Source organism: Umezakia ovalisporum Ak1311 (genome assembly GCF_029891685.1).
Classification (GTDB): domain Bacteria; phylum Cyanobacteriota; class Cyanobacteriia; order Cyanobacteriales; family Nostocaceae; genus Umezakia; species Umezakia ovalisporum.
On sequence record NZ_JANQDJ010000009.1, the window covers coordinates 1 to 57,671 of the forward strand.

Genomic DNA, 57,671 nt, shown 5'->3' on the forward strand with positions numbered 1-57,671 from the left:
TAAAGCTTTTAAGGGTAGAAGTTCAAAAATACTCAGAGAAGAATTTCCAGAACTAAAGAGGCTGCCGTCTTTGTGGACTAGGAGTTACTTTTTTGATACTTCTGGTAAAGTTAGCACATCTAAAGTAATGGATTATATTAATGATCCACATCATGATAGACATTGAATGCAGATAAATCTGCTTGAGTCGGTTTTTCACCCCGGTTTAAAAACACGGGGCTACCAACCTCCCATATTATTTACGTGTGTACTTCATGAGACACACCAAAAGGCTTTATATTCACATTGATGAGGAGATGTCATCACACAAGCCCCCATCTTCCTCACTGACCTCGGAACTGTTCTGGAGATAATTCCGCACCCAATCACAATTGCGCTGTATTAAAGAGTCTAAATCTAAATCCCAGATTTTAATGGTGTTGTCCCCACTCCCAGAAGCCAAGGTTTTGCCGTCGGGGCTGATAATGACGCTCCGAACCCAGCTATTATGCCCCTCCAGGGTGCGGATTAGGTCTCCCCAGTTACGAATTAACGCCTCATGGACTACTTCCACTGTTTCTTGTGCGGTGACGTTACGACTAGTCACCACTAACCGCGCATCTGCCAATTCTTTGACTAACAACCAACTTTCTTCCCCCATTTCTGCTTTCACTGCTATGCGTCTTGTGTCTTCCGCTCCCTCCCCTGGGCGTACTAGTTGAATAAAAATCCGCTGGACTTTTTCTTTTTGTGCTGCTGTCAAGTTGCCATATTTCTCATCTGCATAGCGAGCTAATGCTCCCTCTACTTCCCCAATTGCTTCATAAATGCTGTGAGTTAATTGTTTACCCAGGCGCTGGTTCCACAACTGTGTTAGGGCAAACTCTAGTAATGGTAAATTTCCTGGCTGGTCTGCTACATCATCTAAAATTCTTTCTACTAGTCCCCCCTCAAAGGATACTCCTAATTTCTCAGCCGGTTTGGTAATCACCTGTGTGAGTTCCTCCCGGTTCATGGCGGCAATTTTCAGGTCAGCATTTTGCAAAACATCGGCAAAGGGACGATAGGATAGAGCATTGGCCAGGAAGTCCGCCCGCATGGTGGTGACTAAAACCATCTGGGAACTAGGTTTTGTTAAACTAGCTAGTAGGCAATCTAAAAACTGATGGCGAATTTCTTGCTGGGGACATAGGGTATAAATTTCTTCAAATTGGTCTGCTATGAGTAACACCCGATGAGTCGGGTGGTTCTGCTGAATTTGGGCGAAAACATCGGATAAACTGATGGTGCCTTGTTCTAGGTATGTGGCTAAGGTGCGCCCTTGGGCTATTTTTTCTGTGGCGTTTAATTCTGGGGTATAAAGTGGAACTAATGCTAATGCTAGCTCACGGAATGGCTCCGAACCAGGGCGAAAGTGGGTAAATTGCCAATGACCTTGTTTTTGTAACCTAGGTACTAATCCCGCTAAAACTACTGAGGATTTACCGCTACCTGATGCACCCAGTAAGGGGATAAATTTACGGGTTTGTGTAGCAGTGTACAGTTGTTCAATAAATATTTCCCGCCCAAAGAAAAAATCTGCTTCCTCTGGTCCAAAGTGAAATAAGCCTTGATAGGGACAAGGGAGATGGTCATCATCTGGGCTGGATGGCCTTGGGGGGTTGACTTGTTCTCTGTAGTAGAAGTAGTTGTAAATAACATTATGTTCTCCAACCACAGCACTTTTGACTTCTTGTTCAAAGGGTGAATGATATTGAGAACTTGTTTGATCCACTGAATTACTCGACTTTTAAGTAAATATAGTTAGGTAAATGTATTGTTCTGTGTGTTGTCATCCCCTATTTGCGCCCCCTTCACTTCTCCTTGAAAGACCGTATTATACTTAGATGCTGTCGGTTCTTCAGCTTCTCCCTGGTTCAGTAATTTTTTTGCTAACTCGATAATTTTATCATCCTGCTGTGCACTCAAATTAGTTAACTCTTCTTTGAGTAATTCCTTAAATGCTGGTGATTCTAGCTTTTTCTCGTACTTGTCTATAATATTACTATCATCTTCTTTACCCTGGTCAGCAAACCTCTTTTTAATTAAGGTTTTTAACCCTTCATAGGTATCTCTAACTGCTTTCTCAGCAGTATCTTTACTAGCAGCCACAGCACCGGCGCTTAAAGCAGCAATAATCATAGAAATAGGGTCCATGTTTCATCCTTAATTACTTTTATGGGAGAAAATAGTTAATAACGGAGAATGGGAAGAATGTCAGATATTAATGACTTTAAAGAGTTAACGATTTGGCAAAAAGGCATGGATATCACTGAATGAAAGATGCTATTTCCTAACTAAACTTTTTCCCAAAGATGAGTTATGTGCTATGGTTCAACAAATCAGAAGAAGTGCAGTATTTATTCCAGCTAATATAGCTGAAGGATATGGAGGACGATATAAAGGAGAATATGTAAGATTTCTAAACATAGCCCAAGGGTCAGTTAATGAATTAGAAACCCACCTAATTTTATCAGAGCATGTAGGATTATGCACAGAAAAAGATAATGATTCTTAACTTCTTAAAAGAGGAAAGCCCAATGATTATTAGTATTATTAAAAAAATCGAAAATTAAAATTTTTTCCACCTGTTCCCCATTCCCCATTTTCCGTTCCCTCTTCCCTCAAGTAAAACCGACAATGGATTTTTACCAAGCAATTCGTCCAGTATTGTTTAATGTCATCAAGGCTGACCCAGAGTGGTTACATCAGCAAACTATTAGTACTTTAAGCTGGCTTTCACACACTAGCAACCCTTCTGCTCACTGGGTTAATCAACGTTTACAGCAGTCCTTTTGTCTGCAAGACCCACGCTTAGAACAAAATTTATGGGGGCTAAGGTTTCCCAACCCTTTGGGGTTAGCAGCGGGTTTTGATAAGGATGGGGTGGGGCTAAAAATTTGGTCTAGTCTGGGTTTTGGTTTTGCAGAATTAGGAACTGTGACTTTTGTACCCCAACCAGGAAACCCCCGTCCGCGGTTATTTCGCTTACCATTGGATCAAGCTGCTCTCAATCGCATGGGCTTTAATAATAGTGGTGCTGCAGCAATGGCTACCAGACTAAGCACAGATTACCAAGATTTAGGGCGAACAATTCCCGTAGGGATAAATTTAGGCAAATCCAAGGTGACACCCCTAGAGGAAGCAGCGAAAGACTATCTTGATAGTTTTCGCTTACTCAAGGACTTGGGTGACTATTTTGTGGTTAATGTTTCTTCTCCCAATACTCCAGGGTTGCGATCGCTGCAAGATGCTGTGATGCTCGGTTCTATTTTAGATTTATTACAGCAAGAAAATTCTTCACAAAAGCCTATGCTTGTGAAAATTGCACCAGATTTAGAATGGGAAGCCATTGACGATATTATTACCTTAGCCAAAACTTACCAACTAGCAGGAATTATTGCCACCAACACAACTATCCGACGTGAAGGATTGAAAACTCAAGTAATTGACCAAACAGGTAAATCACCCCAGGAAGAACCAGGTGGAATTAGCGGTGCGCCATTACGCCAGCGCTCTACAGAAGTAATTCGGTTTATTTGGCAGCAAACCCAAGGTAAAATCCCCATTATTGGTGTTGGTGGCATTTTTACCCCTGAAGACGCTTGGGAAAAAATCACTGCTGGTGCAAGTTTAATACAAGTATATACAGGGTGGATTTACCAAGGCCCGATGATGGTACGCCGAATTCTTGCAGGTTTACTTTTACAACTGGAAAAAAATCAGTTCAATTCCATCACGGAAGCCCTAGGTAGGGACGTAAAAAAATAATTTTTAGTCTTCTTCCACCGGAAAAAACTCCTTAGTTTTTTCTGAGTACATCCAGGCGATACCATCAGGGTCTTTGTTACGACACCACTCTGAAAAATCTGGGTCATTACGGCGTTTGTACACTGTGCTGGAATAAACATTTAGCCGCTTGGCTAGTTCTGACTGAATCAGAGAACCAAAAAGTAACTGCTGTTCTAGGGATTGCTTAACCTTCTGGTGGGGTGGTGGTGGTGCTTCGCTTTGGGGTGCTGACTCCACAGGCTGGGGTGGTGGTGGTGCTAAAAGAGATTGCTTTTGCCACTGTGCTTCCCCCAATGTCGCAGTTGTATTCAATGGTTGAGTAGAAAGTTCTTCCGGCGGTTCACTGCTATCAAAGATATCCCCAAGAGTACTGGCAGTTATAAAGTAATAAACCTCACCTCCTTCTTGTGTCTTCTGGATATAACCACCAAATTCATTAGCCTTAGCATCTAAGTACCGTTTTGCCGTTGTTCCAGACAAATAGCCTTTCATGGCTAAATCCATGGGGGTAATCTTACCTTGATTTTCCCGAATCATTTCATGGAAAACGGGATCAACTTGCCCACACCACTTTTGCCATTGGTATTGTTGCCAAAGTTGAAAAATAATCACTAGCACCAAGACTGCCAGTAAAACTTTCCACGTAGCAACCAGGAAAATGATCAAAAACGAGATTGGCAAAATTAAAACGAGAAAACCTTTTCCGTTGCTTTCGATTATTTTTTCGCTCATGCCGATTATTGCCAATTGGAATTTTTGGAAAATAATACTATTATCTTGGCAAAAATTTGCACATTTTTTTGTATCCTTTGGCAAAGTTACAGCAAAATCACCGAAAAAAACAAGGGGGGGGGAAATACCGCTACCTATTGTTACATTCTTTCCCCTTATCCCCTCGGCAAAAAACTATCCTTGCAACTGACACAGCAATAAACCAAACCACTCATTAGCATCAGTCCATACTTGGAGTGGTACTAAACCCTGTGCAGTAAGTTGCTGTGTCATGGTGTTGAGTTGAAATTTACGAGAAATTTCAGTGCGGATAGTTTCCCCCGGAGCAAAATTAACCTGAACATTGAGAGCGCCTAATTCCACGGTCTGCCATTGCAAACTGCGTAAATGCATTTCTATTTGATGGTCTGTTTCGTTATAAAACGCCCAGTGTTCAAACTGCGTCGTGTCAAAATTACCGTCAAATCGGCGATTGAGATGTGTCAAAATATTGAGGTTAAAGGTTGCCGTCACACCTTGGCTATCGTTATAAGCTGGTTCCAAGATATGTTTTGGCTTTTGTAAATCTATGCCCAACAAGAAATATTCACCTACTTGCAGAGAATTTGTAATTTCAGACAAAAAGACATTACACTCTTCGGGGTGCAGATTACCTAAAGTACTGCCGATAAAAACAATGATCCGACTGGGTAATTGGGATGGTAGGATTTTTCCAAGGGCCAATTCATAAGTCCCTGCAAGAGCATGAACTTCCAAAGAAGGATAATCTGCCAACAGCTGCCTAGCACTACTTTCTAATATCCCCGCACTCACATCAATGGGTACATACACCATGGGGTAGCCTAGTTGCTGGTACGCATCTAGTATAATTCTGGTTTTGGTGGAGCTACCACTACCCAATTCTACCAACTCACAAGGTCCGGTGATTCTGGCAATTTCACCGGCGCACTGCTGTAAAATTTTCGTTTCTGTACGTGTTACGTAATATTCTGGTAATTCACAAATTTGCTCAAACAGCTCAGACCCAAGATCATCATAAAAGTACCAGGGAGTCAGGGTTTTGGGTGTTGCAGTTAATCCCTTAATCACATCAGTTCCAGCACCAGACCTAACCATTTCATCCGTTGCAGTCAAACCCTGGATTTGCAAGCGTTCTTTAATGCTTTTTGGGTAACTAATTTTGCTGCTAGAAGCTTTGTATATCGACATTCAACCTCCATCGTGTATTGTTACACCAATTTTTAATTGGTCATTAACAAAGAAAACATCCATCGCCTTCTTGAGACGAATAAACTTGACTTTAGCCAGTGAAACACATAGCCAGATATCATAACATCACGTCTGAGCTAGGTTAATCAAGTTTTCAACCAATCTCTAAGGATTTTCTCATGGAAACCTCTTTGAATATTTTTTTTACTCTTGACTAGCAGCACAGCGAAACCCTGCGAAAATTTGGTTGACCCTGGGATAATACCAGTTACGAAAACTAGTACGTAATCCCCAAGGAAGTGTAGCCCAACTCCCGCCTTTTAAAACACGGTGCTTGCGGTCAAAATAAACTTGGGAATAACCCATGTAAGGGTAGCTCTGGAAACCAGAGTAACCATGAAAATACGTAGCAGTCCATTCCCAAACATTACCTAGAGTGTCGTATAAACCATAGGCACTTTGTCCGGCTGGGTAGGCATCCACTGGTGTAGTATCACCAATCAAGCCACCGCAATTACACCGTTGGGATGTTGGTAATTCATCCCCCCAAGCATAGATGCGATGACTATGAGCTTGAGCATCCCAACTTGCCGCTTTTTCCCACTCAGCCTCTGTAGGTAGCCGTTTACCCACAAATCGGGAATATGCTTCTGCTTCATAGCAACTCACCCCACAAACTGGATGATTATCCCTCTGGGGATGACCAGACCAGTAAAGTGGTTTAATCACCTGGTGGGTTTGTCGCCATTGCCATCCAGCTTCTGACCACCACTGAGGATTGTCGTAGCCTCCAGCCTCCATAAATAAACGATACTGTCCACAAGTCACGGGATATCGGTCAATATAATAGGCATCTAAATATACTTTATGTGCAGGGCGCTCATTATCCAAAGCAGATATATGGTCATTTCCCTGTTCAAATTCACCAGATGGGATGAGAATCATCTCGCTGATATTGCTGGGTAAGGACACAGAACCAATATTTGCCCCGGTCCCTTGGGTATTCCCTTGTTTCCACTTAATCAATTCCAGCACCAAGCTAATAATTTCACAGTGTTGACTTTCGTGCTGAACTAAAAAGCGCCACAGAAGTTCTTCTTGTTCAATATCAACGATTTCTAGACGCTGCAATACCTGCTGTCTAATTGTATTCAGGTGATTAAGTGTTTGCTCTAGAGAAGGTAACTGGACACGTTTTGATTTAGGTAAACCATCAGCTGCATATAACTTGCGATATTGTGGGAACCCACAAGGTAAACCCGCGCTGTGTTCTAGTAACCATAAAGACTCTGTATAACCAATATGTCCTAGATGCCATCCCACGGGACTAAAATCACCATGAGGCTGACTACAAAATGTAGATTCATCCATACCCTGAAAGAGGTTTTGGGTTTTGAGGCGACATTCCACCAAGGCATTAAAAATAGCTTCTTTGACGCTAGATTGATTTAATCTGGATATCACGGTCTTCTCCCACACTGATAATGCTATTTTCTGGACAAGCAGTCCAATTACCAGTAAATAACGGTTCAGAAGCAATAATCACAGATTGAGGAAATTTTAGGTCATCTTTGAGCCAATACAGCGATGGCCCAGGGGTAGTGCTAGAAAAGCGCGAAGCAATTAAACCATGACCATCACTAAAGACTATGTTGGCGCAAACTCTGACTTCATGGAGTTTTGCCATTTGTAATAAAATCACTAGGGTATTGTGTAAAGCATCTTCTGCAAATATCTGTTGATTGATTTCACCCTGAGACAGTAGCAGGGCGAAAATATGCTCTGAATCAGTACTACCATTAATGTAGTCGTAACAGTCAGGAGTTAATTGATTACGGATTTTTCGGTATAGTGATGGGCGGAAGTTCTCAATATATCCGTTGTGAATAAATAGCTGTTGTTCGTGGTGGAAGGGCTGACAATTGGCAAAATCTAAAGCTTGTCCCGGTGTGGCGCTGCGAACATAACCTAGTATACATTGAGATTCCACATAACGGCTCAGATGAGGCAGGTTTAAATCGTTCCAGATGGGTAGGGTATTTTTGTAGGTAAATGGGGGGGTATGTTTTTGGTGATGATACCAACCTATACCAAAGCCATCAGCATTTACAACCCCAGAGGTCATTTCTCGGGGTTGGTAACTCTGAACTATTAAGGAATGTTCAGGTTTATATAGTATATCTTCTAGGGTGACGGGTTGACCCAGGTAGGCAAGTAAGCGGCACATAGGGTAAATTTACTGTATAACAGCTAATTTTGCTCTATTTTATCCCGTCGGTTAGAGAAGTTCCGCCGAAAAGTATCTACCGATGTACATTAATGTGCATTGTGCTATTTACTATCTACTCAGCTGATAAAGTCGCGAATTAATTAAACGCCAAAGTTCACCAATGACAAGCACTATGGATGTGCCCCCAACTACACCCACCCAGTCCATGAAAGACAAAGGTATTGTTCTAAATATGCTACCACCAAACTGAATAATCAATATCTGTCCCACAAAAATAGTGATAGCGATGGCCACAAATGCTTTATTCTTACACCACCCCGTAAAGGCGGACTGACTTAATCCCAAGCATCGAGCATTAAACAAGTTCCAGAATTGTAACATTACAAATACAGCGAAGAACACAGAAAGCTCATAAGCAGTAATATTTCCATCTTCACGGATGTGATATAAAAAGCCAATGGAAAAAATTAAGAAACCTAACCCCGTAGCTAAAATATTCTTTGCCATTGCAGTATTGACAATAAACGCTTCTGGATGACGAGGAGCTTGCTTCATAACCATCCCATTAGGTGGTTCTGTAGCCAAAGCCAAAGCTGCAAAAGTATCCATAATCAAATTCACCCATAGCATTTGAGTGACAGTTAGAGGTAAGGCTACGCCAATAAATGGTCCAAGTAAAGCAATTCCCAAGGCGACAACGTTAATGGTTAATTGAAACACAATGAAACGTTGGATATTCTGATAAAGTGAACGCCCCCAAACAATCGCATTGACAATACTGCGGAAAGAGTCATCCAGCAAAATAATGTCGCTTGCTTCTTTAGCGATCGCTGTTCCGCTACCCATCGCTAAACCTACTTGAGCTTGCTTAAGTCAACATTACCTGGTATCTACCTATTCACAGAACCAGGAATTAATCCCAGAGCATAGCCTAAAGTAAGTCCAACTGAGAAAATAACTAGTCTGATTGAAATGCGATCGCAGCCAAGGTGTTACTTCCGCTCAAGCCAAACATCTGGGCTTGAGTCAACAATTTAACAATAGTTTTGTGGTTTTTGCCCAGTTGGGAACAGTGGTATTTGTCAAACTTGAAACTCCGTTAACCTAAAAGTATGGATATTCTAGTTTCAACCATTACATACTATTTATGACAAAGGTCTGTTGGGGTTTCTTGGGTCAGGGTTAAACCGTGATAGACCTTTTCAATAAAGTTCCATGGCCGGACTCCTCTTAGAAGTCGGTGATATTTTGGGACTAATAGCGAATCCGTGGGTCAATATAGGCGTTGAGAATGTCAATTAATATGCTCGCAGTAACCACAATTGCCCCAAAAAATACTAATATTCCCTGAACTGTGGGATAATCACGGTCAGAAATAGCTTGATAGAGACGATTTGCTAAACCAGGCCAGGAAAATGTTACCTCGGTTAAAATTGCACCTCCCAGCAGAGAAGCAAAAGTCAATCCTAACACTGTAATTACTGGGATGAGGGCATTTTTTAGGGCATGGGAAACTAAAATTTTATTTTCATTAATTCCTCTAGCTCTAGCGGCTTCCACATAGTCTGCTTTGAGAGTTTGTTTAAGATTTACCCGAACAATGCGCTCAAAAATGCCACTGAGCAATATTCCCAAGGTCAGACTCGGTAGAGTTAAATGGTGCAAAGATATGAAAAACTGAGTAAAATTACCGATGAGCAAACTATCTATAGTATATAGCCCAGTGATAGACACAGGACTGGGGAGATGAGGAGGAAAACGGTTGGAAGTAGGAAACCAACCTAATTGTACAGAAAAAATCAACTGTAACAGCATTCCCGCCCAAAACATCGGCAGTGCGTAAGTAATAATACCGAATAATCGACCACCAATATCAAAGTAAGTACCCGGACGAGAAGCAGAAAGAGTCCCGGCGACAATACCTACAATCAGCGCCACCGTCATACTGCATACCGCTAACTCCACAGTGGCGGGGAAATATTGCCCAATAATTTCCCACACATCCTGTCCCCGACTAGTTATGGAAGTTCCTAAATCAAAGCGCAGTAAATTAAGTAAATAATTCCCATACTGTAACCACAAAGGAAGATTTAAACCCAGCTGTTGGCGTAACTCCTCCTTAGCAGCTTCCGGCGCACGTCCCCCCAGAATTGCATCTGCTGGGTCTCCCGGCGCAGCTCGAAGTAATAAAAAAACAATAGTAATAATAGTTAATAGTTGCAGGGGTGCGAGCAGTAACCGAGAAGCGATGTAATATTTTAAAGCCTGAGAACGAGACATATTTTCATCTGTAATTGTTAAGAAGATATTTAATAGCCGGGTTAGCCCAGCTATATAAATCAGTTCATATCAGCTAAAACGATGATGGGGTGGGCATACTGACGGACATAATCACAAATCACCCTTTTATTGCTTGCTGATAGTTTGATAAACTAAGTTTTGGGTAGGGTCAAGTTGAACATTATTCACACCCTTGTGAGCAAATATATAATCTTTGGTTTGCCATAAAGGAATATAAGGCACATCATTAGCCACTTGCTTTTGAATCTCTATCAAAACTTGCTCACGGGCTGTGGGATTTTGCTCTTGGCGTTGTTGAGCAATTAATGTATTCATAGCCTCGCTGTAGTAAAATGAACCCTGATTTTTACTACCTCCATCTTGGCAGCCTTGAGCATTAGACCCTACTTGACAAGATAAAAATGGCTGCACATAATTATCCGGGTCTAAAAAGTCTGGATACCAATCAACCAAAGCTGCCGGATATATCCCCTTAGAAATATCTTTAAAGAATGTAGCACTTTCTACAGTACTAATTTCTATTTGCAGTAATCCGCCCATTTTTTCGTCAGCCAGAGATTTAAGTGTTTGTGCTGCCAAGCTGCGGTTAGCTGAACTAGAAGGATACCAAATTTGTACTTTGGCGGGATTTTCTGGAGAGAAACCAGCACTTGTTAATAATTCTTTAGCCTGATCAAAGTTAGCATCCCCATATTTATCCTTAAAAAATGGCTGGGAAACATTGAAAGTAGTGGGAATCATGCTATAAAGCGGTTCTCCTTGACCAAATAAAACCCGTTCATTAATTAGTGAACGGTCGATCATCGCCGCCATCGCTCCTCGCACTTCTGGTTGATCTAAAGGTTGCTGATTTCGGTTTAACACCATATAAGTTACAACACTACCCTCAGCAGTAATTGTTTGCCAATCTCCTTTTTTCCCCCCTGCTTCTAAGGTGCGAATTTGATCTGGTTGTAGAGACAGATAAGCTACATCCACTGCACCTGTACGGAAAGCATTAAACAAATTCACTGGACTTGTCTGTATTTGCACATTTACGCCTTGATTAGCTGGTTTTTTCCCCCAATATTTATCAAATACATCCAATTTCAATGAATCTGTACCATACTCCGCTAATTGGTAAGGGCCAGTCCCCACAAAAATATTCGGCTCAAATTTGCCAACACCAATTTGGTAAGCTGTGGGTGATAATGCACAGGCACCAGAAAATGCTAACAGTGAAGTAAATGCGGCAAATGGTTTTTTTAAGCGGATTGTTAACTCGTATTCATCTGTAGCTTGCACTACATCCACTGTATCCGATAATAAAAATGAGGGTTTTCCCTTATTCTCAATAAATCGCTGAATACTAAACTCCATTGCTTTGGCGTTAAAAGGAGTTTGATCATGAAAAACAACTCCCTGACGTAAGGGAATAGTGTAAGTTAAACCATCAGCGCTAATTTTCGGTAATGCTGTAGCTAATTGGGGTTTAATCTCCGTACTACCTGGTTCATAGCTGTAAAGGCGGTCTCCCATATTAGACACCAACCACAGGGAAGGCAACTCATAGGTATCTGCTGGATCAAGGGTTCTTGGTTTTAGTGTTGTACCTAAAGTAATTCGATTATCACTTTTACCAGATGATAAAGTTGCTGTCTGCTGGGGAGGAGCGCAGCTCACAGCTAAAAGTACGCATAAACAAAACAATGATAAAAATTTTGCTACCCTACTCCATTGTCTTGCAGTGAAGGAAAACCAAGTCATAGTCTTAGATACTCGATTTTTGAATTGAGCAGTCAACAACTATACTATATTATTTGACTTTTAAATTATTTTTAAGTAAATATACGTTTATATAAATTATTCAGTTAAAATTAACACTATTTTATACACATTGCCACGGACTCACATTTGCCGAAGAGCAAAATAATTACAGCACTGTACAAATTAATCAAGTACAAGTTTCAAGATGATAAACCTTGTGGGGCTTGGGGATACCCAGTTCTATGTGATGTTGTCTACCTCACTGAGATGTAATTGGCTAACTGAAAAGGCCAACAAAAGTATAAAAGTATAAAAGTATAAAAGTATAAAAAGTACAAAAAGTATAAATTTTGCCTTTTAACTTGTTCAACAATCCCCTAGGTTCTAACCTGCCATGACAAGCTAGAAAATTGATCACGGTAATTTGTAGTTACATAATACTAAAATTTCTATGCCATCGCATCTAACTAAACCCTTGCAAACCAGTCCACAATATAGTTACACTTTTTAAAACATTCTCATTTTTCCTTGGCAATTGTGTGGACAGCCAAAAAGTTGCTAACTCAAAAGTAGCCTTTGCCCCTGCCCAAACGTTTCAGAAGCGTTTACGAGGTTCCCAAAAAACCAGGGAGGAATTTTCATCTAGAAAATCTCTCGGCAGTTATACAGGCCATGGCTACTATGTAAAGTACAGCAACCAAGCCTGTGCAAACACATTACCAAAGTGGCCACAACGTCTGATTTATCAAGACTAATTTGTGGTTAAATTCAGAATACTAGCAATAAAAAAAACTCAGAGAGTTCACTGAATGGCGATAAAACAGTGCTATAGGAGGATGGACTCCACCCAAGCAACTGGGAACCTTAACAAGTTCCATCCCTCAGAACCTCAGTAAAAAAATTGCTTTGTAAACATAATTCATCGAGGAGGAGCGTAGTCGATGGGACTACCCTGGTACCGAGTACACACAGTCGTTCTGAATGATCCAGGTCGGTTGATTTCTGTACACTTGATGCACACAGCCTTAGTTGCAGGCTGGGCTGGTTCAATGGCACTGTACGAACTAGCTATTTTTGACCCCAGTGATCCAGTTCTTAACCCCATGTGGCGGCAAGGAATGTTCGTCCTGCCCTTCATGGCACGTTTAGGCGTTACAGAATCATGGGGTGGTTGGAGTATTACTGGTGGTCCAGCAAGGGATCCTGGTTTCTGGTCTTTTGAAGGTGTAGCTGCGGCTCACATCATTCTTTCTGGTTTATTATTCCTAGCTGCGGTGTGGCACTGGGTTTACTGGGATTTGGAACTCTTTAGAGATCCTCGTACTGGTGAACCTGCTCTAGACTTGCCAAAAATGTTTGGCATTCACTTGTTCTTATCCGGTTTACTTTGTTTTGGCTTTGGTGCTTTTCACCTCACCGGGCTATTTGGTCCTGGTATGTGGGTTTCTGATGCCTACGGAGTCACTGGTAGCATTCAGCCAGTAGCACCAGAATGGGGTCCGGCTGGGTTCAACCCATTTAACCCCGGTGGCGTTGTCGCTCACCACATCGCCGCAGGGGTAGTTGGCATTATCGCTGGTTTATTCCACCTTACAGTGAGACCCCCGGAACGCCTATACAAGGCTCTGCGGATGGGGAACATTGAAACAGTACTTTCTAGCAGTATTGCTGCGGTATTCTTCGCGGCTTTCGTTGTTGCTGGTACTATGTGGTACGGTAACGCCACTACCCCTATTGAACTGTTTGGACCTACTCGCTATCAGTGGGATCAGGGTTACTTCACTCAAGAAATTGAGCGTCGCGTACAAACTCAGCTAGCTGAAGGTGCAACTCTTTCAGAAGCTTGGGCATCAATTCCCGAAAAACTCGCTTTCTATGATTATGTCGGCAATAGCCCCGCTAAAGGTGGTCTATTCCGTACTGGTCCCATGGTCAAGGGTGATGGTATTGCCCAATCTTGGCAAGGTCACGCTGTATTCACAGATAGTGAAGGCAGAGAATTGACCGTACGCCGTCTACCCAACTTCTTTGAAACTTTCCCAGTCATCTTGACCGATGCTGACGGAGTTGTCCGCGCTGATATTCCTTTCCGTCGCGCAGAATCAAGGTACAGTTTTGAACAAACTGGTGTTACTGTCAGTTTCTATGGTGGTGACCTGGATGGTCAAACCTTTACAGATCCCGCCGATGTGAAGAAATATGCCCGTAAGGCTCAAGGTGGAGAAATCTTTGATTTTGACCGTGAAACCTTGAACTCTGATGGTGTATTCCGCACTAGCCCGAGAGGTTGGTTTACCTTTGGACACGCTGTATTTGCTCTACTATTCTTCTTTGGTCATATCTGGCATGGTGCTCGGACAATCTACCGAGACGTATTTGCTGGTGTTGAAGCCGATCTAGAAGAGCAAGTTGAGTGGGGTCTGTTCCAGAAAGTGGGTGATAAAACTACCCGCCGGAAGGAAGCTCTCTAAATTTTTCGGGATTGGGGATTGGGTACTGGGAAATACTTTTTCTCACACCCCGCCCCCAAAACCTAATCTCATAGACTGATAAACTATCATTACTAGCTGGTTAGGCAGGAGCTTTTAATATGGAAAGCGTTGCGTATATCTTGATTTTTGCTTTGGCATTAGGAGTTCTTTTCTTTTCCATTGCATTCCGGGAACCTCCCCGCATTGAAAAGAAAGAAGAAAAATAGACTGCTCTTAATATACATTTAAGAGCATTTAAACTTGTTATCCGCTGTTACTATTGGTCGTAGCAGCGGATATTTACATTAGTCAATACCTGGGAGGCATATTGACTGAAAAAAAATCTATAATAATTCATGGCATATGTGATAGAATGTTATATCTGGAAGTTAATATGTTTTAGTACTAGCTTTTATGCACTGGGACAAAAAACGACGTAGGCATAACTACCTGCGCCCTAGTGCCTTGGATATACATCACTCCTATGCCACAACCTTTACGGAGACTAGAACCAGGAACAAATCAGCATGGTCAATCAGAACTTAACCGCTACAGAAATTGGATTTACTCACGAAGATTTCGCTGCTCTACTTGACAAGTATGACTATCACTTCAGCCCTGGGGATATTGTACCAGGCACAGTTTTCAGTATAGAGCCGCGCGGCGCTCTGATTGACATAGGTGCTAAAACAGCAGCCTACATACCCATACAAGAAATGTCTATTAACCGGGTTGATGCCCCGGAAGAAGTTTTACAATCCAATGAAACCAGGGAATTTTTCATCCTTACTGATGAAAACGAAGATGGTCAGCTCACCCTTTCCATTCGTCGCATTGAATACATGCGTGCTTGGGAGCGCGTACGTCAGCTGCAAGCAGAAGATGCTACTGTTCGTTCCGGTGTGTTTGCTACCAACCGTGGCGGTGCATTGGTAAGAATTGAAGGATTACGTGGGTTTATCCCCGGCTCACACATTAGCACCCGGAAACCTAAGGAAGAATTGGTAGGGGAAGAACTGCCATTGAAATTCCTGGAAGTAGATGAAGAACGTAACCGCTTAGTTCTATCTCATCGTCGCGCGTTAGTTGAGCGCAAGATGAACCGCCTAGAAGTAGGGGAAGTTGTAATTGGTACAGTTCGGGGTATTAAACCATACGGTGCTTTTATAGATATTGGTGGTGTAAGCGGATTACTGCACATTTCAGAAATTTCTCACGAGCATATTGATACACCTCATAGCGTGTTCAATGTCAATGATGAAGTTAAAGTCATGATCATTGATTTGGACGCAGAAAGGGGTCGGATTTCCTTGTCTACCAAGCAACTGGAACCCGAACCTGGTGATATGATTAAAAACCGTGATTTGGTTTATGATAAAGCCGAAGAAATGGCAGCTAAGTATCGCGAGCAGATGTTAGCTAAACAGCAAGGTATTACTCTCACACCTACAGAAGCTGAAGAAGTTGTAGGTGCGGAAGAAGCAGTAGAAGCAACAACTGAAGAAGAAATCCCAGTGGTAACGGAAACTCAAGAAGAGGTATCGGCTGAAACTACAGATGTGGTAGAAACTCCAGCAGCAACCGAAGAAATATCAGCTGTAGTCGAAGCAACTTCCGCAGCAACTGTGACTGAAGAAGAAATTCCAGCTGCTGTTGAACAGGAAGGTTAAGCACAGTTTCGCTACATTTGCTGCATTTAATTAAATCCACAGCCAAGTTCTTAATTGAGGCTAATCAGGTTGTGGTTTGAATTGTTTGTAACTAACACAATTAAACTATTAATTAAAGAGGGAAAAACCCTCTTTTTTGTGGCGAATTCGTCTAAACTCCAGTTTTAACGCTATCGTGTGAGTTTTTACCTTATTGGGATGAAATATTTTGGTAACTATTAAATGTAGAAACATCAGCTTTTCTGATATCCAGGCGATTTTTTTTGACAAAAATGGTACATTGGAGGACTCTGAAGCCTACTTGCGATCGCTTGGACAAAAAAGTGCCCGCATCATAGACGCTCAAATTCCTGGAATTGGCGAACCTTTATTAATGGCCTTCGGCATAAATGGCGATATCTTAGACCCAGCAGGTTTAATTTCCGTAGCCAGTCGCCGTGAAACCGAAATTGCCGCAGCTGCATATATTGCCGAAACTGGGAGAGGATGGTTTGAGTCTTTAAAAATAGCTCGTCAAGCCTTAGACGAAGCCGAAAAATACCTCAGTAGCAGTCCTGCACCACTATTTACAGGGAGTTTAAATTTGTTGAAATCCTTGTCAATGGCAGGAATGAAACTTGGTATAATTTCAGCGGCAACCACAGCGGAAGTTAATGATTTTGTAGCACGACACCAATTAAGTGATTACATCCAGCTTAAAAAAGGAGTGGATGACGGACCTAGTAAACCAGATCCAGTGTTGTTTTTACAGGCTTGTCAAGCTTTGGGGGTAGAACCAACTAACACATTGATGGTAGGAGATGCTGTTGGTGATATGCAAATGGCACGTCACGCCCAAGCTGCAGGTTGTATTGGTATTACTTGGGTGGGTAAGTTAGATCACGTTGAAGGTGCGGATGTAGTGATTAATCAACTGGATGAGATTGTAATTTTGGCATCTTGATTAAACCTTTCGGGATTTGCAAATTGTCGTTTTAAAAAAGTTATCACCACTCTAAGCTGGTTTAGCAAAAATTGTTAGCAATACAGGCCCTAGTAAATAGTGATGACTCACAGATAACAATCCAGCCGATGAACCCAAAATTTCCCGTTGTTGAGAGCTATATAATCTAATCCCACGAGGAGAAATTGGTAATAGTTGGGTTCCTGTCTGTTGTTTAGTTGTGATGTCTACTAAGTAAAAGTGCCCCCCAGGAGTAAGCACCCGCTTTACTTCAGTGAGGACTTGTTCAGGTTGCAAATAGTGTAGAAAGCTAATAGTACTAAAAACCGCATCAAACTGACCTTCAGCAAATGGTAAACATTCCGCCTTACCCTCAATATAAATTAAACGTGGATGGTGGCGATTACTCATTCTTGCTATTCGTAACATTTCTGAAGATAAATCTAATCCAGTGCCACGGACATGGGGAAATTTAGTTGTCAGGCGGTTAAGTAGTCGTCCAGTACCACAGCCCATATCAAGTATATTGGCTCGTTCTGGTAAATTCACATACTCCAGCAACCGCTGATGGATAGCTTGATAAATTACTGAAGGAAAAAGCCAGTCATAGGTCCGAGCCCATGTGTCAAAAAGGAGCTTTTTGCTCCTGAGAAAGTTAAAGGTCATTGATCAATAATTTCTGGTGGTCTTCTGAGTCAAGGTTAACTTAAAGGTATTGGGATGAACAGTTCGTCCCAATTTTCAACTGTACTTCTTTGAGATTTTGGCAATTATCTTGATCCTAGGGAAAACTCATTTAAATATTGGTTAGTTGTATTAGGATGCAAACAGTGGAATCTACACGACAAAATACCAGACTCAGATTATAATGACCTATTTAGAAACAGCAGCGCAGTTTTACAGTGAAGTTGCACAAGAACCCCAAGTGGGGCTTTGTTGCGTTCAAAGTACACCCCTCCAACTACCAGGACTGAAAATTCCTCTCCCTATGCAGGAAATGAATTATGGTTGTGGTACTACTGTTCACCATAGTGAACTTTTCAATCAACCCACCGTGTTGTATGTCGGTGTTGGCGGTGGGTTAGAAGCACTGCAATTCGCTTATTTTTCTCGTTATCCAGGTGCTGTAATTGCCATTGAGCCCGTTGCAGCTATGGGAGCCGCCGCCGCACGCAACCTAGAAATTGCTGCTGCGGAAAATCCCTGGTTTGACACTAGTTTTGTAGAAATTCGCGAAGGTGATGCCTTTAATCTACCAGTGGCTGAGGCTAGCGTCGATATTGTAGCTCAGAATTGCCTTTTCAATATTTTTGAGCCAGAAGACTTAAACCGTGCTTTAACAGAAGCGTATAGGGTATTAAAACCAGGTGGACGCTTGCAGATGAGCGATCCAATTGCCACTTGTCCAATTCCTGCACATTTAAAACAAGATGAGCGACTACGTGCTATGTGCTTATCAGGGGCACTTACTTATGAAGAATACATTCAATCTATTATTAATGCTGGTTTTGGTCAAATTGAAATTCGCGCCCGTCGTCCTTATCGTCTCCTAGATACTCAGACTTACAACTTAGAAAAACATCTTCTCTTAGAAAGCCTCGATTCTGTTGCTTTCAAAGTTGATATTCCCGAAGATGGCGCTTGTATATTCACAGGTAAGACAGCAATTTATGCTGGTGCAGAATCTTCTTTTGATGATCAAGCAGGACATGTACTTATGCGTGGTATTCCCGCAGCAGTGTGTGATAAAACTGCGGCTAAACTGGCAAGTTTACACCCGGATGAAATCATGATTACCCCTTCAACCTGGCACTATAGCGGTGGTGGTTGCTGCTAACTTTTAACTGCCCAAAAAATGTTAGTCTTCAGTTTATTTTGGACTACGTTTTTTTAGCTTATTCTCATGGAGCTAAGGACAATTTTAAAGGTGTAGCAAGTCTAATTGGTAGCGGGACGACCAGCTACCAAAGAGCGATTTTTGGGCTATTTTCACAACTTTTGCTGGTGCAGTCAGCTCGGCTTTCTGGGGAAGTAAATTAGTAGAAATATTTACGACACAAGGTATATTTCCTGATGCCATCGCTAATAGATTGTTACAATCATAAAAGTTATTCGGTAATATTAGCAAAAATCAAAACAGAACTATTAAATAATGCCAACTACAGAAACATTATTCAAGGATAAACTGATTTCTTCTTTGACCAAAAAAAGCATTTCTGTTTTACAAATTAATTTGGGTAAACGGTGTAATCTTGCCTGTACACACTGTCATGTGGAAGCTAGTCCTAAACGAACAGAAGAACTATCTTCAGAAATTTGTCAACAGTTAATTACTTTAATTCACCGATTTCCAGAAATTAAGATTGTAGATTTAACTGGTGGCGCACCAGAAATGAATTATGGATTTAAGCCATTGGTAGAGGCAGCAAGAGACGCGGGTAAACAGGTAATTGTCAGATCTAATTTGACTATTTATTTTCAAGATAGATTTGGCGATTTACCAGCATATTTTGCTAAACACAAAGTCAAAGTTGTAGCTTCCATGCCCTGCTACCTAGCAGATAATGTTGATAAAATGCGCGGAAGTGGTGTTTTCAATGCTTCCATTAAAGCCTTGCAATGGCTGAATCAACTCGGTTATGGCAAGAAATCTGATTTAACGTTGGACTTGGTGTATAACCCGCCGTTACCCACAAGTGAAAAGTTTTCCTTAGCCCCTGAACAAACTAAGCTAGAGCGAGACTACAAAATATTCTTGCAAAAACATTTTGATATTGTGTTTAATAACTTGTTCACCATTACTAATTTGCCCATTGGCAGAACTAAAATTTATTTGGAACGTAAAAATCTGTATGGAAAGTATTTGCAGTTTTTAGAGTCACATTTTAATTACAGTACAATTGAACATTTAATGTGTCTTAATCAACTGTCAATCGATTATCTGGGTAATGTGTATGATTGCGATTTTAACCAAATGATGAATTTGCCAGCCAAAACCCGCAATGGTGAATTAGTGACAGTTGCCAAATTGCTGGAATTTGGCAGTTTAGATTTAATTAATCAGATTCAAACCGCTAACTATTGCTATGGTTGTACGGCTGGATGTGGTTCTAGCTGCAGTGGTGCTTTGCTGTGAGGTCATGGTAGCGCAATTCCAGAAAAAATTTTTTCCGTTACCAAAACTGTTACGAGTGTTCTGCCACTTTGGCATTAGCTTATGATGATACTTAGTTAAGCTCCTCACACTACACCAAAAGCCGTGCAACCTAATGTTGTATGGCTTTTTATTTTGTACGGAGTCGATTTCCTGAACAGCTTTTTGACTGTTACTTTGTGGTAAACTGTGATTTTTTTCTGGTGCTATTGGGAATCAGGTACAGCAAAGGTTCAATTAGCTTGAATGCTAATAATCCCATCCCATAACTAGTCCAGGAGGTACAACCATTTCAGATCCTACCACAGATGCCATGGCTGCTCATTTAATGTACTATGCTGTAATATTGCTAAGTATTCTCTACTAACCCTGAGAAACCGCCACCATCACAACAAACCTTTCAAGGCAGGTTATTTTAGATTAAATCGCCGACTTTAAGTTAGAATTTCAATGCTAACTCAATTATTAAGGTTAATTTTAAATTTCCACACGGCTTGTACAGTGTTTACGGATATTTGAGAAATTTTCCTTGAATTCAATCAATCAATACTAAACTAGCCTTGACATCTTGGTTTTTTCATCGTTACCACCGAAATTCAGTCTTATCTGCCGCGGAACAAGATTCCCGACAATTCCAAATTCGTACGGCTACACCCGATGATTTGACTGGTATTGCCCATATTATTGCCGAAAGCTTTCACGGACATGATGGTTTTTGGGGATGGGCTTTTCCCTTCATACGTTTGGGTATTTACGAAGACCTGAAACATCGCCTGTCATCACCTGCGCCAAATCATGTTTGTTTAATTGCTATTGACACTACTACTGCTTCCACTCCCACCTTAGTGGGAACTGTGGAATTGAGTGTGCGCTTCCATGATTCCTGGGTAAAGACCGGTAAGAGTTTTCCTTATCTCTCTAATTTAGCTGTTCACCCCAAATACCGCCGACATGGTGTTGCTTCACACCTCCTGATCAGCTGTGAAAGGTTCTGCCATGATTGGGGATTTCATGACTTATATCTCCACGTCTTGGAAAATAACCATCAGGCACGGCAACTTTATTTCAAACTGGGATATAAGGTGCATCAGTTAGAATCCCATTGGAATATATTTTTCCTCGGATCATCCCGGCAAATATTGTTGCATAAACATCTGAGTGGCAAAATACACTAAATTATGAGAAAACCCAGGCAGCCAAGGCCAGGGAGATAAAGTATCGGAACGTGGGGAAGATACTTTATTGTGCTTTAGGCGGTGGATGTAGGGGAGGGCAAAGGTTCCTTAGGGGCAGTCCATCAGGTAGTGTCATAATGTCTTTGTTCTTCAATATATTTTTTAACAGTCTCGCCGCTAACATTGCCGACACTAGAGGCAAAATAAGAGCTTGTCCCTAGACTAGGTAATTTTAGTAAATGGGGGAACTCTTGTCCAAGTAGGCGAGAGGTTCTCTTAGTTACTCTGAAACTTAATTGGGAGTTTTTTGTCATTGACTACGTAAAAATACTTATTGCTCAAAGTCATATCTGAGTAAACCTTGCAAATTTACGTAAAAAAAGTTAAAAATAATTAGTGTTTCTACTGAAGCACAAAAACTGCCTGAATAGTTGTTGAGTTGATCAGAAAGGAAATTAACTGGATAAATCTCAAAAAAATTTATTCTTTCCTCAAAAGTATGCCCAGAGGAAAACTTCAGCATACTTAGCTTTCAAAACATTGACTCTAGGGGATTTGCTCTATACAAAAATAGCCCAACCACATGTATTTTATGGTGATCCGATTTAATTCGTGAGTTTTTTGTCGAAGTAGGCAACAGGAAACAGTGAACATTGAACGGGGAAGAAGGCTTTCAGTATGTACGGAGTTCTGTATAGCTATGTCACCCAAGCTATCAAAAACCAAATAGGAGTTCTATATTTAGACATAATATGTTATGTAAATTTGATCAGGCTAGTAAATGGCAATTACTTGAAAATATCAAGAATAGACAAAATAAAAGAACCGTAAAATTAACCTTAATCTAATCCTCATGGCTCATACTAAATTTGTATTTAGTAATTGAGCTTTATAAAAACTTTAAAAAAAATTACTTGTTTTTAGACGACAAATTTAGCTAAATCCCATAGAATATGATCAATTATTACTAATCAAATGCTGTTTTTTGGTATTTTAGCCATACTAACCACTAGGCTTTCGTGAGGAATAAATTATCAAAAAACATTAAAAATTTGATTCGTTTTCACTGAGTTCCCCCTTGAAGTACATACCACGACCCAATTATTTGCAAGTTCGAGAAAACATGGATAGCGAAAGCTACCAACGGTATCAAGCTACTATGGTATCAACTGACTACCCTCACACTATTTTCCTAAACCATCTTGTGATGACAGATGGAACTGAGCATTCAGACAGCTCAGATATTCTGACACTTTTGCACAGTGGAAAGGTTTTCGTTGTTAATAGTCGTAAGCGCAATGGCTTAATACTCTTTAAACGCTATCATGCAGAATTTGCAGGGCCTGGTGCAGCCGTTGGCGGGAATTATGATCGTGATTGCGAAAGAGTACTACCCATAGGTAATTTGTCTTTATTAATTCCTGAAACTTATGAGGAACGGGAGAAGGCCTACTTAATTAGGCGACAGTGGATTCGGTTAATCAAGCAAATTACCGAAAACCAGCCTCCTCAGCAGCGAATCCAAAAAATTTTAGATCAATTTGAACAATACTTTCCGCCGGAAACCGTGGCTCAAATGCCTGATATTGTCTTTGCCCTGTTAGTGGGGGTGTTTCCTCAAACGGTAGGAATGGTAAGGCGTTTGGGTAATGACTGGAATGACAAATTTAGCTATTGAGTCCAACAATTGTGCCCGTGGATAAATCTGGGGATCAACTTCAAAATTCTAGATTTGCTAACCCAGCTTGTATCCGATTTACGGTGCGGATGTTTTCCTCTGATGTACCAATAGTAATTCGTAAGCCTCCGCTAATTTCCCGTACAAGAGTGCCGGAAGTCTTGAGTTTTTGATGAAGATTTGTTAAAGAAGCGTTCTGTGTGTCAGAGTTATTTGCTAAAAGACGTAGGAAAATAAAGTTAGCAGCACTTTTTGCCACTCGTAATTTGGGATGCTGGGATAAAACTTTAATCAGTTTGTCTCTTTCATCTAGGGTTGGAGAAATTGATTCCAGCAAAAGTTGGCTATTTTCCATAGCTGCTAATGCCCCAGCGATGGAGAAGCTAGGGAGATTATAAGGTAAGCGGACTTTTTCTAAAATGGCGATCGCCTGTGGATGAGCCACACAATATCCTACACGCAGAGCTGCCAACCGGAAAGCTTTAGAAAAAGTGCGTAGAATCACCCAGTTAGGACGCTGTGTTAATTCACTAACTAAGGTAGTCTGGCTAAATTCAAAATAAGCTTCATCAATTACCACTAAAATATCCTCGCCCAAACTTCTTAACCATGACAATTCTGCCCCAGTTAAACAGTTACCAGTGGGGGAATTAGGATGCACAACAAAGACCACGCGAATGGGGGGATTTTGAGTTTGTTCTAAGGCACATTGGGCAGCTTTTAAGTCAATTTCAAAATTATCTTTATTTCTATCCACTGTCACCACAGGAATACCCAAAGTTTTCGCCAAAATTCCATACATTGAGAAAGTGGGATTAGCTACTAAAATCGCACCTTCTCCTTTCAAACAAGTGGCGATTAATAAAGAGCGAATTAGTTCATCTGAACCATTGCCTAGAGAAATATTGACCCCGGTAAACACAGACGGTGAGAGTGATGCTGACTGATTGACATATTGAGCGATGGCATCCTTCAGGGTTTCATGTCCACCGTCAGGATAACGATTGGTTTCAATGGCTTGCTGATAAGTCCAAGCTAGCTTTTCTTTTAGCTCTGATGGCAAATCATAGGGGCTTTCATTCGTATCCAGCCGATCTAACTGTAGGGGAACTGCTGCGGCTGTATCACTGCTAGGGTGAGGTTTATAAGCGTTAAATTGGGCTAAGTCTGAACGGATAAAGGAAAGCATATTATTTAATTCGTAATTCGTAATGCGTAATTTTTCTTTGAGAAACTCAAGTTAATTAGTTTTATATTGTAGAGCTTTAAGGAAACTGGCAGAATCGGTGAAAGTGATCACCATCCCAGTTTTTGATAGGGAATTGTGAATGTTAAATGTGTGGAAGTTACTTCAAGGTCACCAATTCTTCTGGGGATCAGGGATGAATACCCACAGTAGTGTCGAACTCCTGCTTCTTTGCAGCCATTTTCACTTCCATGACCGCACCTTGGATGATGACACCAAAATTATCACCAATTATATGAATAACCAGTACTCTCCGTGTTGGCATCCACCAGCAATTTGATTATTATTCGCTTTTACTGACCAGTTAAAGTATAGTACAAAGGACGAAAGAAAGTACGATACATTTTGACCACAGGGCCATAATCAAACTACAAATATGCCCCCATAAAAAATACTCCCAGGGCTTCTGGTGGTTATCAAACCCCCATTGAGCCAGATATCCCCAAGATAGGAAATGGGGCTCAAACTGAAGCACCAGGAGAAGATCATGTTGCAGTGAGTCTCAATCAAGGAACTGAATGGCATTAATCTGTGGGAATTGTGCCATAGTCCCAAAGCGATGGCCATTTTAATTACCATTTAAGTGCGATTGCCTCCAGCACTGCCCTCCGCGCCATCGCTTAGGTGATGATTTTAAATCACAGACGCTTCCCTTTGGCAATCAAAAACCACAGTGAAGGAAGCATTAGGTATTAACTGGTTTAAGTGCTGCATATAACCTTCTGCATCAGAACGACTGCGGAAACGAGCCACAATTTCGTGTTGTGTATCAGGAAGTAAACGAGCGATTGCCCAAGAATTGAGACGTGTTTTATAGGCGATTGCTTGAGTTTCTGAGTTAGTAGTTTTGTGGTCAGTATGTTGTGGCATGATTGATCTGAATTTTGTGATTTTTGTTAACAGCTTTACAGAGTCTTGTGCCAGGGGTGAGCAAACGCATTTTTTATCTGCTGCCACTTTGTTATTCCATTATTTTTAGATTGTCAATACTGTTTGCTATATTTTAGACCTGATAAGTGAAAATTTTTTATTAGCCACGCACATCAAAGCTTTAATTTGCGACAAATGTTTGATGGAGTGAAGTTTGAAGTATGTCAATATTTCAATTATATCTTTCTTCCTTCTGCCTTCTGCCCTCTCCCCTCTGCCTTCTCCCAACCAATATCAGCAAAAGTTGGCAATAACCAAGTTATGTTTCATAAAATACCCATTCTTTCAAGGTGCTGACATTGAGCGAGACTAGCAACTTCATAGACTAATTCATCCAAATTGACTGGCTTGCATAAGTGTGCTTGAAAACCCGAAGCGAATGCATATATTCGGTCTTCTTCTCTAGCAAAACCTGTTAAAGCAATAGCGGGAATCTGTTTTCCTTGTGCTGCCATTAAACTTCTAACTTTGTGGAGCAAAGAATAGCCTGATTCATCCGGTAGAGATATATCGCTAATTAAAATATCAGGTTTAAATTGAGGTATGACATTTATAGCCTCACTTGCCGAAGGAACAGCTGTGACCTTAGCTCCTTCCAATTCAAAAAGGATATTTAAAATTTGCCTTGTGTCAGGGTCGTCGTCAACAATGAGCAAGCGTAAACCTTGAACTGAAATGGATTGAGTATACATTAAATCTTATCCTCGTGTAGCTGTGACACCCTGAGTAGAACTCACATTCACAGGGCAAACAAGTTTTGAAAACGCAACTCAATTGAGCAGGAAAAGAATAAACGAATCTATTCTTAAAGCCAACCAGATGTATTTTCGCAAGTCATTTTTTTTTTGCAGCAATATTTCATTTATATCTATCCCCATTATAGATAAAGGAATAGAAAAATGTACTGGTTTATCTATTTGACATTCCCCTAGCTTTAGGTGAAGGGATTCTACATTCACCGTCAAAACTTGCTCCACCAGGCTAGGGTCAAGGAAAGTAGAGGCTTAAACTCCCCCAGATTAATATGCCTGACGGCACCCTAGGCGAAGGGGGATGCTCTCCCTTATTTTTTGCTAGATTGGGAATATTTACTATACAAACCATCAGCACGTTTAACAATTCTGACTCACTTAATTAACTTGAGAAGGTATGTATGAATATCCCATTTACCCAAGAACTTAAGTTCACCAATACCTTTTTTATCAGTAAAAGTGATGCGTCTTTTTGTTAAATGTAATGACCATCCAGAACTATTATATTCAACTGAACCGTTATCTTTTTCAAATCGGGGATATCCCTTCTTTCCTGTAAATTTCTTGTTTTTGGTTGTCAGAATATCTGTGTCCATCAACAGGAAAGTCAAAAAAGTGTATTGATTTTTTTTATCAATGTCCTGGTAAATGTATGATATTAACTAGGGAAAATTGCTGGTGATATTTCATGGTGAGAGCAACAAAGCAGTCACGTCCCGCTTTAGCGATACGCAATGCTAGGAATGACAACTCCTGAGTAGGGCTATATCAATTACGGCTTTTCAACTGAGCTTCTATAGTTTCCACAACAGTTTTAATCACCTTGACTCTGGCATAGTATTTGTCATTGGCGGCGACAATTGTCCAGGGAGCCGAGGGGGTAGTGGTGCGCTGAATTGCCTGATTTATTGCTACATCGTAATAATTCCAATTTTGCCGATTGCGCCAGTCTTCATCGGTGAGCTTGTATTGTTTAAAGAGATTGTTTTGACGTTCTGTAAAGCGGTGAAGTTGTTCTTCTGGGCTAATGTGTAGCCAAAACTTGACTAAAACATAGCCTGCACTTGTTAACTGAGCTTCAAACTCATTAATTTCTCGGTAGGCTCTGCGCCATTCAGTTTCAGAAGCAAAGCCCTCCACTCTTTCAACCAATACCCGTCCGTACCAGGAACGGTCAAAAATACCAATAGTTCCTTTTGTGGGTAATCTGCGCCAAAATCGCCAGAGGTAATGATGGACTTTTTCTTCATCTGTGGGAGCAGTAAAGGGATGAACAAAATAACTCCGAGGATCGAGAATGCGGGTAAGCCGCTTAATGGCTCCACCTTTACCTGCGGCATCCCAACCCTCAAATATTGCCAATACGGGAATGTCATACTTGTGGATGTTTAATTGCAACTTGCGTAGTTTTACCTGAGCCTTGGCTAATTGCTCTTCATAGTCTTTTTCGGAAAGACTTAAGCTCAAATCAACTTGTGCCAGTAAATTTGACTCTGTGATTTCTAATTGTGTTTGTGCAGGTAAAGACGGGGGAGAAAGCTTAATTTTCAGTTGATCTAAGGCAGTAGTTAATGTACTAGCCAGGTGGGTTAGCACCTTCACCTGCGCCCACCGCTCAGATTCAGCTTCTACTAAAGTCCAAGGCGCAACACCTGTACTGGTTTGCACCAGCATTTCTTCGGCAAAAGAGGCGTAGCGGTGATAATGTTTTGCTTGTTTCCAATCTTCTTTTCGCACCCGCCAAGCTGTTAGTTCATCTTTGGCATAATCTTTTAAGCGACTTTTCAATTCTTTACGACTCAGATGTAACCAAAATTTAGCGATGGCAGTGCCATAATCCACCATTTGCCGCTCAAAAGAATTAATTTGCCCGAATAATTGTTGGACGGTAGGAACTTGATCAGTTTCTAAGCGCTTAAACAAGCGTTCCTCTAAGACATGAGTGTACCAACTGTGATAGAAAAAGCTCATGTGACCTTGGGCGGGCAGTTTTTGCCAAAATCTCCATAGAAATGGGTATTTGCGTTCTTCTGCGGTCGGTGGCCAAATGGGATGTACCTGAAATCCACGGGGATCCATGTAAGAAATTATTTGCTTAACTAGTCCACCCTTACCAGAAGCAGCCCATCCTTCTAGAACGACAATTACAGGCAATTTTTTACCCCAACAGGCATTTTGCAGTTCTCGCAGTTGATGCATCAGCCTGTCAATTTCTGATTTATAAGTAGCTTTATCTAAAGACAGTTTTAAATTTAATGTATCTAGCATATAAACTTGTGAGGTATTGGTATTGGTGAATTATGACATTTTGGCAATATTTTTTGTGGCTAAAGAAATTGATCTCAGTCAAATGGGGGAAATTAACTATGCTTGATGACTCAATCAGTTAAAATAGTGGATGACTCTAAACTTGCTTGCCCTGTAAAAATGACCATGCACAATTCCGTTGAATTTCAAGACGCTTTTGATGTCATTGTCGTCGGTGCAGGTCACTCCGGCTGCGAAGCGGCCCTTGCAGCTGCGCGCCTGGGCTGTCGTACTTTGCTGCTGACACTCAACTTAGATAAAATCGCTTGGCAACCTTGTAATCCAGCAGTGGGGGGCCCGGCTAAGTCTCAGTTGACCCATGAGGTGGACGCACTGGGTGGGGAAATTGGCAAGGTTGCAGATCGCACTTATCTACAAAAGCGCATCCTCAACTCTTCACGAGGTCCTGCGGTGTGGGCATTACGGGCCCAAAGTGACAAGCGCGAATATGCCGCGGTAATGAAAAATATTGTTGAAAACCAAGAAAATTTGTCCATTCGTGAAGCAATGGTTACAGACTTGGTGCTGGGTCTTAACGAGGAAGTGATTGGTGTTCAGACTTACTTTGGTGTCGCTTTTGGGTGCGAAGCGGTAATCTTGACCACTGGCACTTTTTTGGGCGGTAAGATTTGGGTGGGTAATAAATCCATGGTAGCAGGACGAGCTGGGGAATTTGCTGCTGAGGGTTTAACGCAAACCTTACATAGATTGGGATTTGAAACTGGCAGATTAAAAACTGGTACCCCAGCACGAGTAGATAAGCGGTCAGTTGATTACAGTAAAATCACCATCCAACCAGGGGATGAAGAAGTACGCTGGTTTAGCTTTGACCCTGATGTGTGGGTAGAACGAGAACAAGTTCCTTGCTACATCACCCGTACCACGGGGGAAACCCATCGCCTGATTCGAGAAAATTTACATTTATCACCTGTTTATGGTGGTTGGGTAGAAGCCAAAGGGCCTCGCTATTGTCCCAGTATAGAAGATAAAATAGTCCGCTTTGCTGATAAAGACAGCCACCAAATATTTATTGAACCAGAAGGACGAGATATACCGGAATTATATATCCAAGGGTTTTCTACAGGCTTGCCAGAAAACTTGCAATTGCAAATGTTACGCAGTCTGCCTGGTTTAGAAAAATGTATCATGCTGCGTCCAGCCTATGCTGTGGAATATGACTATTTACCGGCAACTCAGTGTTATCCCACACTCATGACTAAGAAAATTTCTGGTTTATTTTGTGCAGGACAAATTAACGGTACCACTGGCTATGAAGAAGCCGCAGCTCAAGGAATTGTGGCGGGAATTAATGCAGCACGGTTAGTTAAACGTCAAGAAATGATGATCCTCCCCCGTGAACACAGTTATATTGGTACGCTAATTGATGACTTGTGTACAAAAGATTTGCGGGAACCTTACCGAATGCTCACTAGTAGGTCTGAGTATCGCTTACTACTGCGTTCTGATAATGCTGACCAACGACTAACACCTTTAGGAAGAGAAATAGGCTTAATTGATGATCGCAGATGGAATCTGTTTATTGAAAAACAAACGCACATTACTGAGGAGAAAGAACGCCTACATACCACTAGAATTAAAGAACATGATCAAATAGGCCGGGCAATGGCCAGTGGATGCCAACAAACGATTAAAGGCTCAATTACTTTAGCTGAATTACTACGCCGTCCCGGATTTCATTACGTTGATCTTGATAGCCACGGCCTGGGAAACCCCAACCTCAAACCAGCAGAAAAAGAAGGCGCAGAAATTGACATCAAGTATTCTGGCTATCTGGCTAGACAACAAAATCAAATTGAACAAATTGCTCGTCAAGCACACCGTCATCTACCTGCGGACTTAGATTACACAATAATTGATACTCTTTCTAAAGAAGCACGAGAAAAACTCACTCAGGTAAAACCCCTTACTATCGGTCAAGCATCACGTACTGGGGGAGTTAATCCTGCTGATATCAACGCCTTGTTAATATATTTAGAATTACGTAAAAACAATATCCAGTCAGATTTTCCGGCATTAGCTTAATTTAAACTTGATTAACAAGAATTGCTGAAACTTCTAGGTGCAGTAATGCCGGGTAAATGTTAATTAGTGATCAAATGGGTTTCCTTCCTCACACAGTTAGGCACAGTCATAGATAATAGTGACTACAATACAATAGTCAAACACTCGACCTTTGGAGTTCTATTCGTGGGCTTATTTGATGATTTAAGTCAGTTTCTAGAAAATCGTTTGGAAGAATTCTTGCGGAACAATCCACATTTGGAATTAGAAGCGCTGTTAGAACAGCTGCGGCAGCAAGAGGAAGATACATTAAGGTTGATTGCAGATCTAAAAGTACAGGAAAAGCGATCGCAAGACGAAATTCTCTCTACGGCACAAGAAATTCAGCGTTGGCATATCCGAGTTGAAAAGGCTAAAAATGCTGGTAGACAGGATTTAGCATCTGCAGCCCAGGAAAGAGAAGCAGCTTTATTGCGAGAAGGAAACCAGCGCTGGGGACAAATGCAAGGTTTAAAAGAACGCATAGCCCAATCTCAACAACTACTGGGAAAAATTCAATTACGGCGACAGGAAGTGCAAGCTAAAGCCAAGGAAGCCCAGACAGCCGGCACCCAAGGTCAAAGTCAGCAACAACAGTTAAAAACAGATGGCTGGTGGAGTGCAACTAACATTTATACCAGTGGATTAGACGATTTAGAAGAAAAGTTTCGCCGTTGGGAAATTGAAGGTGAGTTAGAAAAAATGAAGCATAATTTAGGAAAATGATTTGGTTTGAGTTATCCAAGCTGAGTATGTCAACTGCTAAAAAAAGTGGTTCTGTTATACACAAAACCACTTGATACCAAAAAATTAGTTGTCTAACCTAGCGAACTACTCCATGAGTACAAACAGTATCAATGGGTTTCATTAAGTACAAACGCAATAACTGCCAGCCATGAGAGAGATAAATTGGTGCTTTTTGCAAGAATTTCCAGAATTTGGGAGCTTGAGAATTAGTGATGGCAGATAACTTTTCATTATTCTGCACACACACATCCAATCGCTGATAAAATTCTGGGTTGTCTACATCCAGCATTAGAGGAAAGACTCTACCTGCGGTTTCATTGGTCTTTTTAATCACATAGATGTCGTATTCTCGCGCATCTAATCCAATAGCAGCATAAAAGTCTTTACGCTGAATGTCATTGAGATACATTGTGGCAAACACTGACAATAGGAAGAAGCGACTCCACAGCTTGGCTTTCCAATCGTTCAACATTTGGGGCTGGGATCTCATAATGGCATCAAAGAAGTCACCGTGACGGTTTTCATCCTGACACCAGTTTTCAAAGAAGCGGAAAATAGGATAAATTCTATCTTCAGGATGTGCTTCTAAATGACGATAAATGGTGATGTAGCGCCAGTAACCAATTTTTTCCGAAAGATAAGTGGCGTAGAATATGAATTTTGGCTTAAAGAATGTATAAGACCGACTCTTAGTTAAAAAGCCTAAATCTAGAGACAGATTAAAGTCTGACATGGCTTTATTCAAAAAGCCTGCATGACGCGCTTCATCCCGTGACATGAGGTTAAAGCACTCAGCTAATACAGGGCTTTTGTCTTTTAAACGGCGGCCTAGTTCTTTATACAGCAAAAATCCCGAAAATTCTGCCGTGCATGAACGTTCGAGAAATTCTACAAATAATTGACGAGTTTCGCCTTCAATGTCCTCCCAGGATTGCTCAAACTCTGCATCGCGAACAAAGTGATGGCGGTTGTAGTCGGCACGGAATTCTTCAAGAATGGCTTGTAATTCGTCTTCGTTGACGGATATATCCATCCTCGCCATCTCATCAAAATCAGTGGTGTAAAACCTTGGTGTTAACAGGGTTTCTTTTGCCGGGACTTTCACCCCTGGGCGCATTTCTTCAAAGCCTGGTTTTTGGAGGGAATCTACCATTTTTTAAGTGCTCTTTTGTCTTTATTATCTTGATTACAGTTAGTAATTTTATGGACAAATATCCTCAAGGTACTTTTCCCGGTGTTACCCGGAATGGGTAAACTGCAATACCCTCTATCCCTAAGCTAAAAGCCCCAGGGACTACTTTTATGGCTATATTTAGCCTAGCATTAACATTCGCATGAATCAGTCTACCATCTTGAGATTTGTACCAAGGGCGTTGAATAGCCTTACCACTAAAACTGCATGGTTCTGGTTTTTTGAATACAGTAATAAGGTCTAAGTCCAAAAAGGAATTTGAATTGCTCTATAAAACGGGCATGAGGGATACTAACAATGATTTCCTGACTAAGTAGCTACGTAATTTGTAAAGATTTTTGTAACGCCAGCACAATTCACCTATCTGCTTGTAAAAAATTAAGTTGGTGTACACAAAGAAGGTAGTTTTTGTTAATTCTGGAAATTCCTTTCTTAAGTAAGATGTACCATTAATGGGTATATCTGGGTATTCATTTAATAAATATTTACAACACCAGAGAGGTGATACCAATTCGTCATTCGTGATTCACAAACTCAGACTCGATTTTGGTTTCCCCATAATTGTATCTGTGGCATTCTGTTGCCGAATTCGTTTCTTTGTCATATCAATATAGTTGACTATGCCTGTGAATAAATTTGTTAGACTTTGATTGAAGTAGTGCACACGAATAATTATGGATCGAACACTTGTGTTTTTTATAAGTTTCTTGTAGCTCTTAATACAAAAAAACTAAGCAATTTTTTCAAAGTTTCTGACTTGAAATAAATATTCCATGAATAGGATTACTACTGAAGACTAGGGCATAAACAATCCAACCTAAACTACAAGAAAAAATCCAAAGGGTTGAAAATAAGATGAATCCTGACAACAATCAGCATAAAGACCGTGTTTTTGTCTCTTATATATTAAGTGCAGCTTTGTTTTTTGGCATAGGAGGGCTGCATCGTTTATACAATGGCAAAATCGGCACGGGTCTTTTGTGGCTGTTGACTGGCGGTGTGTTTGGCATTGGGCAATTTGTGGATTTGTTGCTTATCCCTGATATGGTGGATGAATACGAACAAAAAATTAGAGCGAAAGTAGGTTTGTCTTCCTTGGGTGTACCCATCCCTCAAGCTCCCATCGCCTCTGAACTCTACCGCCCAACTGGTAACCAACTGATGATTGCATTGATTAAAGCCGCAGAAAAAAAAGGTGGTCGTTTGACTGTTACTCAAGGTGTGGGTGCAACTGGTGTAGCATTTGCAGAAGTGGAAGCTACATTTAAGGAAATGTTGAAGTCAGGTTATGTGAGGATAGATAACGACCCGAACACAGGAGCCGTTACCTATTACTTTGATGAATTGATTTAATTTCTACCTAGCCACTTTTGACTGTTCAAACGTTGCACTAAACCAAACACTAAAAGGTCTAGTGTAATTTTCCGTTCATCAATTAAGAATGATTCCAGTGTGCTAGGTTTTCTACCTTCGTTACAAGAAAAGCCCTTTCTGCCGGTGATATTTTCGTCTGGAAAATACAAGTTAAATTGGCGCTGACCATTTTGCCAACTACCAATTACTTGCCAGCATTCTTCAGCTGAGTGAAAACCCACAATGGGAACTTTCTGTTTAGCGAAAGACAATTGCAAATCTGGTACACCTTGCTGTGCGATCGCTGTTTGCAAAGATGGTAAGTAGTCTTGCTGCATGAATTCCACAAACGGCTTATCTTCAACAGCTGGGGGTTTCTCCTTTTTAGCGGCTGGGGGTTTTTTTTCCTTGGGAGGTGCAGTTTCTGCTGTAGCGGCGTTGGGATTAACTTTTGGGTTCGCTGCTTTGGGGTCTGGCGTATTGGCAGTAGGGATTGTTGTTGCTACTGGTTCGTCAGTGCTGGGAGCATTTTCTTCAGCGACGGTGGGAGCCTGTTTATCAACAGTGCTGGGAGCCACTTCTCCCGCTTCATTATGATTTTTTTTTTCTGCCATTGCTCAGGTCAATCCTTTGTCTAGCTTTCAGAGCGTTCGCTCACCTTTGAGTAGTAAGTTATCTTCATTTTGACACAGCAGAGCCTGGCTAGAGCCAGTCGTACTATTTCACTTTTATAAGAAAATCGAGGGAGCCAAAACCATCGAGATAAAGTACTGGAGCGTTGCAAGGAAAGAAAATTTGGCTGCCGTCATGGCAAATTACTACCCATACCAAGGGTCAAGAGAGGAAATGGATGAGGGGAAACTCTCACGTCCGGTTTTGAAACCGAGTCGGAAGGGCGTCCTTCCGACTTAGGTCAACGTAGTGTCAATTAGCCATCCAAAGCTAGTTTCTCTCTTGACCCAAGAGAGTGATTTACCTCAAGACTAGGGAAATTATAGATTCTTTGCAGTAGGATTTACTGATACCATTGTCGTCTGTATCAACCACCAGCTACAGCCGGGACAATACTGACTTCATCACCATCCTTGAGGGGTGTATCTATCCCGTTCAAATGGCGAATGTCTTCGCTATTAACATAGAAATTTAAAAAGCGTCTTGCCTGTCCTTTTTCGTCAAACAACCGCGATTTGATTCCAGGGTAGCTTTCTTCTAGAGAATCAAAAAGCTCGGCTACGTTGTTACCATTACAAATCAGTGTAGCTTGGTTTCCGGTCAATGGTTGCAGGACAGTGGGAACTAAAACTTTAACAGCCATAAAAGTAGCAATTTAGGAGTGAAAAATGAGAGTTAAGAGTTTAGTTAGGAGTTGAAAGTTAGATATAAAACTCTTAACTCATAACTTCTAACTAAACTAGGACTTGTTGCCATTCCAAGCGGTCAAGTGTACGAGAGCGCTCTAATGCACGTTCAAAACTATCGAGTTTAGCTTCAATTGTCAACGGTTCGCCGATGTAGCCTTGTACTGCTTCTTGAGTTTTCAAACCATTGCCAGTGATGTAGACCACAGTAGTTTCATCTGGATCAATTTTGCCGGCTTCCACTAATTTTTTCAGCACAGCAATGGTTGTACCACCAGCTGTTTCTGTGAAAATGCCTTCTGTTTCTGCTAGTAGCTTGATTCCTTCAATAATTTCGGCATCATTGACTGATTCAATATTACCGCCAGTTTTCTGGGCCAGTTCAAGAGCATAAACACCGTCGGCAGGATTGCCAATGGCCAGTGACTTAGCAATTGTATTCGGTTTTACTGGTTTAATAAAGTCGCGACCTTCTTTAAATGCTTGGGCGATGGGTGAACAACCTTCTGGTTGAGCGCCACTGAAACGCACATCTTTACCAGCGACTAAACCAACTTGCACAAATTCTTGGAAACCTTTATAAATTTTTGTAAATAGCGAACCAGAGGCTAAAGGCGCAACAACGTGATCTGGTAGTTGCCAACCCAGTTGTTCTGCAACTTCAAAACCTAAAGTCTTGGAACCTTCAGAATAATAAGGACGCAAATTGATATTGACAAAACCCCAACCGTGTGTATTGGCAACTTCCGAGCAGAGACGATTTACCTGATCATAGTTGCCTTTCACTGCCATTAGAGTAGGACTGTAGATTAAGCTACCCAGGACTTTACCAGCTTCCAAGTCTGCGGGGATGAATACGCAACAATCTAAACCGGCATAAGCAGCAATGGCAGCTGTGGAATTGGCTAAGTTACCTGTACTAGCACAAGAAACAGTACTAAAACCTAATTCCCGCGCCCGGCTGAGGGCCACTGACACCACCCGATCTTTAAAGCTGAGGGTGGGCATGTTTACAGCATCATTTTTGATATAAAGCTTATTTAAACCCAAGCGACGAGCCAATCGATGGGAACGTAACAAGGGAGTCATACCTGTTCCCACGTCTATTACGTTGTCAGTTGCCACTGGCAAAAAGGGACGATAGCGCCAAATTGAATTTGGCCCAGCTGCAATTTTTTCCCGGGTTACACTCAGACTTAATTCACTGTAGTCATACTTGACTTCTAGTGGACCAAAACAAAACTCGCAAACATGACTGGCTTTCAGTTCGTATTCTGTGCCACATTCTTTACACTTTAAAGCCTTTAAAGTCGAAGTTGTTGCTTGGGTATCTTTGGTGATTGCCTGAGTCATAAATGAAGCCTTCCCTATTTTGTCAGTCAACTTTCGCCTGATAGTAACACGAGTCAAAATGCTCGTCAAACATACCCGACTTTTTTTGTCGGGTATGGTTATGTGATTGATGTCACACCTAGGTTTAACATTCAGAAAATGCTTTAGATAGAGGAATACATCGACCATCACACATCGTTAGTCAGAGGAGAAGCTACTTCTGACTAATTACGATGGATTGAAGGAGATGAAAAGCCTTGAAACATTAAGAGTGGAGACTTGCTCAGTCAAGGCAATTAACAGGAGTTATTATTATGACAACGACAGGACTGGATATCTTTGATACAACAGTTCAAACAACAATTCCTTGGGTAAATGATTTGCGTAATAAGCTAGGCTGGGAAAGCAAGCATCAAGTTTTTCAAGCCTTGCGTGCCACATTACACGCCCTGCGCGATCGCTTGACAGTAGAGGAAGCGGCACATTTAGGAGCGCAATTACCGATTCTTCTTGGGGGGTTTTATTACGAAAACTGGCGACCCGGTGCTACTCCCACCAAAGAACGCAATCAAGAAGCATTTTTACAGCATATCCGTGATTACTTCCGCAACACCGACCGTGAAATTGATGCGGAGGGTGTGGTGCGTGCAGTGTTCCAACTACTGTCTGAACGCATTACTAGGGGTGAAATTGAAGATGTAATCAATATGATGCCGCCAGCTTTGCGAGAACTGTGGCCTGAAGAAGTCCGTGCTTAATAGACTTATCCATTAAACAATTTAAATACATCAGGGGACTATCAAAAAATTTCTGCCACGGTTGGGAAAAAATTCACCCAGTGTCTAATTTACTTGGAAAGGACTTATATAAATTCAGTGAGGAACACAGATGGAGTACGAAAGATTTCTGGATGCTGCTTGTGAGCTAGCTTTTATCTCAGATAGAGAAACAGCTGATGCTGCTGTGAAAGCGGTACTCGGAATTTTAGCTAGCAAACTAGATGATCGGCAAGCCCTTGAGCTAAGTGAGGGTCTACCTGAACCTCTCAACTATGAAAGACTGCACTCTCACCAAATCAGAAAGCTACCTATTTCTGCGGAGGAATATATTGCCGTGATTCGCGAACAATTCAAATTAGATGATATTCAAGCAAGTCAGCTGATCCAACAAACTCTGCGAATTACCAAGGAAGCAGTAAAAGACAAAATGAACCAATTTACCTCCCGCCTACCTGCTGATTGGAGTGCTTTAATTGAAGCAGCTTAGGAATGCAGATTTAACAATATCGGCGTAAGTCCCCACCTATGGAAATGTTAGGTGGGGACACGACCTTGGCAATATCAATGGCTTTTTGGTTGGTGAGTGGGATAGATGAACAAGTGATACTGAGTGCTACACAAATTCGTTTTTGATTCTTGAATAAGACTCAGTACACAGTGAAACCTTTTTGTTCTATTTTTGTTTTTAACCTAGAAAAACTCAATTGTTAACCTCTTCTTTAAATAAAGGTGAGAACTTATTGTCATTCCACTGTTGGTGGAATGAATGTAGTGTCGGTAAGTTCCATGAAGTAGGAGAGTTTTCCTAGGATGATGATTCAGCTTGAACGCTTGAGTGTGACTTATTCTGGCGGAGTTCAAGCCCTCCAGTCGGTTTCTTTAAATTTTTACCCAGGGGAGTTTACAGTCATCTTGGGAGCTTCCGGTTCAGGTAAATCAACCTTGCTCCGGTGTTTAAATGGACTCATCCAACCAACGACAGGGTCTGTTACGGTAGACGGCTGGCGCAAATTGAATGACCCCAAAGCACTGCATGAGCATCGCCAGCGCACAGGGATGATTTTTCAGCAGCACCAGTTAATTGGTAGACAAACTGCACTACAAAATGTCCTGACGGGTCGTTTAGCCTACCACTCAACTCTGAGAAGCTTTTTTCCGTTGCCGAAAGTTGACCAACACATAGCCTTGGAGTGTCTAGAACGAGTAGGACTGTTAAATAAAGCCTTAGTACGAGTAGATAATCTCAGTGGTGGTCAACAGCAACGGGTAGGTATTGCACGTGCCTTAGCCCAGCAACCCCAGTTAATGCTAGCAGATGAACCAGTTGCTAGCCTTGACCCTACTAGTTCCCACAAGGTAATTTCCTTTCTGCGTCAAATTTCTCAGGAAAGCGGTATTGCAGCAATTATGAGCTTACACCAGGTAGATTTAGCTAAAGCCTATGCAGATAGGATAGTTGGTATATCTCAAGGTCGTATTGTTTTTGATGGTAATGCTGGGAATATTGAGGAATGGGAACTTAATCGCATCTATGGCAAGACTGAAAATGTTGACTTAGATGAGACAGAGGGGTTCATGGAAGGGGCATTTGGCAAATCCTCTCATGGAGAAGGCACTACACAATGAAGAAGCAGAGATAGGCAAGCACACAACAGTATTATTGCCAATTATTTCCAATGTTCAATACTTTGTTAGGAGAATCTTTATGGCGATTACAATTCAGAAAAAATTAATCACATCTGTTGCTTTAGCTGTGTTGGCTGTGGCTGGCTGTGGAGCACCTAATAACAAGACGGCTACTAATGGATCTGCTTCCCCCACTGCTAATCCTACAACCGCGGTTGACCCTAGTGTATCTGACCCCAAAACTTTGAAGGTAGCTCTTTTACCAGATGAAAATGCTTCAACTATCATCAAAAACAATCAGGGTTTGGAAAAATATTTAGAAGAAAAGTTAGGTAAAAATATTGATTTAGTGGTAACTACTGATTATTCTTCGATGATTGAAGCAGCAAGTAGCGGACGTTTGGAACTAGCTTACTTTGGCCCACTTTCCTATGTTTTAGCTAAAACTAAAAGTAATATTGAACCCTTCGCAGCATTAAAGAAAGATGGGGCAACCACCTATAAATCAGTGATTATTGCCAATACTAACAGTGGTGTGAATTCTATTGAGGAAGCGGCAGGAAAAACAGTAGCATTTGGGGATCAAGCTTCTACTTCTAGCCATTTAATACCCAAATCGATGATTGCTGATAAGGGTTTACAACCCAAAAAAGATTATCAAGAAGCTTTTGTTGGTTCTCATGATGCAGTTGCCTTAGCAGTTCAAAACAACAATGCTCAAATTGGTGGCTTGAGCAAACCTATTTTTGAATCTCTAGTTGAGCGCAAAGTTATTGATAATAACAAAGTCAAAGTTTTGGCAGAATCTAAACCATTTCCTCAATATCCTTGGACAATGCGCTCGGATTTAAACCCAGAACTTAAGGAGAAAATTCGTTCGGCATTCGTTGAAATGAAGGATAAAAATATCCTCGAACCTTTTAAAGCAGATGGGTTTGATGCTATTACAGATAAAGATTATGACGTAGTAAGGGATTTAGGTAAAACTTTGAATCTGGATTTTGCTAAGTTAAATTAATCGGGTAATCGAGAAAGTTCTACCATTAAAATAGAAAAAAATTCTTGTTTTAAGGAGGTGATTTTACTACAACCTGTGCCTTTTTTTGTTTTTTGCATTTGCCTATTTAATTAACTTTTATGTCTGGTTACCAAAAATTTGAACCCCTGTTAAAACAACAAAGACGTCGGAGATACAGGGATGTGTCGCAATTAGCTATTGTTGTAGTAGTTGTGATGGTGTCTTTTTTATTAGTTGGTCTGTTTGATTGGGAAAGATTGGTTAAGGGTGTACCTAGTGGTATAAATTTAATTAGCCAAATGCTCCCGCCTGATTTTAGCTCGGCTATTAATTGGATTAAGCCACTGTTTGACACCTTGGCTATGAGTGTTGCAGGAACTGCTATCGCTGTTTCTTTTTCTCTGCCATTGTCATTACTAGCAGCTAGTAATACTACACCTCATCCAGTTGTGTTTCACCTGGCGCGTCTGATTCTCAATGGTTTACGGGCTGTACCAGAACTGATTATGGGCATTATTTTAGTGGCTGCGGTTGGGTTTGGTGCATTACCGGGAGCCTTGGCAGTGGGGTTTCATTCTATTGGTATGGTAGGTAAGTTTTTTGCTGAGTACATCGAACACGTGCATCCTGCACCAATGGAAGCAGCACAGGCTGCCGGGGCGAATAAAATTCAGGTAATTTATCACAGCATCTTACCGCAAGTTTTTCCGCAAATGATAGATGTAACTTTGTATCGTTGGGAATATAACTTTCGTGCTTCTACGGTCATGGGTGCAGTGGGGGCAGGGGGTATTGGCTTTGAATTAATTGGTTCTTTACGTGTTATCAGGTATAAAGAAGTATTAGCAATACTACTGGTAATTTTGATGATGGTAATATTAGTAGATAGTTTCAGTGGCTATTTACGCAGACGTTTAGCTTGAGTAAACACCATGAAGCCAACGGTTGTAATTACTAACTGGGTACATCCAGAAGTGATTGAATTCCTTGAACCTCATTGTGAGGTCATTGCTAACGCCAACCAAGAGTCTTTATCTCGTGAGGAAATTCTGCAACGAGCTAAAAATGCTCAGGCGTTGATGGTGTTTATGCCAGACACCATTGATGAAAGTTTCTTGCAGCAGTGCCCCCAGCTAAAAGTAGTTGCATCTGCTCTCAAAGGCTACGATAATTTTGATGTTGATGCTTGTACCCGTTACGGTGTGTGGTTTACAATCGTGCCTTCTTTGTTGTCTGCACCCACTGCCGAAATTACCATTGGGTTATTAATTGGGTTAGCACGACAAATGTTAGTAAGCGATCGTTTTATTCGCACAGGTAAATTTGCAGGTTGGCGACCTCAATTTTACAGCTTAGGGCTAGCAAATCGCACCTTGGGAATTGTCGGTATGGGTGCATTAGGCAAGGCCATCGCTCAACGTCTGGTAGGCTTTGAAATGCAGTTACTTTACAGCGATCCCGTGGCTTTAACTCCACAACAAGAGGCAGCTGGGCAATTAACACGGGTACCTTTCGATATTTTAATTCAGTCCAGTGATTTTATTGTGTTGGCGGTGCCTCTGCAACCAGAAACTTTTCATTTAATCAATGCTAATACCTTAGGCACGATGAAACGAGGGAGCTTTTTAATCAACCCCTGTCGTGGTTCGGTAGTTGATGAGCAAGCGGTGTGTCAAGCCTTAGAATCTGGACACTTAGCAGGCTACGCTGCTGATGTTTTTGAAATGGAAGATTGGTATCGTAGTGACCGCCCCTACAAAATCCCCCAGTTGTTATTAGAAAACACCAATCAAACCTTTTTCACTCCCCATATTGGATCTGCTGTTGATGATTTGCGGCGCAACATTGCCCTAGAAGCTGCTCAAAATATTCTCCAAGCTCTGCAAGGTGAAAAGCCACAGGGAGCGGTTAATTGTCTTTGGACTTAAAAACACATTAATTGAAAATTCAAAATTTCTGAGGAATAGATTTTATTAAGACAGAAGAATTAAAATATAGGAACAAACTATCTATTTTAGTTTGAATCTCAACATTTAATTTACATAATAAAATAAAAATAACTAAAAGAATAGCTATGAATGAAACAGTAATTCGCCAACAATATGACCACATGGCAAATTTCTATGACCAGCGTTGGCATACATATATTACCAAAACCCTATGTGCTTTGAAAAATTGGGCCGAGATTGCACCAACAGCAACAGTGCTTGATATTGGCTGCGGAACAGGAGAATTTGAGCAATTATTACTCACGGAAAATCCACAGCAAGTGATTACTGGGGTAGATATTTCCGAAAAAATGCTTTTCGTAGCTCAACAAAAATTTTGTACTTATCCTCATGTTTCGTTTCAAAATGCCAGTGTGTCAAATTTGCCATTTACCAATAAAAGTTTTGATGTAATTGTATCTGCAAGTGCATTTCATTATTTTGATGACCCTCGTGGTGCATTAATGGAAATAAGACGTGTTTTAAAGCCAGAAGGTAAAGTATTTATTTTGGATTGGTGTAAAGATTATTTATGGTGTCAGGTATGTGATTTTATCTTGAAGTTTGTTGACCCTGCTTACAAAGGGTGTTATACCCAAAAAGAGTTTCATAATTTACTTAGATGTGCACAGTTTGATATAGATTCTGCAACTAAATTTCATTTTAATTTTGTCTGGGGAATGATGATGGCTAAGGCTACACCACAAATTGAACATAATAGCTTAACTACCTAAAGCCACTACACCTTTGGGCTGCTGTACTGATAGGATTTTTTCCCCATCCTTTTAGCCGCCACTCACAGGGGGAATTAGTACAACCTCATCGTTATTTTGTAGTAGGGTATCGGGATCCACCAATGTAAAATTAATACCAAAACGCGTCAAGTCGCGCCATTGAGTCAGTTCTGGGTGTTCAGAAATTAGGCGATCGCATACTGCGCTAACTGTTGTACCATCAGGAAAATCTAGTATTAATTCTGGCAAACCATAGGCTTCTTGATAAGCTGCAAATAACTTGACTTTAACAGTAATTGTAGACTGAGACATATAGAATCATTTTAGAAAAAAGTTAAAATCATCTTATCCGACTAATAGGGATACACATTGGTGTACCAACAACCGGGTCTGTGATAATTTGGCAATCTAAGCCAAAAACTTCTTGCACGGTAATTTCAGTCATGATTTGTTCTGGTGTGCCATGGGCATAAATACTACCATGTTTCACGGCTACCAAATAATCTGCATAACGACAGGCTTGATTTAAATCATGGAGCACCATAACTAAAGTAATGTTACGATTGCGGTTTAACTCCCAGAGTAAATCTAACACTTCTATTTGATGTGCCAAATCTAAAAAAGTTGTTGGTTCATCTAGGAGTAAAATATTTGTATCCTGAGCTAATACCATTGCAATCCAAGCACGTTGACGCTGCCCACCAGAAAGAGTATCTAACTCACGTTCAGCTAGTTCTTTCATTCTTGTGGTTTCTAGTGCTATCTCCACAAAGCGTTCATCTTCTTTAGTCCACTGCTGCATCCAATTTTGATAGGGAAATCGTCCACAAGCTACTAAATCTCTAACCGTTAAACCTTCTGGTGCAACTGGACCTTGAGTGAGAATGCCTAATTTTTTAGCAACATTTTTAGTTGATAATTTAAACAAATCTGCTGCATCTAAATAAACTGTACCTTTTTTTGGTTTCAGTAATCTTGCCAACCCCCGCAATAGTGTAGATTTACCGCAACCATTACCACCAACTAAGATAGTAATTTTTCCTTGGGGGATAGTTAAATCGAAATTTTTTACTATAGTTACCCCATCGTAACCTAAACTTAAGTTATTGGTTGATAGTTGATGATACATAGAACTTGGTGATTTCATTTTTTCTGGTTTTTGACTAATAAATATATGAAATAAGGAGCACCAATTACAGCAGTAACAATGCCACAAGGAATTTCTACAGGAGCAAAGATAATTCTACCCAATAAATCAGCAATAACTAAAATCATTCCACCCCAGACAGCAGATACCGCAATTAACCCTTCATGATTTGCACCCACTAACTGACGGGCAATATGGGGAGAAATTAATCCTACAAAACCAATAGTTCCAGCAGTAGCCACGGCTGCACCAGAAAGTGCAGCACTAATTAATATTAAAAAACTGCGTTGCCATTCTACTCGACTACCTAAACCTATAGCTATTTTATCTCCTAAAGCCAAAGCATTTAATTGTGGTGCGCTGGCTAAAGCTAAGGGAATAAATACTATCAACCAAGGTAGTAAAGCTCTCATCTGTTCCCAACTGCGCCCATAAACGCTACCAGCTAACCAAACTAAAGCTTGACTAACGCTGTAAATTTCACCAAATGTCACCAATAGGCTGGTACAAGCACCAGTAAGAGCAGAAATTCCCACACCAATTAAAATCAAACGAATAGGATGAGTACCCCTATCCCATGCTATTAAATAAATAGCTACAGAAGTAGCTAAAGCACCAACAAAAGCAGCTAAGGGCAGACTTCCCGCCGGTAAATTGGGAAACAGGACAATCAAAGCTACAGCTGCTAAACCAGCACCAGCATTAATGCCAATAATACCCGGGTCTGCTAAAGGATTTTTTGTGATCCCTTGCATAATTGTACCGGAAATTGCCAAAGCTATGCCCACCAGTGCAGCTGTTAAAGTTCTTGGTAGTCGTAGGGTATTAATTACAAAAGCATGGTCAGGATTTCCTGTATCTATACGTAAAACTGTTTTAATTACAGTTAAAGGAGGTGTAGGATATTCACCGACAGCAGTGCTAACCACCATTGTTACTAAAGTGATAATTATTAAAATAAGTAAAACAATGGGGACGCGTTTGTGGAGGCGGAAAGAAATGGGAAATGTTTTTGAGCGGACAATTAAGCTATGATTCTTCATTTTTGGAGATTGATTATTTTTTGAGATTACTTTTGGCTAAATAAATGAAGAATGGCGCACCCACTAAAGCAGTCATAATTCCTACGGGAATTTCTTGGGGTCGAATTACTAACCTGGCAAATATATCTGAAATTAAAAGTAAGATTGAGCCAAAAATGGCACTATAAGGTAAGATCCATCGATAATCTATTCCAACTAAAAAGCGCACTAGATGGGGAACGATTAAACCAATAAATCCAATTCCTCCAGTAACTGCAATTGCACTACCTTGTAAGAGAAAAACGCTTAGAGCCGCAGCAATTTTTATCCATAAAGTTTGTTGACCTAATCCTTGGGCAATATCTTCTCCCAGGCTTAAAATTGTGATTTGTCTTGATAAGAGAAATGCCAAAATCAAGCCAATGCAAATGTAAGGCAATACTTGAGTAATAATACTTGCATCGGCAGCAGCTAAGGAACCCGCTAACCAAAAGCGAATTTCTTCTAGTGTCCGTTGACTGACTATTAAAATTGTGGTGATTAGTGAAGTAAGTAAGGCGCTAATAGCTGCACCGGCAATAGTGAGATTTAGAGGCGTTATCCCGCCGCGACCAAGGGAAGCTAAAAAATAAACACTGACAGCAGTAATTCCCGCACCTGCGAAAGCATACCAAATATAAATATTCAATGCAGGTGTTCCAAAAATAAAAATGGCGATGACAACAGCTAAAGAGGCACCCGCATTAATTCCCAAAATCCCAGGTTCGGCTAATGGGTTGCGGGTTATACCTTGCATCAAAGCACCAGATACGGAAATTGCAGCACCTACAATGATAGCTAACAGCGATCGCGGTAATCTGACGGTACGAATAATTAAATGGTCTTTAGAATCATCAAAGCTAGTCAAGGCCGCATAAACGCTATCTAAGGGGATATCTGCTGCGCCCAGAGTAACACTGAAAATCAGACATGTTAAGAGAATTAGTAATCCTAAAACTAAACCGCCAATCGGCCAAGTTAGGGACTGTACAAATCCTCTGTCTAAGGAGGAAGTTGATTTAATCATTCACCATGTGACGTTTGTCTTAACGAAGTTGATAATTTATTTCAAGTAGCTATAAAATTAAATAACATAAATTCTTATCTAGTGGAATAGCTGAATTGCATTAATCGCCCAAAAAGTCCTATTGGCGCTGATTTAACTTTTGGCTCAAGTGATATTTTTTTGACATTGGCATGAAACAAGCCTTGGCTGTAGCTGATATTTACGCTACGGGACAGTGGGGTGTTTACTGGCTTGAGGAAGGGATGGGTAACTTGTGGTTAGAGTGGTTAAAAAAGCTGCTCTAATTTTTGCAACTCTCGCTTTACCTCTAGAAACAGAGCTTGATTATTAGGATCTGTCTTCAGGGCTTTTTTGAGATAGATTTTGGCTTTTAAAAGTTGATTTTCGGGAATTAAAGCTTGTCCCCAGATTTGATAGGCAACTGCTTGCCATTGGCGCACTTCTGTATCTGTGGGTAAACGTGCTGCTAAAGCTTCCGCCAAAGCGATGGCTTGGGAAAATCTTCTTTCTTTTAAAAAACGTTGCAATTGTTCATAAGTCTTCCACTTGAGCCTTTCTTCTATTTCTACAACATGGGGCGGTTTTGGTCTGGGGTTTTTTTCAGCTGTTACTGTGGTTGTGGGTGTTGTTTGTGCATGGGTGGATTTGCTGTTGTCACCTGCAGACATAGAAGAATGTCTCGACCCTTGGGCGGTCTCCTGGGAAGGTACTTTTGTGAGAAGGAGTTTGTAAGCCTCTGTTAAAGCAATAAACTTATCTTTAGCTGTGATGTCATTTGGGTTAACGTCGGGATGATATTGTTGCGCTAATCGTCTGTAAGACGCTTTGATGTCAGCAAAAGAGGCTCCTGACCTTAAACCCAACAAACGGTAGCAATTTTGAAGATCCATTTTGATCTATCAGCTATTTGCTTTTAAGTTTAGAATTGCGATTATAAATAATCATCACATAATTTATGGTTTGCGCTTGACTATTTTGCTAGATTTAGAAAGATTTCTCATTTCTGATGTACTGAGTGATGCGAAGTGACCCGGTTGATGGGAGAATGAAAACGAGAAATGACACTTGTCTGATTTTGTTCCCAGGCCAAAGGAATTTTGAGAAATGTGGAAAAGAATTGTATTTATTTTGTTATTAGTCTTCAGCATGAGCCTGAGTAATGCTGGTGTGGCTGCTGCGGCTGGATTGAACAGCTTTGTAGATTCCTATGATGGTTATCAGTTTTCATACCCTAATGGCTGGTTACAAGTTAAGGTTACCAACGGCCCCGATGTGGTATTTCATGATTTGATTGAAATATCAGAAAATGTCTCTGTAGTAATTAGCCCTGTGCCCGAGGGCAAAACTTTGACAGAATTGGGAACACCCACAGAAGTAGGATATAAATTAGGAAAAGCGGCTCTTGCGCCTCCCGATTCCGGTCGTTCAGCAGAGTTAGTCAACGCTTTTGAAAGCGAATCCAAGGGCAAAACATACTATATATTAGAGTATAAGGTGAAACTTCCTAATCGGGAAGATAGACATAATGTAGCTAGTGTGGCAATTAGCCGTGGGAAGCTGTTCACTTTCAACGCTTCTATTCCTGAAAGGCGTTGGCCGAGAGTTCAAAGGCTGATGGAAGATGTGGTAAGTTCTTTTTCGGTGTATTAATGAGAATAGGGTTGACACTCCCCTGCCTAAAGGTGAGGGGATTATACATTCACCGTCAAAACTTGCTCAACCAGGCTTGCTCCAAGGAAAGTAGAGGCTTCAACTCCTGTAGCGTTAATATACCTGACGGCACGCTACGCGAACGGCGATGCCCTCCCCTATTTTTGCCTAGATTGAGAATATTTACTGCTGCATTCACATCTCTTTGTAACTCACAACCACAACTACATTTATGGGTACGAGTAGAAAGAGATTTTTTCACAATTGCACCACAATTGCTGCATTTTTGAAATGTGTAATGTGGAGTATGTGAAACATTTCCCAAAATTTCTGCTAATCTACTGAACCCCCATGCTTTGGCTCTGATAGCAACAACAGGGTGTAGTGTTCCAAATTGCATTGTGCTGTCGAGCGTTTGCTGATTTCTCTAATTGTCCGATACCTTGAATGTAGACGACACCGTTTTTAGATTCACTATTTTATCATCCTGTCAATGCGTAAGTCCTAAACCATTTGAATGTTGATTAGCTGCTTTAATTTTGTTCCAAAAGACTTTGAACTACATACCCCCCCACTAAGCATAAATCGCTTTTCCCTGTGCCGGAGGCAATCGCGCAGTCCCTTCTCGTGCTGTAGACATAGCTATGTCCTCCATTTATGGTTGGGGGAACGTATTTTAATTCCTCCTATTAACTGATAAATATTCTGAAAATCTCCAGTTATTTCGCATTCACAGTGGGAATTCGTTGCAATGTCTCCCCAAACTTGTTGGCATTATAAGCTGTTTTGTCCAATTTTTTGGAAACATTAGAAACATTAGTGAAACATCGCAAAATTTTCTTGACAATTAGTTAGGTAAGTACCAAAATTGGACAACAAGCGCGATTAAGAGATTGGTCGATGAAAGTCACTAGGCATCGAGACAAAATTTTGGCAGGACTACAGAAATGGTTTCGTATCCACAAACAGGGTCCTACTTTAGAAGAGTTGTGTGCTGAACTGGAAATGCAACCCCGTCAGAAAGCCACCCTGCAACGGTGGTTGCAGACCATACGAGGTATCGATGTGGAATGGGAAGATAACGTCGCCCGTAGTCTTCGCTTGCTTACCCCTGAACCAGAAATTGAGCCAGGGCTACAGATACCCGTAACGGAAACATTGCGGTATTTAGCCACTGGCTTGGCAGAGTGGGAAAAACTTGAACCTATGAACAGAGCGCATATTCCAAAAGCTCTTCGTGTCGGTATGTCCAGGATGTATTTAACATCTTTGCTGTCTGGAGATGAACAGTCTCCTTCAAACCTGCCAGAATTTTTTGACTGGGCAAAAAAACCAGTCAAGGACTGGCAACCAGCAGCAGAGATTAAACACCTTTCATCGGAAGTCACCCTGATAGAAGATGGAATAGTTTCTGATTTTGCCCTCCAATGGCAAGTTACGGGCGCTGATGTAGAAAAGCAGGTGCAAGAGAAAGTCCTGCAAGATGTCCTGGTATACTGTCGAGCCAACCAACTAGAAGAAGCTTATCGCGCTTTACGAAAGCTGATTATCGAGCATCCTGTCCTTCCCTACGCTGAATACCGTCGCCTTTTGTCTTCATCCCAATTAAGACCTCTGCGTGATTTTTTGCTGCAAATTTATGTGGATTTGGTTGATTTAACCAGTGACCACACTTATCACTTCTGCCCTCGCTGTAAATATGTAATGCGCCGCCGTCGAGATGGGACTTATAACTGCCGAAACATAACTTGTGATCAACTGAGTGCCAAACTCCGCCTCCCACCCCAACCGTCAATTCCCAAGCATGAACTAGAAGATTGGAAAGCCCTCACCCCAGGGGTGCATCGGTACGGGACACTGCCAGGAATTTGGGAAATTCAGCTAGCAGAAGCCCTGACAAAACTGGGAGTACGGGTCACTCTTTGGCCTGAAATTGATGAATTTGACTTACTCGTAGAGTTTACTAAGAAAATGCGCTGGGCAATTGATGTAAAAGATTGGTCGTACTTAGATGAAGAACGTTTACGGAAGGTAGAGTACCGCTTTGATACTACTGAAACCTTTATCGTCTTCCCAGATGAACGAAATGATGTCTTACGAATTGAGGTGGAACGCCAAAGGCTCGAACCAGAATTGGGTGGTGTGCGCTTGAAGCTGGTTAGTGAAATTATCTCCCAAGCTAAAAAAATTCTGGAGAAGAATCATGCGTGATAGTTCTCAATGGAGTAAACCATTGCGTGAAGCCCTTCGCAAATCCCTGGACTTAAAAGCTTATTTAGAACAAAGTTTACCTGATGCAGATACGAATATACAGCAGCGAGAAATAGTACGTCTTGCCCAACTTATTGCGGAAGTGGAATTGGGGTTAACCTCACTGATGGAGGTAGCCCCAGAAGAAAGAGCAACATCCGTATCAGCGTTACTTTTAGGATATCGTTTTCCTGTCAAAGCACTTGAAAGTGAAGAAAACTGGCTCCTCGTACAAAAAGCCCGTTTTTATCTTGTGCGTCGCAAAGGAAGACAATGGGAGCGTACTTTGACTGAATACATCAAATTACCTGAAAATTTGAGGATATTCAGCTTAACGGATATCAATGATGTTCCTCAACTGATTCCATCTAGCACTTACCCCCAACGTTTACAATTATACCGTCAGACCTTATCAAAAACTCCACCGCACAAAAAGCAAAAAGTCAAACTAGCAACCTCTGGTTACTGGTATGCCAAAGTTTCCGATCAAGAGCACACTACCGTTGATGTTCCCATCAATATTCCTGAAGCTGTGGCTAATCTTGCTCCCTCTCCGCAGATATCTTTTCATAGCACACGCACGGCTGTGAATCCCTCTCGTCTTGTCACTTTTGAAAAATTGCTACAAGATGCTCAGGAAATGGATGAAAAATTGGCTCAAGCTGAGTACGAGCCAGAAAATTATCATCAACGTCTCACAGGAATTGCTTTAAAATTATATGACGCATCAATAGATGATTTTCAACCTTCCCTACCAAACACTGAAATCAAACTAGACCAACTTATCCACATTGTCGGTTTATTGAATGTGGGTAAATCAACACTGCTTGAAATTCTGATTTACCATTTTGCGAAACAAGGATATCGCTGTGCATTGCTGGTAAACGATATTGTAGCGGCAGTGCGTCTTGCATCTTTATTTCGAGAGAAATTGGGAATTTTGGCCTCTCCTGTATTGGGAAGCGATCGCTTTCAACACTTAGAAAAAGTTTATGAACCAATTCTAGCAACCAAGGGTGACGAAATGGAAACAGGAGCAATCCACCCAGCATGGCGTTGGTTTAGTCCTGTCTGTCCCTTACTAGCTTTAGTGCAATCAGAAGCAAAATGGGAGTTCGGTGAAGAACCATGCCACAATCTTTACCAAAAACAAACCACTACCAAAAATGGCAATTCCCAGGCAAAAGATGATGAAGATTTTGACGAGGGCGACACTGAAGATAAATATACTTGTCCCTTGTATTACAAATGTCCGCGTCACCAATTAGAACGAGACATAGCCACTGCATTGGTTTGGGTGTTAACACCAGCCAGTTTCATTCATACCCGCGTTCCCCCGCAAGTTTTGGCAAAAAAACTGACCTTTGCTGAAGCCGTTTACCGTGAATGTGACTTTCTCTTTGTTGATGAAGCCGACAGGGTACAGGTGCAGTTTGATGAAGCTTGTGCGCCCGATGAAGTCTTAGTCAATTCTTCTGGAAACTCCCTATTAAATCAGCTAGGACTTAAATTTGCTACCACTATTTATAATTCTGACCGCCGCAGCATGGGGGCTGAACTCGTTTCTACAGCAAAAAGAGCCAATGACTATGCTCAAATTGCCACAGATTTAATTCTTCCACGGCTGCATAACCAGCCCAAACTTGTGGAATGGGTAGGACCAAATCCCTTTACAGGTCGTTCACTCTTCGCCCATATTATCCGCGACATTCTGGACAAGCCAAAAACAGAAGAAGACAAACCATCTCCCAAGCTAAAACGTGCTGAACGCAGCAAGGAACGACAAAAACGAATTTCGGCTGGTTTACCCCCCGAAGAGGAACGCCAGCGTCGTAAAAAAATCATGGAAACTTTGGAAGGATTTTTGCAAGCCCCCCTTAATCGTCGCAAAGGAGGAGAACTTTCAGACCTTGCCTTTAGCCTACTGAGTGCCGAAAATGATGAAAGGGCGTTAACTGAGGTTGCTGAATGGTTACGCAAGTGGCTGGAATTATTAGGGATTTCTCTCACAGAAAAAACTAAGTTTGAGGAAGTTACACTCCATTTGCATTTAGCAATTCTGGTAACGGTACTCAACGATAAGCTAGGTTTTCTAGTGGATAACCTGAATGCACTGATGCGGGCGCCAGTTATTGACTTGCACGACACGAGTCTTGCTCTTGTGTACCGCCCACCTAGTGATTATCTGCCAGTTGTGCCATCTTCACCAGTGGGGAACATTTTGGGCTTCAGGTATACACGGGATCGGAGCCACAAAACTGGTGGTAAGTTGGAGTACTTCCGCTACGTTGGAGTTGGACGCTATTTACTTCTTAATTTTCCCCATCTCTTTGCTGTTGATGGTTGGGATGGACCCCATACAGTTTTGATTTCCGGCACTAGCTACGCTCCAGGGACACCTGCTTATCACATCCGCAAAAAACCGACTATCTTGCTAGAACCAGCTACCAATAACAACACAGCAGGTGATGCCGGGATTAGTGAAAGCGACTTTTGCTTCAGTTCCCAGCGTAATGCAGTTGGCAAGTACATTGCCCTATCGGGACTGCCACCGGCGATGAGAAAAACAGCTGCCAACGAAATGGTCAAGGCCATCTGTCACAGTCCTGGGCAAGCTACCAGCTTTCTGACTGAGTTATTTGAGACTTTAAAGGTTCAAGAACAGAAAGACCCCCAACGTTGGGGCGATCGCCAACGCTTATTGCTGATCATCAACAGCTACGATGAAGCCGAATTGGTGGAGTCAATTTTAAAACCCCTCTACCGTAATGTTGAAAATCTTAACGGCATTGCTACCCTGCGCCGTGACAATGCTCCGGCTCATTTGAGTGGTATTCGTCGAGGTCAAATTCGTGACCTCGCTCAAATGTCTACCACAATTGTCGTTGCACCTTTGATGGCATTAGAACGGGGTCACAATATCCTCAACGAGAACCGGATAGCGGCCTTTGGAGCGGCAGTATTCTTGAGCAGACCAATGCCAGTTCCTGATGATTGGCAAACTACCGTCCAGCAACTGAATAATTGGGCGCTGGAAAACTCTTCCAATTTTAGGCTTTATGATTCACTACAAAAACGAGGGGATGCTCTCACACTGACGAATGTAGAAAATGAGTTCTACCAGTATGCAGTGGCGAAGATGCTTGACTTGAACTGTCGGGCGATGTCGTTTAAGCAGTTAACCAGCGATGAACGTTCTATACTTTGCTGGACTCAATTGGTAAGTGTTTGGCAAATTATCGGGCGTTTAGTACGGGGAGGAGTTCCCTGCATTGTCCATTTTCTAGATGCCAAGTTTGCACCTAAATCGGTTGACAGTGAACTCGATAACGAAGTCACCTCACTGTTAGTTGCCATGATTAAGGAACTTCAACTTGCTATTGAGCCAGAAGACAAACAACCTTGGGAAAAAACATTAGCCAAATCCCTCTATGGTGCTTTCTTTAACGCACTCAAACAAACAAAGGATTTACGCTACGACCTTTAAAATCCTTTCGTCATTGATCTTCTTGGTAAACAATCTTGGCGGAAAACATGGCATTGCTAAATAGTGAATTGGGATATGAAATTGGGTCGTAAACGCTTTCAGCGAATGCCCCTAAGAAAGCGATAACAGCTAATGGTGAATGCTTGAGGTCTGTATATTCATATTTTGGCTCAACAACGCCGAAAACATTCCCCAAATTCCTCTACAGTGCTTGCCTCAATGTACAGAACAAAATCAAAGATAAGGAGTTAAATTATGGCTTTTAAAATTATTCTTCCCGGAGCTTGGGAACTGACTAAGGATGAACAATACGAGCTTTTTTCTCTCCATGTCCCTACTGTATGGCAGCAAGTCGCTAAAACTCTGGCGCAAAAACGTGTCAAATTGCTAGGTAGAGGTTATCCCTCCGTCCCCGTCTACTCCCTCGAACCGATTATGGCGGCTAGCTTCCCTAGAATTATTCAGACAGTACGTAATGGCTGGCAACGTCCCGGTGTACCTTGGATATTAGCAACAGAACGTGCTGAACTCTTCAACTTACCTGACCTGATCAAAGATTGGTTGCGCGAAGAATTTAGCTATTGCTTAGGTGATGATGAAGTCGAATCTATTCTCAACAAACTTGATGATAATGTTTGGGAATGGGACAAGAAATCAACAGTTTATCCTTTGCTTCTTCCACCCAATAACCCACATAAAATAGATATTCGCTGGCAGGCAATACCTGATTATTTGGCTGGAGAATTTCTTAAAAATCCACAAGTCACTTTTGGTTGGGATAATCAGTACCAATTAACTTTTTACCAAGTAGTAAACCTTAAGCCAGGAGCCGAACTAATGTCATGGCCTCCTTATCGAGTTCCGCTAATTAAAAAGAAAAAACAAGTTGGCACAGTAAATATCTCATTTGTCATTCATTTCAAGTTACAAACAGTACCTTGGCGGAATCAACCAATGATTTATCATCAACTATCGATTAGACGCTGGATGACTGAATCAATGAAACGCTGGCCTTATCGGGGTGCTACCGCTTTAATTGGTGATAATCGACGATGGTTAGATGGCAAAAAACAACCATTCCGCTTTATTCCTCTGGGGATAAAGCAAATTACAACACAAGCAGGAAGGGAAGCAAGATGGCCAAGAGCTATTAGTGAATTACTCAAAATTAATGACTCACCACTCCCTGACCTTGATAGTTTGGCTAGTGAGCCAGTTTTTAATTGGTCTGTGTTCGGTACTTCTCCCACTGGAATGCAAGCTGCTATTGCTTATGATTCTCGACATGTGGGTGAATTACCTTGTCTCCCTGGTGTAAGTCCGCTAGATTTAGCTAGTTTAGATAGTGCTATTCAAAACAAGATTGAACAAGAAAATTTACCAGTTCGCCGTATAGGTGAAGGTATGAAAAAAACAGGTACATCTATATCTTTTTGGGGAAATGTAAAGTCACGAAAAAATCTTGATGGTTTATCTACGCCGATGCTGCGTCCAAAAATTGCTGCATCCGCTACATTTCGACACCCTGAAAACTCTCCTCATACCATCCTAATTTTGTGGGAAACCCAAAAATGCCGAGATGCGCTCATTGAGGAAATTTGTAAATTACTTTCTCTCTCACCCCAGGGAGAAACAATCACTTATGAACCTTCAACTGGCTCCACAGGAGAAGAAACCCTTTATCAAAATCAGGATGTATGTTTGCGGATTAGAACTCAGCACGTCTCAGACATAACAGGAAAACTAGATGTTGATGATCCTGAAGCTGAAGGAAATAACCGACAACAAAAACGTATTACTTTAATAAGCAAGCGTATTCATCAGATTACCTCATATTTACCCCCAGCCGAAGGATTAAGTGGTGCTTTAGTGGAAATTAAACCAAAGAAATCTTTCTTTCCACCAGAGTCAGATCCCAAACTGGCTGTGCGAATTGGGGTAATGCAGGCTGGTTATGTTAATCAGCATATTCATGCTTTAACAACAGCTAAAAAAGAATCTACGCATCGGGTGCAAAGGGCAGTAACTGATTTATTAAGACAATTTGGAATTTTACCTGCTCCTCTTATCGACTTTGAAAAAGATGCCATAGATCCAAATATGTGGCTGACTTGTTTTTATGTTTTACGTCGCACTCGCAAAACAACAGCTAGTAATAAAGCTTCTATTGTGGGGTTGATGGTACGAGTCAACCCCATCAAAGGAACGGTACAGATCACTACTCCTACTTTATTCGCTACACAAGGCTGGGTATCTTATTCAGCAGGACTGGGATATTTACTCAGTGAAAAATGGGAACCATTTAGTGATGCTGATGAAACGACTGGTGATATTAGCGATGCACAACAGTTTAGTGATGCCAAAAGTGAACAGAAGTTTCTCAATAAATTTGTGACTGATTGCTTGCGTGATTGTTTAAGTACATCAATTGAAGAGGAAAAACATCCTCATGTGCTATTCATGGCGGAAGCCATCAATGCCCGTAAAATGCTGACATGGTTACAAAATCCTCAACTACCAGCTAACAATTTACCCGATGAACTAAAACGGTACATGACAGAATCGGAAATAAATCGGCTTTCGGTTGTGCGGTTAAGAGTTCCACCTGATGGTGAAGTTCCCGTTGCTATTGCTAAGGGTTCTCCTGGTAGCAGAACTAATGGTTTATTCTGCTGGCAAGGTGTTTGTGATGATGAGGCAACAGCACTTTACCTGAGCATGAGGAAGCAATTAAATACCGAGCAAGGTACAAATACATTACAAAAGCCACAGTCTCGTCTGGATAATGGCAGTGTACAAGCAGGTAATCCAAAACCGTTAGAAATAGCTGTTATTCATCACCCAGGTTTTAAACGAGATAAGTTAGCTTGCTTTATCCATAATCTTAGAAACCGATGGCCATATTTTGCTAATCAGGTTGGTTTACCATTACCTTTTCCCTTGGCAATTTCAGCTAAACAATATGCTGTGAGTGCTAAAGATAGCGTGGAATCTCCTGAGTTAGAGGAGGAGGAAGATTCTTTTGAATCTGTTGATTAAATGTACTTGCCTAATAGCCATCGCTTTGCACCATCCCTTCCACTTAGCATAAAAATTTTCCCGCTTGACATAGTCGGGGTCAAATGAGCAATAAGTACTGTACTATCTGGAGTAGACTGAGCTAAGGCAATAGCTTCAGCTTCTCCACGATCAACTAGGATTGATAATGGTTCTAATATCAGGGCTTCGGGGGTTTGAATTTATAACCAAGTTAATTGACTGACGGCTTGTGCGCCAGGTAAACCTGCACCTTGGACTGTGACTTCATCCCATACGGCTGGGGGAATTAATATTTGCTGATACAGTTGGGGCAGAAGTTCTAGTTGCCCGATAATTGACAAGGAGATGAAGGGGCTGCTATCGGCAACAATCACAGAGTTAGTCATCCCGTAATTCGTCAGCGATTTGGTCATCATCAAGGTTGACAACTGGGATTTGCAAACGCCCTAGTTCGTACATGAATTGGGGTTTGTTCATACTGCAAAAGGCGGCAGCTTTACCAAGGGATAGTCTGCGTAGTTCAAATAGCTTGACTGCAAGCAAAAATTTCAGTTCTCCTTCTAATGCTTGGGGTGATTTGCGGGAGCTAATGAGTAAGTCATCGGGATACTGAAGGGATAGGATGTGCATAGTTTGGCTTTTACTTCCTGATGCCTAATTATTTCTTGATTATGGCTCATACCAGACCAGCTAGGATAGCGATCGCACCCAGTATCGAGTGACAGATGATAATAGATGGCATTGCATATTTCACGCATATCTGTTACGGTTCTACACTCCATATCAGTTAAGTCTGTGGGGTAAGACTTTCGTGCCATGACTAACTATGTAAATACACTGTGTATAATGTATTTTGTCCTTACCGTAAATCTTTTATTTTCGCTTTTAGATTTACTTTATAAATAGCCTCTAAAGGGGCTTTGCCCTCGCCTACATCCACCGCCTAAAGTACAATAAAGTATCGGAGCGTCTCTCCGATACCTTATCTCGGTGGTTTTGGCTCCCTCGATGTTCTTATAAAGGAAGGCAGATTGCTTTCCCATGGGTAGATAACAATTTCCACTTTTAGCTCAAGTCTCATGAAAACACCTTTATTTGTACTGGCTTCAGCTTCTTTGGCCCGACACCGCTTGCTGCAAAGTGTTGGGATGGAAGTCATAGTTAAACCTAGTGATTTTGATGAGTCGCAAATTCAAGTCAATGAACCAGCACAATTGGTACAAATTCTCGCACAACGTAAAGCGGAAACTGTAGCTCCACAGTTTGAATCGGCTTTGATTATGGGTTGTGATTCCGTGTTGGCTATCAATGATAGGATTTATGGCAAGCCAGCTGATGCTACAGAAGCCATTGCTCGTTGGCAGTTCATGCAAGGTAAATTTGGGGATTTGTATACGGGTCATGTGTTAATAGACTTATGTCAAAACCGGACTTTAGTCAGATGTCAAGTAACACGGGTGCATTTTGC

55 protein-coding genes and 4 pseudogenes (1 of these 59 running past the window's edge) are annotated in these 57,671 nt (G+C 41.3%); 26 read left to right on the forward strand and 33 right to left on the reverse strand.

What is annotated here, in order from left to right:
* On the forward strand, nucleotides 1–166 hold a 166-nt coding region (locus NWP25_RS01155; protein ID WP_280698782.1), incomplete at its 5' end, for a transposase.
* A gap of 114 nt (nucleotides 167–280) precedes the next feature.
* On the opposite strand, the gene NWP25_RS01160 is transcribed toward NWP25_RS01155, so the two are convergent.
* Both NWP25_RS01160 and NWP25_RS01165 read right to left on the reverse strand, forming a co-directional pair.
* On the reverse strand, nucleotides 281–1,753 hold the full coding sequence (locus NWP25_RS01160; RefSeq protein ID WP_280698721.1) for a WD40 repeat domain-containing protein: 1,473 nt from the start codon (nucleotides 1,751–1,753) through the stop codon (nucleotides 281–283).
* Nucleotides 1,754–1,782: 29 nt separating this feature from the next.
* A complete protein-coding gene (locus NWP25_RS01165; RefSeq protein ID WP_280650930.1) occupies nucleotides 1,783–2,160 on the reverse strand; it encodes a hypothetical protein in 378 nt (125 codons plus the stop codon).
* 130 nt (nucleotides 2,161–2,290) lie between these two features.
* Between NWP25_RS01165 and NWP25_RS01170 the strand changes: the two genes are divergently transcribed.
* Together NWP25_RS01170 and NWP25_RS01175 are read left to right on the forward strand one after the other, a co-directional pair.
* The gene (locus NWP25_RS01170) at nucleotides 2,291–2,536 is read left to right on the forward strand and encodes a four helix bundle protein (RefSeq protein WP_280650932.1); all 246 of its coding nucleotides are present in this window, start codon (nucleotides 2,291–2,293) and stop codon (nucleotides 2,534–2,536) included.
* 122 nt (nucleotides 2,537–2,658) lie between these two features.
* Nucleotides 2,659–3,789 carry a quinone-dependent dihydroorotate dehydrogenase gene (locus tag NWP25_RS01175; RefSeq protein WP_280650929.1) on the forward strand — a complete coding sequence of 377 codons (1,131 nt, stop codon included), beginning with the start codon at nucleotides 2,659–2,661 and terminating at the stop codon, nucleotides 3,787–3,789.
* Between the two features lie 3 nt (nucleotides 3,790–3,792).
* Here NWP25_RS01175 and NWP25_RS01180 read toward each other — a convergent pair whose 3' ends face one another.
* The 7 genes from NWP25_RS01180 to NWP25_RS01210 all read right to left on the reverse strand — a co-directional run bounded on the left by NWP25_RS01180 (nucleotide 3,793) and on the right by NWP25_RS01210 (nucleotide 12,028).
* Entirely contained in the window at nucleotides 3,793–4,542 is a 750-nt protein-coding gene (locus tag NWP25_RS01180) for a hypothetical protein (protein WP_280650928.1), read from the reverse strand.
* Nucleotides 4,543–4,716: 174 nt separating this feature from the next.
* A complete protein-coding gene (gene egtD / locus NWP25_RS01185; protein ID WP_280698724.1) occupies nucleotides 4,717–5,751 on the reverse strand; it encodes an L-histidine N(alpha)-methyltransferase in 1,035 nt (344 codons plus the stop codon).
* Between the two features lie 204 nt (nucleotides 5,752–5,955).
* The gene (egtB, locus tag NWP25_RS01190) at nucleotides 5,956–7,215 is read right to left on the reverse strand and encodes an ergothioneine biosynthesis protein EgtB (RefSeq protein ID WP_280698726.1); all 1,260 of its coding nucleotides are present in this window, start codon (nucleotides 7,213–7,215) and stop codon (nucleotides 5,956–5,958) included.
* The gene (gene egtC / locus NWP25_RS01195) at nucleotides 7,190–7,978 is read right to left on the reverse strand and encodes an ergothioneine biosynthesis protein EgtC (protein WP_280698728.1); all 789 of its coding nucleotides are present in this window, start codon (nucleotides 7,976–7,978) and stop codon (nucleotides 7,190–7,192) included. The genes egtB and egtC overlap by 26 nt, the downstream gene beginning before the upstream one ends.
* Nucleotides 7,979–8,089: 111 nt before the next feature.
* The gene (locus NWP25_RS01200; protein WP_280698730.1) at nucleotides 8,090–8,827 is read right to left on the reverse strand and encodes a cation transporting ATPase C-terminal domain-containing protein; all 738 of its coding nucleotides are present in this window, start codon (nucleotides 8,825–8,827) and stop codon (nucleotides 8,090–8,092) included.
* Between the two features lie 408 nt (nucleotides 8,828–9,235).
* Nucleotides 9,236–10,261 carry an ABC transporter permease gene (locus NWP25_RS01205; protein WP_280650911.1) on the reverse strand — a complete coding sequence of 342 codons (1,026 nt, stop codon included), beginning with the start codon at nucleotides 10,259–10,261 and terminating at the stop codon, nucleotides 9,236–9,238.
* Between the two features lie 126 nt (nucleotides 10,262–10,387).
* On the reverse strand, nucleotides 10,388–12,028 hold the full coding sequence (locus tag NWP25_RS01210; RefSeq protein ID WP_280698732.1) for an ABC transporter substrate-binding protein: 1,641 nt from the start codon (nucleotides 12,026–12,028) through the stop codon (nucleotides 10,388–10,390).
* Nucleotides 12,029–12,969: 941 nt separating this feature from the next.
* On the opposite strand from NWP25_RS01210, the gene psbB reads away from it, so the two are divergent.
* From psbB to NWP25_RS01230, 4 genes are all read left to right on the forward strand, one after another.
* Complete coding sequence (gene psbB, locus NWP25_RS01215) at nucleotides 12,970–14,499, forward strand: photosystem II chlorophyll-binding protein CP47 (RefSeq protein WP_280650909.1); 1,530 nt, start codon at nucleotides 12,970–12,972, stop codon at nucleotides 14,497–14,499.
* A gap of 119 nt (nucleotides 14,500–14,618) precedes the next feature.
* Nucleotides 14,619–14,726, forward strand: coding sequence for a photosystem II reaction center protein T (locus tag NWP25_RS01220; RefSeq protein WP_280650908.1), 108 nt, complete (start codon nucleotides 14,619–14,621; stop codon nucleotides 14,724–14,726).
* 300 nt (nucleotides 14,727–15,026) lie between these two features.
* The gene (locus NWP25_RS01225) at nucleotides 15,027–16,169 is read left to right on the forward strand and encodes a 30S ribosomal protein S1 (protein WP_280650907.1); all 1,143 of its coding nucleotides are present in this window, start codon (nucleotides 15,027–15,029) and stop codon (nucleotides 16,167–16,169) included.
* A 208-nt stretch (nucleotides 16,170–16,377) separates the two neighbouring features.
* Entirely contained in the window at nucleotides 16,378–17,112 is a 735-nt protein-coding gene (locus NWP25_RS01230; protein WP_280650906.1) for an HAD family hydrolase, read from the forward strand.
* 51 nt (nucleotides 17,113–17,163) lie between these two features.
* Here NWP25_RS01230 and NWP25_RS01235 read toward each other — a convergent pair whose 3' ends face one another.
* Nucleotides 17,164–17,778, reverse strand: coding sequence for a class I SAM-dependent methyltransferase (locus NWP25_RS01235; RefSeq protein ID WP_280650905.1), 615 nt, complete (start codon nucleotides 17,776–17,778; stop codon nucleotides 17,164–17,166).
* A 202-nt stretch (nucleotides 17,779–17,980) separates the two neighbouring features.
* Here NWP25_RS01235 and arsM point away from each other — a divergent pair, with 202 nt between their 5' ends.
* Complete coding sequence (gene arsM, locus NWP25_RS01240; RefSeq protein ID WP_280650904.1) at nucleotides 17,981–18,949, forward strand: arsenosugar biosynthesis arsenite methyltransferase ArsM; 969 nt, start codon at nucleotides 17,981–17,983, stop codon at nucleotides 18,947–18,949.
* A gap of 84 nt (nucleotides 18,950–19,033) precedes the next feature.
* On the opposite strand, the gene NWP25_RS01245 is transcribed toward arsM, so the two are convergent.
* Nucleotides 19,034–19,192 (reverse strand): hypothetical protein, encoded by a 159-nt coding sequence (locus NWP25_RS01245; protein WP_280650903.1) that lies wholly within the window; start codon nucleotides 19,190–19,192, stop codon nucleotides 19,034–19,036.
* 72 nt (nucleotides 19,193–19,264) lie between these two features.
* On the opposite strand from NWP25_RS01245, the gene arsS reads away from it, so the two are divergent.
* Entirely contained in the window at nucleotides 19,265–20,248 is a 984-nt protein-coding gene (gene arsS, locus NWP25_RS01250; protein WP_280657698.1) for an arsenosugar biosynthesis radical SAM (seleno)protein ArsS, read from the forward strand.
* A gap of 578 nt (nucleotides 20,249–20,826) precedes the next feature.
* Nucleotides 20,827–21,441 (forward strand): GNAT family N-acetyltransferase, encoded by a 615-nt coding sequence (locus NWP25_RS01255; protein ID WP_280652493.1) that lies wholly within the window; start codon nucleotides 20,827–20,829, stop codon nucleotides 21,439–21,441.
* Between the two features lie 122 nt (nucleotides 21,442–21,563).
* On the opposite strand, the pseudogene NWP25_RS01260 reads toward NWP25_RS01255, so the two are convergent.
* Nucleotides 21,564–21,716 (reverse strand): annotated as a pseudogene (locus NWP25_RS01260) (transposase); the annotation flags it as partial.
* A gap of 848 nt (nucleotides 21,717–22,564) precedes the next feature.
* On the opposite strand from NWP25_RS01260, the gene NWP25_RS01265 reads away from it, so the two are divergent.
* Nucleotides 22,565–23,119: a hypothetical protein gene (locus NWP25_RS01265; RefSeq protein ID WP_280652492.1), complete on the forward strand. Its 555-nt coding sequence runs from the start codon at nucleotides 22,565–22,567 to the stop codon at nucleotides 23,117–23,119.
* A 40-nt stretch (nucleotides 23,120–23,159) separates the two neighbouring features.
* Here the strand turns inward: NWP25_RS01265 and NWP25_RS01270 are convergent, their stop codons facing one another.
* The 6 genes and pseudogenes from NWP25_RS01270 to pap form a co-directional block, all read right to left on the reverse strand.
* Nucleotides 23,160–24,308 (reverse strand): histidinol-phosphate transaminase, encoded by a 1,149-nt coding sequence (locus NWP25_RS01270; RefSeq protein WP_280652491.1) that lies wholly within the window; start codon nucleotides 24,306–24,308, stop codon nucleotides 23,160–23,162.
* 187 nt (nucleotides 24,309–24,495) lie between these two features.
* Entirely contained in the window at nucleotides 24,496–24,630 is a 135-nt protein-coding gene (locus tag NWP25_RS01275; protein WP_280652490.1) for a hypothetical protein, read from the reverse strand.
* A gap of 368 nt (nucleotides 24,631–24,998) precedes the next feature.
* A complete protein-coding gene (locus tag NWP25_RS01280) occupies nucleotides 24,999–25,235 on the reverse strand; it encodes a hypothetical protein (RefSeq protein ID WP_280652489.1) in 237 nt (78 codons plus the stop codon).
* Between the two features lie 326 nt (nucleotides 25,236–25,561).
* Nucleotides 25,562–25,987, reverse strand: a complete 426-nt coding sequence (locus NWP25_RS01285; RefSeq protein ID WP_280652488.1) for a response regulator — start codon at nucleotides 25,985–25,987, stop codon at nucleotides 25,562–25,564.
* Nucleotides 25,988–26,424: 437 nt separating this feature from the next.
* Nucleotides 26,425–26,613: pseudogene (locus tag NWP25_RS01290) on the reverse strand (RNA-guided endonuclease TnpB family protein); the annotation flags it as partial.
* A 202-nt stretch (nucleotides 26,614–26,815) separates the two neighbouring features.
* Nucleotides 26,816–28,315: a polyphosphate:AMP phosphotransferase gene (gene pap, locus NWP25_RS01295; protein WP_280656443.1), complete on the reverse strand. Its 1,500-nt coding sequence runs from the start codon at nucleotides 28,313–28,315 to the stop codon at nucleotides 26,816–26,818.
* 159 nt (nucleotides 28,316–28,474) lie between these two features.
* Here pap and mnmG point away from each other — a divergent pair, with 159 nt between their 5' ends.
* Both mnmG and NWP25_RS01305 read left to right on the forward strand, forming a co-directional pair.
* Complete coding sequence (gene mnmG, locus NWP25_RS01300) at nucleotides 28,475–30,397, forward strand: tRNA uridine-5-carboxymethylaminomethyl(34) synthesis enzyme MnmG (protein WP_280652496.1); 1,923 nt, start codon at nucleotides 28,475–28,477, stop codon at nucleotides 30,395–30,397.
* Between the two features lie 165 nt (nucleotides 30,398–30,562).
* A complete protein-coding gene (locus tag NWP25_RS01305) occupies nucleotides 30,563–31,141 on the forward strand; it encodes a TIGR04376 family protein (RefSeq protein WP_280652495.1) in 579 nt (192 codons plus the stop codon).
* A gap of 97 nt (nucleotides 31,142–31,238) precedes the next feature.
* Here the strand turns inward: NWP25_RS01305 and acsF are convergent, their stop codons facing one another.
* Both acsF and NWP25_RS01315 read right to left on the reverse strand, forming a co-directional pair.
* Nucleotides 31,239–32,315: a magnesium-protoporphyrin IX monomethyl ester (oxidative) cyclase gene (acsF, locus tag NWP25_RS01310; RefSeq protein ID WP_280652486.1), complete on the reverse strand. Its 1,077-nt coding sequence runs from the start codon at nucleotides 32,313–32,315 to the stop codon at nucleotides 31,239–31,241.
* Nucleotides 32,316–32,379: 64 nt separating this feature from the next.
* Nucleotides 32,380–32,604: a hypothetical protein gene (locus NWP25_RS01315; RefSeq protein WP_280652485.1), complete on the reverse strand. Its 225-nt coding sequence runs from the start codon at nucleotides 32,602–32,604 to the stop codon at nucleotides 32,380–32,382.
* A gap of 605 nt (nucleotides 32,605–33,209) precedes the next feature.
* Here NWP25_RS01315 and NWP25_RS01320 point away from each other — a divergent pair.
* On the forward strand, nucleotides 33,210–33,707 hold the full coding sequence (locus NWP25_RS01320) for a TM2 domain-containing protein (RefSeq protein ID WP_280652484.1): 498 nt from the start codon (nucleotides 33,210–33,212) through the stop codon (nucleotides 33,705–33,707).
* Here NWP25_RS01320 and NWP25_RS01325 read toward each other — a convergent pair.
* The 3 genes from NWP25_RS01325 to thrC form a co-directional block, all read right to left on the reverse strand.
* Entirely contained in the window at nucleotides 33,704–34,321 is a 618-nt protein-coding gene (locus NWP25_RS01325; protein ID WP_280652483.1) for a DUF2996 domain-containing protein, read from the reverse strand. The genes NWP25_RS01320 and NWP25_RS01325 overlap by 4 nt on opposite strands.
* A 425-nt stretch (nucleotides 34,322–34,746) precedes the next feature.
* Nucleotides 34,747–35,022, reverse strand: coding sequence for a MoaD/ThiS family protein (locus tag NWP25_RS01330; RefSeq protein ID WP_280652482.1), 276 nt, complete (start codon nucleotides 35,020–35,022; stop codon nucleotides 34,747–34,749).
* 91 nt (nucleotides 35,023–35,113) lie between these two features.
* Nucleotides 35,114–36,418 carry a threonine synthase gene (gene thrC / locus NWP25_RS01335; protein ID WP_280652481.1) on the reverse strand — a complete coding sequence of 435 codons (1,305 nt, stop codon included), beginning with the start codon at nucleotides 36,416–36,418 and terminating at the stop codon, nucleotides 35,114–35,116.
* Nucleotides 36,419–36,711: 293 nt separating this feature from the next.
* Here thrC and NWP25_RS01340 point away from each other — a divergent pair, with 293 nt between their 5' ends.
* The 7 genes from NWP25_RS01340 to NWP25_RS01370 all read left to right on the forward strand — a co-directional run bounded on the left by NWP25_RS01340 (nucleotide 36,712) and on the right by NWP25_RS01370 (nucleotide 42,542).
* Nucleotides 36,712–37,155, forward strand: a complete 444-nt coding sequence (locus NWP25_RS01340; protein ID WP_280652480.1) for a DUF2267 domain-containing protein — start codon at nucleotides 36,712–36,714, stop codon at nucleotides 37,153–37,155.
* A gap of 130 nt (nucleotides 37,156–37,285) precedes the next feature.
* On the forward strand, nucleotides 37,286–37,663 hold the full coding sequence (locus tag NWP25_RS01345) for a DUF2267 domain-containing protein (protein ID WP_280652479.1): 378 nt from the start codon (nucleotides 37,286–37,288) through the stop codon (nucleotides 37,661–37,663).
* A 323-nt stretch (nucleotides 37,664–37,986) separates the two neighbouring features.
* Nucleotides 37,987–38,802: a phosphonate ABC transporter ATP-binding protein gene (phnC, locus tag NWP25_RS01350; RefSeq protein WP_280652478.1), complete on the forward strand. Its 816-nt coding sequence runs from the start codon at nucleotides 37,987–37,989 to the stop codon at nucleotides 38,800–38,802.
* A 79-nt stretch (nucleotides 38,803–38,881) separates the two neighbouring features.
* On the forward strand, nucleotides 38,882–39,820 hold the full coding sequence (phnD, locus tag NWP25_RS01355; protein WP_280652477.1) for a phosphate/phosphite/phosphonate ABC transporter substrate-binding protein: 939 nt from the start codon (nucleotides 38,882–38,884) through the stop codon (nucleotides 39,818–39,820).
* Nucleotides 39,821–39,939: 119 nt separating this feature from the next.
* Nucleotides 39,940–40,743, forward strand: a complete 804-nt coding sequence (gene phnE, locus NWP25_RS01360) for a phosphonate ABC transporter, permease protein PhnE (protein WP_280652476.1) — start codon at nucleotides 39,940–39,942, stop codon at nucleotides 40,741–40,743.
* Between the two features lie 9 nt (nucleotides 40,744–40,752).
* Nucleotides 40,753–41,748 carry a phosphonate dehydrogenase gene (locus NWP25_RS01365; protein ID WP_280652475.1) on the forward strand — a complete coding sequence of 332 codons (996 nt, stop codon included), beginning with the start codon at nucleotides 40,753–40,755 and terminating at the stop codon, nucleotides 41,746–41,748.
* Nucleotides 41,749–41,894: 146 nt separating this feature from the next.
* Nucleotides 41,895–42,542, forward strand: a complete 648-nt coding sequence (locus tag NWP25_RS01370; protein WP_280652474.1) for a class I SAM-dependent methyltransferase — start codon at nucleotides 41,895–41,897, stop codon at nucleotides 42,540–42,542.
* Nucleotides 42,543–42,593: 51 nt separating this feature from the next.
* Here NWP25_RS01370 and NWP25_RS01375 read toward each other — a convergent pair whose 3' ends face one another.
* The 5 genes from NWP25_RS01375 to NWP25_RS01395 all read right to left on the reverse strand — a co-directional run bounded on the left by NWP25_RS01375 (nucleotide 42,594) and on the right by NWP25_RS01395 (nucleotide 46,667).
* Nucleotides 42,594–42,854 carry a MoaD/ThiS family protein gene (locus NWP25_RS01375; RefSeq protein ID WP_280652473.1) on the reverse strand — a complete coding sequence of 87 codons (261 nt, stop codon included), beginning with the start codon at nucleotides 42,852–42,854 and terminating at the stop codon, nucleotides 42,594–42,596.
* A gap of 28 nt (nucleotides 42,855–42,882) precedes the next feature.
* Nucleotides 42,883–43,689 carry an ABC transporter ATP-binding protein gene (locus NWP25_RS01380; RefSeq protein ID WP_280652472.1) on the reverse strand — a complete coding sequence of 269 codons (807 nt, stop codon included), beginning with the start codon at nucleotides 43,687–43,689 and terminating at the stop codon, nucleotides 42,883–42,885.
* Nucleotides 43,686–44,732, reverse strand: a complete 1,047-nt coding sequence (locus NWP25_RS01385; RefSeq protein WP_280698735.1) for a FecCD family ABC transporter permease — start codon at nucleotides 44,730–44,732, stop codon at nucleotides 43,686–43,688. Before NWP25_RS01385 ends, NWP25_RS01380 begins: the two co-directional genes overlap by 4 nt.
* A gap of 13 nt (nucleotides 44,733–44,745) precedes the next feature.
* Nucleotides 44,746–45,777 (reverse strand): FecCD family ABC transporter permease, encoded by a 1,032-nt coding sequence (locus NWP25_RS01390; RefSeq protein WP_280652470.1) that lies wholly within the window; start codon nucleotides 45,775–45,777, stop codon nucleotides 44,746–44,748.
* A gap of 266 nt (nucleotides 45,778–46,043) precedes the next feature.
* Nucleotides 46,044–46,667, reverse strand: coding sequence for a J domain-containing protein (locus NWP25_RS01395; protein ID WP_280698736.1), 624 nt, complete (start codon nucleotides 46,665–46,667; stop codon nucleotides 46,044–46,046).
* A gap of 214 nt (nucleotides 46,668–46,881) precedes the next feature.
* Here NWP25_RS01395 and psbP point away from each other — a divergent pair, with 214 nt between their 5' ends.
* A complete protein-coding gene (gene psbP / locus NWP25_RS01400) occupies nucleotides 46,882–47,427 on the forward strand; it encodes a photosystem II reaction center PsbP (RefSeq protein ID WP_280652468.1) in 546 nt (181 codons plus the stop codon).
* Nucleotides 47,428–47,482: 55 nt separating this feature from the next.
* Here psbP and NWP25_RS18770 read toward each other — a convergent pair whose 3' ends face one another.
* Nucleotides 47,483–47,689, reverse strand: coding sequence for a zinc ribbon domain-containing protein (locus tag NWP25_RS18770; RefSeq protein WP_390903300.1), 207 nt, complete (start codon nucleotides 47,687–47,689; stop codon nucleotides 47,483–47,485).
* 45 nt (nucleotides 47,690–47,734) lie between these two features.
* A pseudogene (locus NWP25_RS18775) lies at nucleotides 47,735–47,859 on the reverse strand (IS701 family transposase); the annotation flags it as partial.
* Between the two features lie 468 nt (nucleotides 47,860–48,327).
* Here NWP25_RS18775 and NWP25_RS01410 point away from each other — a divergent pair.
* From NWP25_RS01410 to NWP25_RS01420, 3 genes are all read left to right on the forward strand, one after another.
* The gene (locus tag NWP25_RS01410; RefSeq protein WP_280688363.1) at nucleotides 48,328–49,638 is read left to right on the forward strand and encodes a restriction endonuclease-related protein; all 1,311 of its coding nucleotides are present in this window, start codon (nucleotides 48,328–48,330) and stop codon (nucleotides 49,636–49,638) included.
* Nucleotides 49,631–53,164 carry a pPIWI_RE_Z domain-containing protein gene (locus NWP25_RS01415; RefSeq protein ID WP_280698738.1) on the forward strand — a complete coding sequence of 1,178 codons (3,534 nt, stop codon included), beginning with the start codon at nucleotides 49,631–49,633 and terminating at the stop codon, nucleotides 53,162–53,164. The genes NWP25_RS01410 and NWP25_RS01415 overlap by 8 nt, the downstream gene beginning before the upstream one ends.
* A gap of 255 nt (nucleotides 53,165–53,419) precedes the next feature.
* Entirely contained in the window at nucleotides 53,420–56,203 is a 2,784-nt protein-coding gene (locus NWP25_RS01420) for a pPIWI_RE module domain-containing protein (RefSeq protein ID WP_280698740.1), read from the forward strand.
* Nucleotides 56,204–56,403: 200 nt separating this feature from the next.
* Here NWP25_RS01420 and NWP25_RS01425 read toward each other — a convergent pair whose 3' ends face one another.
* The 3 genes and pseudogenes from NWP25_RS01425 to NWP25_RS01435 all read right to left on the reverse strand — a co-directional run.
* The gene (locus NWP25_RS01425; protein ID WP_280688369.1) at nucleotides 56,404–56,589 is read right to left on the reverse strand and encodes a hypothetical protein; all 186 of its coding nucleotides are present in this window, start codon (nucleotides 56,587–56,589) and stop codon (nucleotides 56,404–56,406) included.
* Complete coding sequence (locus NWP25_RS01430; protein WP_280698742.1) at nucleotides 56,582–56,833, reverse strand: UPF0175 family protein; 252 nt, start codon at nucleotides 56,831–56,833, stop codon at nucleotides 56,582–56,584. Before NWP25_RS01430 ends, NWP25_RS01425 begins: the two co-directional genes overlap by 8 nt.
* A gap of 74 nt (nucleotides 56,834–56,907) precedes the next feature.
* Nucleotides 56,908–57,021, reverse strand: a pseudogene (locus NWP25_RS01435) (IS5/IS1182 family transposase); the annotation flags it as partial.
* A gap of 261 nt (nucleotides 57,022–57,282) precedes the next feature.
* Here NWP25_RS01435 and NWP25_RS01440 point away from each other — a divergent pair.
* Nucleotides 57,283–57,671: the 5' portion of a Maf family protein gene (locus NWP25_RS01440; RefSeq protein WP_280652467.1), read on the forward strand. 205 nt of this gene lie beyond the right edge of the window; the window shows 389 of its 594 coding nt (coding positions 1–389); its start codon is at nucleotides 57,283–57,285; its stop codon lies beyond the right edge, outside the window.

Bases quoted from the DNA above. Each gene is read 5' to 3' on its own strand.
- NWP25_RS01165 (WP_280650930.1), bottom strand. From the start codon at position 2,160: ATGATTATTGCTGCTTTAAGCGCCGGTGCTGTGGCTGCTAGTAAAGAT.
- NWP25_RS01175 (WP_280650929.1), top strand. From the start codon at position 2,659: ATGGATTTTTACCAAGCAATTCGTCCAGTATTGTTTAATGTCATCAAG.
- NWP25_RS01180 (WP_280650928.1), bottom strand. From the start codon at position 4,542: ATGAGCGAAAAAATAATCGAAAGCAACGGAAAAGGTTTTCTCGTTTTA.
- egtD (WP_280698724.1), bottom strand. From the start codon at position 5,751: ATGTCGATATACAAAGCTTCTAGCAGCAAAATTAGTTACCCAAAAAGC.
- egtC (WP_280698728.1), bottom strand. From the start codon at position 7,978: ATGTGCCGCTTACTTGCCTACCTGGGTCAACCCGTCACCCTAGAAGAT.
- NWP25_RS01200 (WP_280698730.1), bottom strand. From the start codon at position 8,827: ATGGGTAGCGGAACAGCGATCGCTAAAGAAGCAAGCGACATTATTTTG.
- NWP25_RS01205 (WP_280650911.1), bottom strand. From the start codon at position 10,261: ATGTCTCGTTCTCAGGCTTTAAAATATTACATCGCTTCTCGGTTACTG.
- NWP25_RS01210 (WP_280698732.1), bottom strand. From the start codon at position 12,028: ATGACTTGGTTTTCCTTCACTGCAAGACAATGGAGTAGGGTAGCAAAA.
- psbB (WP_280650909.1), top strand. From the start codon at position 12,970: ATGGGACTACCCTGGTACCGAGTACACACAGTCGTTCTGAATGATCCA.
- NWP25_RS01220 (WP_280650908.1), top strand. From the start codon at position 14,619: ATGGAAAGCGTTGCGTATATCTTGATTTTTGCTTTGGCATTAGGAGTT.
- NWP25_RS01225 (WP_280650907.1), top strand. From the start codon at position 15,027: ATGGTCAATCAGAACTTAACCGCTACAGAAATTGGATTTACTCACGAA.
- NWP25_RS01235 (WP_280650905.1), bottom strand. From the start codon at position 17,778: ATGACCTTTAACTTTCTCAGGAGCAAAAAGCTCCTTTTTGACACATGG.
- arsM (WP_280650904.1), top strand. From the start codon at position 17,981: ATGACCTATTTAGAAACAGCAGCGCAGTTTTACAGTGAAGTTGCACAA.
- NWP25_RS01245 (WP_280650903.1), bottom strand. From the start codon at position 19,192: ATGGCATCAGGAAATATACCTTGTGTCGTAAATATTTCTACTAATTTA.
- arsS (WP_280657698.1), top strand. From the start codon at position 19,265: ATGCCAACTACAGAAACATTATTCAAGGATAAACTGATTTCTTCTTTG.
- NWP25_RS01265 (WP_280652492.1), top strand. From the start codon at position 22,565: ATGGATAGCGAAAGCTACCAACGGTATCAAGCTACTATGGTATCAACT.
- NWP25_RS01270 (WP_280652491.1), bottom strand. From the start codon at position 24,308: ATGCTTTCCTTTATCCGTTCAGACTTAGCCCAATTTAACGCTTATAAA.
- NWP25_RS01275 (WP_280652490.1), bottom strand. From the start codon at position 24,630: ATGCCAACACGGAGAGTACTGGTTATTCATATAATTGGTGATAATTTT.
- NWP25_RS01280 (WP_280652489.1), bottom strand. From the start codon at position 25,235: ATGCCACAACATACTGACCACAAAACTACTAACTCAGAAACTCAAGCA.
- NWP25_RS01285 (WP_280652488.1), bottom strand. From the start codon at position 25,987: ATGTATACTCAATCCATTTCAGTTCAAGGTTTACGCTTGCTCATTGTT.
- pap (WP_280656443.1), bottom strand. From the start codon at position 28,315: ATGCTAGATACATTAAATTTAAAACTGTCTTTAGATAAAGCTACTTAT.
- mnmG (WP_280652496.1), top strand. From the start codon at position 28,475: ATGACCATGCACAATTCCGTTGAATTTCAAGACGCTTTTGATGTCATT.
- acsF (WP_280652486.1), bottom strand. From the start codon at position 32,315: ATGGTAGATTCCCTCCAAAAACCAGGCTTTGAAGAAATGCGCCCAGGG.
- NWP25_RS01320 (WP_280652484.1), top strand. From the start codon at position 33,210: ATGAATCCTGACAACAATCAGCATAAAGACCGTGTTTTTGTCTCTTAT.
- NWP25_RS01325 (WP_280652483.1), bottom strand. From the start codon at position 34,321: ATGGCAGAAAAAAAAAATCATAATGAAGCGGGAGAAGTGGCTCCCAGC.
- NWP25_RS01330 (WP_280652482.1), bottom strand. From the start codon at position 35,022: ATGGCTGTTAAAGTTTTAGTTCCCACTGTCCTGCAACCATTGACCGGA.
- thrC (WP_280652481.1), bottom strand. From the start codon at position 36,418: ATGACTCAGGCAATCACCAAAGATACCCAAGCAACAACTTCGACTTTA.
- NWP25_RS01340 (WP_280652480.1), top strand. From the start codon at position 36,712: ATGACAACGACAGGACTGGATATCTTTGATACAACAGTTCAAACAACA.
- NWP25_RS01345 (WP_280652479.1), top strand. From the start codon at position 37,286: ATGGAGTACGAAAGATTTCTGGATGCTGCTTGTGAGCTAGCTTTTATC.
- phnC (WP_280652478.1), top strand. From the start codon at position 37,987: ATGATGATTCAGCTTGAACGCTTGAGTGTGACTTATTCTGGCGGAGTT.
- phnD (WP_280652477.1), top strand. From the start codon at position 38,882: ATGGCGATTACAATTCAGAAAAAATTAATCACATCTGTTGCTTTAGCT.
- phnE (WP_280652476.1), top strand. From the start codon at position 39,940: ATGTCTGGTTACCAAAAATTTGAACCCCTGTTAAAACAACAAAGACGT.
- NWP25_RS01365 (WP_280652475.1), top strand. From the start codon at position 40,753: ATGAAGCCAACGGTTGTAATTACTAACTGGGTACATCCAGAAGTGATT.
- NWP25_RS01370 (WP_280652474.1), top strand. From the start codon at position 41,895: ATGAATGAAACAGTAATTCGCCAACAATATGACCACATGGCAAATTTC.
- NWP25_RS01375 (WP_280652473.1), bottom strand. From the start codon at position 42,854: ATGTCTCAGTCTACAATTACTGTTAAAGTCAAGTTATTTGCAGCTTAT.
- NWP25_RS01380 (WP_280652472.1), bottom strand. From the start codon at position 43,689: ATGAAATCACCAAGTTCTATGTATCATCAACTATCAACCAATAACTTA.
- NWP25_RS01385 (WP_280698735.1), bottom strand. From the start codon at position 44,732: ATGAAGAATCATAGCTTAATTGTCCGCTCAAAAACATTTCCCATTTCT.
- NWP25_RS01390 (WP_280652470.1), bottom strand. From the start codon at position 45,777: ATGATTAAATCAACTTCCTCCTTAGACAGAGGATTTGTACAGTCCCTA.
- NWP25_RS01395 (WP_280698736.1), bottom strand. From the start codon at position 46,667: ATGGATCTTCAAAATTGCTACCGTTTGTTGGGTTTAAGGTCAGGAGCC.
- psbP (WP_280652468.1), top strand. From the start codon at position 46,882: ATGTGGAAAAGAATTGTATTTATTTTGTTATTAGTCTTCAGCATGAGC.
- NWP25_RS01410 (WP_280688363.1), top strand. From the start codon at position 48,328: ATGAAAGTCACTAGGCATCGAGACAAAATTTTGGCAGGACTACAGAAA.
- NWP25_RS01415 (WP_280698738.1), top strand. From the start codon at position 49,631: ATGCGTGATAGTTCTCAATGGAGTAAACCATTGCGTGAAGCCCTTCGC.
- NWP25_RS01420 (WP_280698740.1), top strand. From the start codon at position 53,420: ATGGCTTTTAAAATTATTCTTCCCGGAGCTTGGGAACTGACTAAGGAT.
- NWP25_RS01425 (WP_280688369.1), bottom strand. From the start codon at position 56,589: ATGACTAACTCTGTGATTGTTGCCGATAGCAGCCCCTTCATCTCCTTG.
- NWP25_RS01430 (WP_280698742.1), bottom strand. From the start codon at position 56,833: ATGCACATCCTATCCCTTCAGTATCCCGATGACTTACTCATTAGCTCC.